The sequence below is a fragment of the Pseudomonas sp. HP_12 genome, from assembly GCF_055283955.1.
Genome location: NZ_JBTOQG010000061.1, coordinates 1 through 57,671, shown reverse-complemented (window position 1 = coordinate 57,671; position 57,671 = coordinate 1). Strand labels below are relative to the sequence as shown.

Genomic DNA, 57,671 nt, shown 5'->3' with positions numbered 1-57,671 from the left:
CAATTCAATACCTCTACGGTGTAGAGGGCATGGTTATCAGGCGCATAGATGGGAGTGATTCCACTAGCGCATCGACCCCACCCGAAACGGCTGAATATCTTGATTCTTCAACATTAGACGAGCAGAGGGTAAATAAGTATGCAGAAAATCGTCTAAAAAGTGAAACCTATTTTTCAGCCTCCCCCGCCAACACTATTAGTGCGACTATTGATAACGCTGAAGATGGGCGCTTAGCAATTCGAAGCCATTACAGGCAAAAGATCTTTAACAAAAAAGTCGCTCCAACACTATTTTCTTCTGAGCTAGCTTGGTTTGGCTTAGTAAATGGCACACCCGCATCGATCAACTATCGCGAAACTAATATTTCTCCGCTTTCTGAAACCTCACACACGTTGCCACTGGAAATAATTTCCACTGAGGCAGCCCCTCCCCAAGTGTGGTATTCCGTAATAATTGATGAAAAGGAAATCACATCGATTTCGAAAGCAGCACACAAGGGCATAAAATCCGACTTATGGAAAGTCGAATTGAAATTAGAAAAACCAGAACTCCTGCTTAATAATAGCTTCAAAATAATTTGCGCATTCCCAAGCCAAACAGTCTCATCACCCTTAAAGATAATGGTTAACCCTGACGCTTATGAAGAGGTTACTCTTGCACTCTGGATAACGCCGCACCCGCACAGCCGTAGACATGATTTATCAGAAAGCTTTGAAAGAACCACAGTTCGTGCCGATGGGAATGCAGTTTTTACCTGCCCGGCCCGTCGGAGCGATATAGGCAAGTTTTGGCTTACGCTTGGAGCATTTATCGGCCACGATATCGTTGGCGCGTATAGCTCCACCTGGTCGTTGGAGATGATGACAACCGAAAAAAAATGGAACATCCCAATCAAGCGCAACGAGCAACAGGCTCAGTATCTCGACCTGAATGCCGTTGCCGATCAACCCCCAACATTTCCTACCAACACCATTCGCCTCAACACCCTGTTCGGCAAGCAACTCGTTTCCCGTGCATCGCGGAGTGTAGAGAGGGCGTTGGAGTGGGACGCGCAGTTACTCAAAGAACCCACAATCGACCCCGCCATTCCCAACCCGTCTGTTGATTTTCACGGCGCCAATGGCATCTATTTCCGGGAGTTGTTCCTCCACCTGCCGAATCTTGTTGCAACCCGTCTGAGCGAACAACAGCAATTCGACGAAGCGGAACGCTGGTTCACCGAATATCTCTTCGACCCGTTCCGAGCTCTCCCGGACGAAAAACAACGTCCCCCTTTTTGGAACACCCGTCCACTGGCCGAAGTAGGAGCTGGCACTTCAGAGCTGCAAAAGGTGCCGAACCCAGCGACCAGAGCATTCATTCTCTCGAGGTATAACCGGCAAGCGGTGTTGCTTTTGATGGTGGAAAACTGGCAGCGCCAGGGCGACCATTTTTACCGTCAACTCACCCCGAGCGCGCTCAATCACGCCTGGTTGAGCTATCAAAAAGCGCTGAAGCTGATCGGGCCGCTGCCAGAACGCACGGCCGTGTCGCGTTGGGTCCCTGTCGCGTTGAATAAACTGCAAGACTCGGCATTTCGTGCGCCAATCAACGAGCGCATCATTCAGGTGCGAAAAACCGTTGAACATCGCCTATTTAATCTTCGTCATGGCTTGACACTTGACGGCAAGCTGCTGCCGATCATGGACTGGCGCACAGAAGGCGCAGACTCGTTCGGTTTCGCACGACGCGGAGCCGGACAGATCCCTACTACCTACAACAGTGACCGAGCGCCCATTCCTGCTTACCGCTTCAGGCAGCTGATCCCAATGGCCCGTGCGGCGGTTCAACAGTTGCAGGACATGGGACGGCACTGCATGAAGCTGATGCAAGAGGAGTCAAGCCTCTCGCTCCGCGTCTTGATGAAAGAACAAGAAATCAGGATGTCTGAATTCACCTTGCAGATAAAACAGGAAGCAGTGAATGACGAAATTACTGCGCGCACATTATTGGAGATGGGGAAGGACGCCGCTCAATTCAGGAAATCGTATTACGAGGAGCTTCTCTCAGTGGGTCGCTCTGCGCTGGAGGAAACGGCGACGGGTGTGATCTGGGGAACGGCTCTTCTCAAAACGGCCTCTATACCGCTTGAAATCTCGGCAGGCTTGACCGATGGGCTGATACCCAATATCTATGGCACCTCATTCGGGGGTGCAAGATACGGAGAGATTATCAGAGCCGCGGCAATAGGCATGGTGATCGCGGCTGACTCAGGGGATCTTGTTGCTGAACAATTGCTTACCGAGTCTGAATACGAACGCAGAGCCCAGGAATGGGAGTTTGAACTCAGGCAGGCTGAATTCGATATCAAATCCCTGGAGTTTGAGATATCCGAAGCTGACATTGAGCGCAATGCGGCCACTATCAGCCTGGACGAGGCCCGGGCGCACCGAGCGAATCTGGAAGAAATTCAAAACGCGATGACCGCAGGCTTTATCGCGCCGCCGACCTATGCCTGGCTCGTCGCACGCCAGGCGCTGCTATACGGCGCCGCCTACGATGCCGTGCTTTCGGTCTGCCTGAGCGCAGAGGCGGCATGGCGCTACGAGATTGGCGACTACAGACGGCCCGGGTTCATCAAGACCAGTGCCTGGAGCGATTCCTACAAGGGCATGCTTGCGGGAGAGTCTTTGCTGGTTGACCTGCAGGAAATGGAAAACGCCTATCTGCAATGCAACGAGCGGCGCCTGTGCATCAGGAAAACCATTGATTTAAGGCCTCCAGTAGCGAAGGACGGGAAGGACAATTGGCCTGACATTGTCAAGAACATGGCGAACAGCCCCTTTATTTTTGAATGCAAACCCAAACAATTTGATGAGAACTACCCAGGCCATTATCTGCGTCAACTCAAGCATGTTTCGATTTCGTTCGTCATGGCATCTGACGCAGGGCGCACGCTTGAAAACATCAGCGCCATCCTGACTCAAACTGACAGCACGACGCTGGTCGAACCCGCCATTGACGGAGCGGAATATTTGTATAAAAGCGCTGGCAAGGCGCCGCCCAGCATCAAGCGCAACCTGCGTGCTCAGCAACAAATTGCGCTGTCGTCCCTGGAGGCAGACGACGGTCTTGGCTTTGACAAAAGGGATCGGGTGTATGAGCTCACGTTCCACGATGGCCGGTACCTGCCATTCGAAGGGACAGGAGCGATTTCCCGCTGGCAGCTGAGTTTCCCGGATGCCAATTTCGTGAAGTCGCTGATGACCTCAGACGGGGAAACAGTACTTAAGACCATCAAAATCCACCTCGTCTACACCTCGGTGGATGGAGGCAAGGAATTGGCCACCAAAGTGAAGGAGCTCATGGAGTCCAAAGCATAGGCAAATCCTGACGTTGGAAGCCCAAGGCCCTGCATCAGCGCAACCTTGGGCTCTCTTGCGCCCACCGTTAACACACGGTAACCAACCCTCAATCGCAGAAGACTTCCCGGCCGCGTAGGCTTCCTCGCTCTTCCCAAGCAAGGACGCTCCGATGCTGCTCTCCCTTCGCGCACTGGTCCTCTGTGCACTGCCTCTTCTGGCCATCAATGCAAACGCGCAAACATGCCCCGACTGGCCACCGGCCAAAGCCCGAAGCGAGATCCTGGCGCTGCAAAGCCAGATCACCCAGTGGGAGGACAGTTATCACCGCCAAGGCGTTTCTCTGGTGGCCGACGAGCTGTACGACCAATCCGTTCAGCGCCTCGCCGATCTGCGCGGTTGTTTCGCCGCCACTTCGGCGTCGCCCTCCAATCCGCTGAAAACCTCTCGCGGTCCTGTCGCACATCCCATCCCGCACACCGGCCTGACAAAATTGCCAGGCGAGGCCGCCGTTCAAGCGTGGCTTGAAGACCGAAGCGACCTGTGGATTCAGCCGAAGGTGGACGGCGTGGCGGTCACGCTGGTTTATGTGGACGGCAAACTGGTGAGTGCCATCAGCCGGGGCGACGGCGTTTTCGGCCAGGACTGGACGGGGCATGCCCACCAGATCGAGGCGATTCCTCGCCATCTCGCGTGGGAAAAGACCGTGATCCTCCAGGGCGAGCTGTATTGGAAGCTGACAGATCACGTTCAGGCGGACGCCGGCAGTCTGAACGCTCGCAGCAAAGCGGCCGGTTTGTTCGCGCGTCACGCGATCAGCGAGGAGGAAGGCGCGCAGATCGGCTTGTTCGTCTGGGACTGGCCGGAAGGTCCGACGGGGATGAACGAGCGACTGGCCGGCTTGAGAGCCATGGGTTTCGAGGACAGCGCACGCTTCAGTGAGCCGCTGGAGGGTTTCACTCAGGCAAAGAACTGGCGAGAGCACTGGTACCGCTCGCCACTGCCGTTTGCCACCGATGGCGTGGTCATCCGGCAGGGCGAGCGCCCATCGGCCGAGCGCTGGCAAGCGAAAGCACCTTACTGGATCGCAGCCTGGAAGTACCCGTTCGCACAGGCGCTGGCCGAGGTGCGCAAGGTTCATTTCAATATCGGGCGCAGCGGCAAAATCACGCCCGTGCTGGACATAGAACCGGTGCGCCTGGATGAGAGAATGATCGCCCGCATCAGCGTCGGTTCGCTGAAGCGCTGGCAGGAAATGGACATTCGGCCCGGCGATCAGGTCGGGATCAGCCTCGCCGGGCTGACGATCCCGCGTCTGGATGAGGTGGTGTCGCGCAGCGTTGAGCGCGCTCCGCTGAATATTCCGAGAGCGGAGGATTTCCATCCACTGAGTTGCTGGCAGCCCATCGAGGGCTGCGAAAGCCAGTTCCGTGAACGACTTAAATGGCTGAGCGGGAAGAAGGGCTTGGCGCTCAGCGGCGTAGGACCGGGCACGTGGGACAAGTTGATTCAGGCCGGGCAATTGAACGGTTTGCTGGACTGGATGACCCTCGACGGTGCACAGCTTGCTAACATTCCCGGCCTGGGCGAGCGCAGCAGCGCTAAACTGCTGGCAAGTTTCCAGGCCGCGCGTGAGAGGCCGTTTGTTCTCTGGCTTAAAGCCATCGGTTTGCCTCCGGCCACGGGCGTTGATCTGGGTGATTCCTGGGCGGCGCTGGACTCGCGCAGCGTTAAGAACTGGCAGGCCGAGCCCGGCATTGGCTCGGGCCGTGCAAAGCAGCTATATGCATTTTTTCAAGACCCGCAGGTGCAGGCGTTAAGTCGCCAACTGCGGGACGAAGGCATCGATGGTTTTTAGTATTTTTAGGGCCGCATGATTGCGTCGAGCGTGCGGCTATTTGTGTTCAAGGAGTATTCATGAAATTCCTGTCATCCCTTTTTGCATTCACCGCGTGCGGGTTTCTGGCCGCGCCCGTGTTTGCGGCCGACCAAGCGCCGGAGCCGTCCGGATGCGCCGCGAAGCGTCAGGACATCAGCACTCAGATAGAAAACGCCAAGGCCGCAGGCAATACCAATCAACAGGCCGGGCTGCAAAAAGCCTTGAGCGAGTTGAACGCCAACTGCAACGACGTCGACTTGGTCAAGCAGCAGGAGCAAAAGGTGCTGGATGCCAAGCGCGAAGTCAGCCGTCGCCAGGCGGACCTGAACAAGGCCATGAGCAAGGGCGATCCGGAGAAAATCGACAAGCGTAAAGACAAGCTGGCCGAATCGCGCAAAGAACTGCAGGACGAGCAGGAAAAGCTGGAGAAGGTGCAGCCCGACGAGGATGACGAATAAGGTCGTCTGTGGGCATCAGTCCTTAATGTGTAGGAGTGACCGGGGTGGCGCTCCACCTTGCTCGCGAAGACGGCATTTCCGCCGATGAAGATTTGGCGGATGTACTGGCCTCTTCGTGAGCAAGCTCACTCCCACACGGTCTCTTTCGCGGCAAGATCTCAGGGTGTCAGAGCTACGGTTGAGCGATCAAACTGAAACGCCAAACAGCGCAATCACCAACCCTAGCCCGATGATCCAGGCCAGCGAGCGCAACGTCGCGAGATCCGCCAGATAGAAGATGATGTAGAGCAGGCGGCTGGTCACGAACAGCACGGCGAGTACGTCGATCGTTACCAACTGAGCCACGCCGGCGACGTGAGCGATGATCACGCCAGCGGCAAACCCCGGAATCGCTTCAAAGCTATTGAGCTGCGCGTTGTGGGCGCGGCGCGGGAGACCTTCGAGGCGGTCGAGAAAGTCCCGGGGATCATGATTGTGCCGTGCACTGAATTTGCCGCTGCTGAACTTGGCAATGCCAGCGCACCCTATCGGCAAGAGAATCACGATCAACACGCACCAAAAAGCAACGGTCATAACCACATCCTTTTTTAGAATTTGAGCTTCATTAGAACGATGCCCCTCTACAGCCTAAGAACTGCAGCCTGGCGAAAGGTTCTTTCAGGTCCTGCATGCCTGAAAGCGTTACAGGAATCACACGCCTCCAGTGGGCCATCGTGCCCCCATAGTGGGACCGGCTTTAGCCGGGAAGGCGTCACCCGCCACACCGCAAATTTGATGCGCACACACCGGCCCCCTTCCCGGCTAAAGCCGGTCCCACTAAACATCGCATTCAGTCAGTAAAACGAGCGTAACGCCGCACTGATTATTCGCCATTACTGCCACAGCCATCCCGATTGGCTAAGATGCCAGCCTCCCAGCCGACGTCGGCTGTATCTCGTTGCCCAGGAGCCTGCATGTCCAGCGAAGAAGACGCCACCCTCAGTGGCGCAGCGCCGATGATTCCCGATCAGCGTCGGGAGTTGATGCTGCGTCAGTTGCGCAAGCATCAGGTGCTGAGCGTGCATCAGCTCATGGAAATGTTCGACTGCTCGCACATGACCGTTCGCCGCGACATCGCGCTGCTTGAGCAAAGTGGCCGCGCCTATTCGGTGACCGGCGGGGTGCGCATCGCCAGTCAGGTTCACAGCGAGCCCAGTCACCAGTCCAAAGCGGTGGTCGAGTTGCCGCACAAACAGGCGATGGCGAAGCTGGCAGCCAGCCTGCTGCACCCCGAGATGACCGTGTACCTGGACGCCGGCACCAGCACGCTGGAAATCGTCCCGCACATCGTCGCGCTGGCGGGCATGACGGTGGTGACCAACGACTTCGGCGTGGTCAATGCACTCGCCGATGCGACCCATGTGGATGTGATTCACACCGGCGGGCTGCTGGATCACCCGAACCGGTCCTGTGTCGGCGGGCTGGCCGCCGCAACCTTGCGGCAATTGGCAACTGACGTGGCGTTCATGTCGACCAGCTCGTGGGACCTGCAGCGAGGCACGACCACGCCTTCCGCGTTGAAGGTTGAGGTCAAGCAAGCGGCCATGCAGTCGGCGTCGCGTACGGTGTTGCTGACGACCAGCACGAAATACGGCACCTTTGGCATGTACAAGGTCGCGGGCCTGGAGCAATTCGACACGATCATCAGCGACGACCGTCTTGCCCACGGTGCTGCGGACAGCATTCGCGGGCTTGGGGTTGAATTGATGTTGGCGTCAGTGGGTAAGGTCGTGCTCTCCTGAGGCTGACATCTCTGGTGTGGGAGTGAGCTTGCTCGCGAAGCAGTCTTTCAGCCGCTGAAGATGCGGTGCATGCTCCTGCTGCTTCGCGAGCAAGCTCGCTCCCACAATTTACGTGCTGACAGAGACATCCCACCCAAAACCGTGCACCCAAGCCTTGGCAGCCAGCCAGGGCTTTTTTGTGCCCGATCAGGCTGATGTTAATTTTTGTTAACTCAAAAAAGCACTTCACATTATCCGATCACAGGTTCACTATCTTTAACAGATCAGAACAAACACCGTTCGAGTGCTGATGAACTTCGGCGCTCACCCGAGGAGAAATTCATGAATAACAAGAATGTCGGCGTCATTGGTCTGGGTGCGATGGGCCTGGGCATTGCGCGCTCCCTGCTGCGCAGCGGCTTCAACGTTCATGCCTGTGACGTGCGCGCGGCCGTGACCGAGCAATTCGCCAGCGAAGGCGGCGTTGCCTGTGAATCTCCTGCGAGCATGGCCGATGCCTGCGACGTGATCATCACCGTCGTGGTCAACGCCGAGCAGACCGAAACCGTATTGTTCGGCGACAACGGCGCAGTCGCCGCCTTGCGCCCGGGCAGCCTGATCATCGGTTGCGCCACGGTCGCACCGACCTTCGCCATCGAACTGGGTCAACGCCTCACCGAAAAAGGCCTGCTTTACCTCGACGCTCCGATCTCCGGTGGCGCGGCCAAAGCGGCTGCGGGTGAAATGACGATGATGACTTCCGGCCCGGCTGATTCCTACGCCAAGGCCGACGCGATTCTCAACGGCATGGCGGGCAAGGTCTATCGCTTGGGCGACGTCCACGGCCTGGGCTCCAAAGTCAAAATCATCAATCAGTTGCTGGCCGGGGTACACATCGCCGCCAGCGCCGAAGCCATGGCCCTGGGCCTGCGCGAAGGCGTCGACGCGGACGCGCTGTACGAAGTGATCACCAACAGCGCCGGTAACTCGTGGATGTTCGAGAACCGCGTGCCGCACATCCTCAAGGCGGACTACACGCCGCTGTCGGCCGTGGACATCTTCGTCAAAGACCTGGGCCTGGTGCTGGATACCGCCCGCGCCAGCAAATTCCCGCTGCCGCTGTCGTCCACCGCCCACCAGATGTTCATGCAGGCCTCCACCGCAGGCTTCGGGCGCGAGGATGATTCTGCCGTGATCAAGATTTTCCCAGGCATCGAACTGCCGACCGCCAAGCCTGAAAACAACTGAGATGACGCTGATGAGCACCACGACTCCGCGCCCTCTGTTGGGCTGCATCGCCGATGACTTCACCGGCGCCACCGATCTGGCCAACATGCTGGTGCGCGGCGGCATGCGCACCGTGCAGAGCATTGGCATCCCGAGCGCCGACAGCCTGGCCGAACTGGATGCCGACGCCATCGTCATCGCGCTGAAATCCCGCACCACGCCGGCTGCAGAAGCGGTTGAGGAATCCCTTGCCGCGCTGCAATGGCTGCGTGATCGCGGCTGTGAGCAGATCTTCTTCAAGTACTGCTCGACGTTCGACTCCACCGCCAAAGGCAACATCGGTCAGGTCAGCGAAGCGCTGCTCAAGGCGCTGAACAGCGACTTCACTTTGGCGTGCCCGGCATTTCCGGAAAACGGTCGCACGATTTTCCGCGGCCACTTGTTCGTGCAGGACCAATTGCTCAGCGAATGCGGCATGCAGAACCATCCGCTGACGCCGATGACCGACGCCAATCTGGTGCGCGTGCTGCAATCGCAAACCACCCAAAAGGTGGGCTTGTTGCGTTACGACAGCATCGCCAAAGGCGTCAACGGCGTGCGGGCACGCATCAGCGAGCTGCGTGCCGAAGGCGTCGTCATGGCGATTGCCGACGCATTGTCGGACGCTGATTTGGACACGCTGGGCGAGGCCTGCGCCGACCTGCCGCTGCTCACCGGTGGCTCGGGTCTGGCGCTGGGTCTTCCGGGTAATTTCCGTAAAGCGGGCAAATTGCGTGATATCGATGCCGCGAAGCTTGAGCAGATCGACGGCGGTGATGTGGTGCTGGCGGGCAGCGCATCGGTCGCCACCAACGGCCAGGTGGCCGCCTGGCTTGAGGCCAGCCGGCCTGCGCTGCGCATCGATCCACTGGCACTGGCTGAAGGCAAACCGGTTGTTGCCGATGCGCTGGCATTCGCCCGCGATGCCGGGCAAACCGTGTTGATCTACGCGACCAGCAGCCCGGACGAAGTCAAAGCCGTGCAGCAAAAACTCGGCGTCGAACGTGCCGGCGCGCTGGTCGAGGACGCACTGGGCCAGATCGCTCGCGGACTGCTGGACGCGGGCGTTAAGCGCTTTGTCGTCGCCGGCGGCGAAACCTCCGGCGCCGTGGTTCAGGCCTTGGGCGTGAGCCTGCTGAAGATCGGCGCGCAAATCGACCCGGGGGTTCCAGCGACCATCAGCAGCGGCGCGATGCCTCTGGCCCTGGCGCTGAAGTCCGGGAATTTCGGTGGCCGCGACTTTTTCGACAAAGCCCTCAAGCAACTGGCGGGGGGTGCCCAATGAGCAACGTAACCAGCAGTTCAGTGAGCGCCGAAAACAAGCAGCGTGAAGAAATCTGCACCATCGGCCGCTTGCTGTTCGGGCGCGGCTACACCGTTGGCAGCGCAGGCAACATCAGCGCGCGTCTCGACGATGGCTGGCTGATCACGCCAACTGACGCGTGCCTGGGGCGTCTTGATCCTGACGCCATCGCCAAGGTCAATCTGGCCGGCGAATGGGTTTCCGGCGACAAGCCCTCGAAGACCCTGGCCCTGCATCGTCAGGTCTACGACCGCAATGCCAGCGTCGGCGGCGTGGTGCACACCCACTCGACGCATCTGGTCGCGCTGACACTGGCCGGCGTCTGGAAACCGGACGACATCCTCCCGCCCATCACGCCGTATCAGGTGATGAAAGTCGGGCACATTCCCCTGATTGCCTACGAGCGCCCCGGCTCGCCGAACGTCGCTGAACAAGTGGCGAAACTGGCGAACAGCGTGCGCGGCGTGATGCTCGAGCGACTCGGCCCGGTGATCTGGGAAAGCTCGGTCGCCAAGGCTTCTTATGCGCTGGAAGAGCTGGAGGAGACGGCACGCCTCTGGCTGATGAGCAACCCTAAACCTGAACCGCTGGACGCAGCGGCTCTGGAAGAACTGCGCCAGACGTTTGGCGTGAACTGGTAACCCCAACGGCGTTTTGATCGAAAACCGGACTCCCGGTTTTCGGCGGACCGGCTTCGCCGGAAAACAATAACAACGGGACACAACATGACTCCTCTATTGCTCATGATCATCGCCGGAGCCGGCATTGCGCTGTTGCTGCTTCTGGTCCTGAAATACAAATTCCAACCGTTCGTTGCACTGATGCTGGTCAGCATTATCGTGGCGCTGGTGGCCGGGGTTAAACCCAGCGATCTGGTGGCGACCATCGAAGGCGGCATGGGCAAAACCCTCGGCCACATCGCGATCATCATTGCCTTGGGCGCCATGATCGGCCGCATCATCGAGCTGTCCGGCGGCGCCGAGGCGCTGGCCAAGACGCTGATCAACCGCTTCGGCAACCGGCGCACGCCGCTGGCCCTGACCGTCGCGGGGTTCATGGTCGGTATTCCGGTGTTCTTCGAAGTGGGCGTGATCATCCTTATGCCGCTGGCCTATGGTGTCGCCCGTGCCGCACGTAAACCGCTGCTGATTTTCGCGCTGCCCATGTGCGCCGCGCTGCTGTCGGTTCACGCCTTCCTGCCGCCACATCCGGGCGCCGTTGCGGCAGCCGGTCAGCTGGGGGCGGACCTGGGTCGCGTGTTGATGTTCGGGCTGCCGATCGTTGCTGTGTTGTGCCTGATCGGCTACCTGATTGCCGGTCGCATCACCCGCAAGACCTACCCGATGACTGACGATATTCGGAGCGAAGTCTACGGTCCGCACATCACCAACCAGGATCTGGTGGCGTGGGCGAACAACGATTACTCAACGACCTCCGAAGCGGCACACGCCAAGGTGCTGGGCCTGGAAGAAAGCGCCAGCAGCCTGGCGGCACGTCTGCCAAAAGCGCCGGCGCCGGGCGCAGGCATCATCATTGCGTTGATTCTGCTGCCGATCATTCTAATCCTGCTGGGCACACTGGCGACCACGATGTTGCCCGCCGAATCAATGCTGCGCAGCGTGCTGACCGTTCTCGGTGCGCCGCTGGTGGCGCTGCTGATCGACACGCTGCTCTGCGCGTGGCTGCTGGGTTCGCGCCGTGGCTGGAGCCGCAGTCAGGTGTCCGATGTCGTGGGTTCGGCATTGCCCGGCGTGGCGATGGTGATTTTGATTGCAGGCGCTGGCGGCGTGTTCGGCAAGGTGCTGGTCGATACCGGTATTGGCGCGGTGGTTTCCGAAGCGCTGCGCAACACCGGCCTGCCGGTTCTCGCCCTGGGCTTTCTGCTGACACTGCTGTTGCGCGCCGTACAGGGCTCGACCACAGTGGCGCTGGTGACCACGGCCGGCATTCTCAGCCCGCTGATCGCCACGCTGAACCTGAGCGCCAACCACATGGCCCTGCTCTGCCTGGCCATGGGCGGTGGCGGTCTGGCCATGTCGCACATTAACGACGCCGGTTACTGGATGTTCACCAAACTGGCGGGCCTGAACGTTGCCGACGGCCTGCGCACCTGGACCTTCCTGGTGACCATTCTGGGCACCCTCGGGTTCTTGATGACGCTGCTGCTCTGGCCTTTCGTCTAACGGCTTCAATTAGGAGATAACCATGCCTCGCTTCGCTGCCAACCTCAGCATGATGTATCCGCAACACGACTTTCTGGCGCGTTTCTCGGCTGCGGCGAGTGACGGCTTCAAGGGCGTGGAGTACCTGTTCCCGTACGACTTCAAGGCCGAGGAAATCAAGCTGCGTCTGGACGACTTCGGTTTGACCCAGGCGCTGTTCAACGCCCCGCCCGGCGACTTCACCAAGGGCGAGCGTGGCATTGCTTCGTTGCCGGGCCGGGAGAGTGAATTCCGCGACGGCTTCCAGAAGGCGCTGGATTACGCAGCGGTGCTGGGCAACGACCGCATTCACGTCATGGCCGGTTTGCTGCCCAGTGAAGACCTGCGCCAGAAGCATCACGCGGTGTACCTGGAAAACATGAGCTTCGCCGCACAACAGGCGGCCAAGGTGGGGTTGACGGTGTTGATCGAGCCGATCAACACCCGCGACATTCCGGGCTTCTTCCTCAACCGTCAGGATCAGGGCCAGGCGGTGCTTAAAGAAGTCGGCGCCGATAATCTGCGGGTGCAGTTCGACTGCTACCACTGCCAGATCGTGGAAGGCGACGTCACCAGCAAACTGCGCCGCGACTTCGCCGGCATCGGCCACATCCAGATCGCCGGCGTGCCGGACCGCCATGAGCCGAGCGTGGGGGAAGTGAATTACCCGTGGCTGTTCGAAGAGATCGACCGCTTGGGCTACACCGGCTGGGTCGGCTGCGAATACCGTCCGAAAGGCGATACCAGCGAAGGCCTGCAGTGGCTGCGCGATTGGCAGGCACGTCATCCGGCATAACAGGCGCTGTCTTTTTACTGTAGGAGTGAGCTTGCTCGCGATGCGTCAGACCAGACGAAGCTTCTTCGCCTGACACACCGCAATCGCGAGCAAGCTCACTCCTACGAGTTTTTCCTTGATCAGTCATCCGCGTCCATTGCGCGATCACTCGTTGATCACGTCTTCCTTGAACTGATCTTTCACGTAGCTGATTTCGGTCTTGCCGTGTGGCGCCGGCAGGCCGTCTTCGCCCAAGTTAACGAAGACCATTTTCTCGACCGTGAGAATGCTCTTGCGGGTGATCTTGTTGCGGACCTGGCAGGTCAGGGTGATGGAGGTGCGGCCGAACTCGGTGGCGGTGATCCCCAGCTCAATGATGTCGCCCTGACGCGAGGCGCTGACGAAGTTGATCTCGGAAATGTACTTGGTCACGACGCGCTGATTGCCCAACTGAACAATGGCGTAGATGGCCGCCTCTTCGTCGATCCAGCGCAGCAGGCTGCCGCCGAACAACGTGCCGTTGGGATTGAGGTCTTCGGGTTTTACCCACTTGCGTGTGTGGAAGTTCATGGAGGGGCTCCGGGGTGTTTGGGAGACGGGGGTGGATGTGCCCGCAGCTTCAAGCTTCAAGTCTGAAGCTGCAAGTTAAAAGCAGGCCCTCTGTTGTTTACCGCTTGCCGCTTGCCGCTTGCCACTTGCAGCTCAAAGAAAGATAATCGCGATCGCTTCAAAAAACGGTTATCACACCTTGTTACCGTTTTCCCGCCACCTGTCCGAGGGGCGCTGCAGCAGGTCAGACCTGTCAGGCTCGGAGAGGGCGTTGTTTGATCAGGCTTTTCGCCGGTCAAGCTTTAAACGCACAACGGCGCCCATTCGCACCCTACGAATGGAGACTCTTAATGAGTGCTGTACTGACGCCCAACGATTTCAACGACTACAAAGTCGCCGACATGTCCCTGGCTGCCTGGGGCCGTCGCGAAACCATCATCGCCGAATCCGAAATGCCTGCCCTGATGGGCCTGCGTCGCAAGTACGCTGCCGAGCAACCGCTCAAGGGCGCGAAGATTCTCGGCTGCATCCACATGACCATTCAGACTGCCGTGCTGATCGAAACCCTGGTTGCCCTGGGTGCCGAAGTACGCTGGTCGTCCTGCAACATCTTCTCGACTCAGGATCAGGCCGCTGCCGCTATTGCTGCTGCCGGGATTCCTGTTTTCGCCTGGAAAGGCGAAACCGAAGCCGAGTACGAGTGGTGCCTGGAGCAGACTATCCTCAAGGACGGTCAGCCATGGGACGCCAACATGATCCTCGACGACGGCGGCGACCTGACCGAGCTGCTGCACAAGAAATACCCGGCCATCCTGGACCGCGTCCATGGCGTGACCGAAGAAACCACCACGGGCGTTCACCGCCTGCTGGACATGCTGGCCAAGGGCGAACTGAAGATCCCGGCGATCAACGTCAACGACTCGGTCACCAAGAGCAAGAACGACAACAAGTACGGCTGCCGTCACAGCCTGAACGACGCCATCAAGCGCGGCACCGACCACCTGTTGTCCGGCAAGCAAGCGCTGGTCATCGGCTACGGTGACGTGGGCAAGGGTTCGGCTCAGTCGCTGCGTCAGGAAGGCATGATCGTCAAGGTCACCGAAGTCGATCCGATCTGCGCCATGCAAGCGTGCATGGACGGTTTCGAACTGGTTTCGCCTTTCATCGACGGCGAGAACGACGGCACCGAAGCGAGCATCGACAAAGCACTGCTGGGCAAGATCGACCTGATCGTCACCACCACCGGTAACGTCAACGTCTGCGACGCCAACATGCTCAAGGCGCTGAAGAAACGCGCAGTGGTCTGCAACATCGGTCACTTCGACAACGAAATCGACACGGCTTTCATGCGCAAGAACTGGGCATGGGAAGAAGTGAAGCCGCAAGTGCACAAGATCCACCGCACCGGTTCGGGCTCGTTCGATCCTCAGAACGATGACTACCTGATCCTGCTGGCCGAAGGCCGTCTGGTGAACCTGGGCAACGCCACCGGTCACCCGAGCCGCATCATGGACGGCTCGTTCGCCAACCAGGTGCTGGCGCAGATCTTCCTGTTCGGCCAGAGGTACGCTGACCTGAGCCCTGCCCAGAAAGCCGAGCGTCTGACCGTCGAAGTGTTGCCGAAGAAGCTGGACGAAGAAGTGGCGCTGGAAATGGTACGTGGCTTCGGCGGCGTCGTGACCAAGCTGACCAAGACCCAGGCCGACTACATCGGCGTGACCGTCGAAGGTCCGTTCAAGCCGCACGCTTATCGCTACTAAGCGGCAAGCTTCAAGCGGCAAGTGAAGGCATCACCATTGTCATGACTTGCCGCGTCAGGCTTTAAATCGTCCAAGCATTTAGCAGCACCAGGTGACAAGCCTTGAGCTGCAGGATATGGCGCACCGCCACTCTTGCAGCTTATGGCTTGTAGCTTGCCGCTGGAGACTCGCTCCATGAGCCAAGACCGTAGCTACAGCTTCGAATTCTTCCCGACGAAGACCGACGCTGGTCATGAAAAACTGCTTGCCACGGCGCGTACGCTGGCCAGCTACAACCCCAGTTTTTTCTCCTGCACTTACGGTGCCGGGGGTTCCACCCGCGACCGCACGATCAACACCGTGCTGCAGCTGGAAAAAGAAGTGCACATCCCGGCCGCACCGCACCTGTCGTGTGTCGGTGACAGCAAGGCCGACCTGCGCAGCTTGCTGACGCAGTACCGGGAAGCCGGCATCAAACGCATCGTCGCCCTGCGCGGTGACCTGCCCTCCGGCATGGGCATGGCCAGCGGTGAGCTGCGTTATGCCAATGACCTGGTGAGCTTCATCCGTGAAGAAACCGGCGATCATTTCCACATCGAAGTCGCGGCCTACCCGGAGATGCACCCGCAGGCGCGCAACTTCGAAGACGATCTGAAAAACTTCGTGCGCAAGGCCAACGCCGGCGCCAACAGTGCGATCACCCAGTACTTCTTCAACGCCGACAGCTACTTCCACTTCGTCGAGCGCGTGCAGAAGCTGGGCGTGGACATTCCGATCGTGCCGGGCATCATGCCGATCACCAACTACAGCAAGCTGGCGCGCTTTTCGGACGCGTGCGGTGCGGAGATCCCGCGCTGGGTTCGCAAGCAGCTGGAAGCGTACGGCGACGACACGGCAAGCATTCAGGCGTTCGGCGAGCAGGTCATCACTGAAATGTGCGAGCGACTGCTGCACGGCGGCGCCCCCGGTCTGCATTTCTACACGCTGAATCAGGCCGAACCGAGTCTGGCGGTCTGGAACAACCTGAAGCTCTCTGCGTAATATCGGTTTCAATCCATACGGATTGAAACCACGCTGGCTTCACCGGCAGGCTTCGTAACCAAGACGCCTGCCAGTCGGGTCGTTGCGTCCAGGCTTCTGTTTTTGTTGAGAATCACTGCTTCTATTTAGTTAGCTCGCGTCGTAATCTCGCGCGCATGCCGCTCATCCTCTCCCTATCCGTTGCTGCACTCCTCACCTGCCTGAGCTTCAGCGCGCTGGGTGAAAAACTGCGGATCGTCACCGAACCCTGGTCTCCCTACGTCATCGTGGACGGCAACCATGCCTCCGGCCTGGATTACGACGCCACAGCGATTGTCTTCGAGCGCCTGGGCATCGACGTCGAGTGGCAGTTTCTCCCGTGGAAACGCTGCCTGATGATGCTCAGTGACGGCGAAGCTGACGGCGTGCTCGACATCTTCAAGGACGAGACGCGCGCGGATCTGTTGTATCCGAACGAACCGTTGTCGACCATCGATTGGGTGCTGTTTCAGGCCAATGCAAGGCCGCATGCTTTCAATGGCGTGGAAGACCTGCACGGGCTAACTGTCGGCGTCTCTCCCGGTTATCGATACACGCCGGAGTTCGACAGCTCAACGGCGTTCATCCGTGAGCCTGCGCCAAGCCATGAAGCGAACTTCGGCAAACTGATTCGCGGCCGCATCGATTTAATGGTGACCGATCGCCTGCTGGGGCGGCAGATGATTGAGCGGCTCAAGCTGCAAGACCAGGTCAGTCAGTTGCCGGTCGTGCTCACTCACAGGGGGCAGTACCTGGCGCTGCGCCGCAATGCCGGTATGGACTTGCTGGCCCAGCGATTCAGCGCAGAACTGAAGCGTTTCAAGCAAGAACCCGCCTACGCGAAACTGCTAGAGCGGTACACCGGCGAAACACCGACGACGATCCCTGCAGAATCGGGGGAAAGTGTCGATAAAACCGTTGAGCAGCAGGAAAGCAGCGCGTTGTGATTGCTCTGTTATACTCCGGCGTCCCCGCCAGGCTTGCGCCCGGGTGCACGGTCTCACAGAAGACTTCTCGAACACGTCAGCAGCGCACTTTTTGCGCCCCTGCCCCGAGTTGAACTTACAGACCTCCACAGGACCGGACGCCATTGCACCTTCCAAGGAGTGTGCGATGACCGCAGCAGGGTCGAGCGCATTCACGTTACGTGCAGAACCTTAGTCTGCGCCTGGAAGATCATCCCTATTTGGGCCTCTATGGCCCCAACTCAAGACAGGATTACTCATGTCCTTTGCTTCCCTCGGTCTCTCCGAGGCTTTAGTCAGCGCCATCGAGGCTGCTGGCTACACCCAGCCTACCCCAGTGCAACAGCGGGCCATTCCCGCCGTGTTGCAAGGCCGCGATCTGATGGTCGCCGCCCAGACAGGTACTGGTAAAACCGGTGGTTTCGCCCTCCCTATCCTGGAGCGGTTGTTTCCCAACGGTCATCCGGACAAATCCCAGCGTCACGGCCCGCGCCAACCGCGTGTTCTGGTGCTGACCCCGACTCGTGAACTGGCCGCCCAGGTCCACGACAGCTTCAAGATCTACGCCAAGAACCTCAAGTTCGTCAGTACCTGCATCTTCGGCGGTGTCGGCATGAACCCGCAGGTTCAGGCCATGGCCCGCGGCGTTGACGTACTGGTCGCCTGCCCGGGTCGTTTGCTCGATCTGGCCGGTCAGGGCAGCGTCGATCTGTCCCACGTTGAAATCCTCGTGCTGGACGAAGCCGACCGCATGCTCGACATGGGCTTTGTTCACGACGTGAAGAAAGTCCTCGCGCGCCTGCCGTCCAAGCGTCAGAACCTGCTGTTCTCGGCAACGTTCTCTCAGGACATCACCGCGCTGGCCGGCAAACTGCTGCACAACCCGGAACGCATCGAAGTCACGCCGCCGAACACCACGGTCGAGCGCATCGAACAACGCGTCTTCCGCCTGCCGGCCAACCACAAACGCTCGCTCCTGGCGCACTTGATCACTCAAGGCGCGTGGGAACAGGTGCTGGTGTTTACCCGCACCAAGCACGGCGCCAACCGCCTGGCCGAGTACCTGGACAAGCACGGCCTCAGCGCTGTGGCGATCCACGGCAACAAGAGCCAGAACGCGCGCACCAAAGCGCTGGCCGACTTCAAGGCCGGGACCGTTCGCATCATGGTCGCGACCGACATCGCTGCCCGTGGTCTGGACATCGACCAGTTGCCCCACGTGGTCAACTTCGAACTGCCTAACGTCGACGAAGACTACGTGCACCGCATCGGTCGTACCGGTCGCGCAGGCCGTAGCGGCGAGGCGATCTCGCTGGTTGCGCCGGACGAAGAGAAGCTGCTGAAAAGCATCGAGCGCATGACCAAGCAGAAGATTGCCGATGGCGATCTGATGGGCTTTGACATCACGGCCGTTGAAGCCGAGAAGCCGGAAGTCCGCGAGCGTCCGGACGTGCGTAACCCGCGCAATGCCCGTGGCCCGCGTGGCGACGGTCCGAACGGCGGCGGTGGTGGTGGTGGTGGCGGTCGCAAGGACAAAGGCAAAGACAAAGACAAAGGCAAGGAAAAGCCGGCAGCGGCCGCCGCTTCGGGTGAGCGTCCGGCACGTCCGGCGCGCCCGCAAAAGCCGCGTCAGGGCACCGCGTCGAGCGAGTCACGTCAGTCGCAGCCAGCAGCGTCAGGTGCGAATCGCGCACCCGACGAATTCCTGGATGACGAAGTGGACAACTTCGGCAACCGCGCCGACTACGTCAGCCCGTATCAGAACAAGAACCAGAGCCGCGGTCGTCGTCCGGGCGCTCCTGCCACTGGCGCCGCACCAGCACCGCGTGGTCAGGCGCCAGGCCGTAGCGGTCCGCGCAGCGGTTCAGGCGGCGGTTTGGCATCTGGCGCTCCCGCCAGCACCGACAGCGCCGGCGCACCGGCCAAACGCAGTGGTCCTCGCAATGGCTCCGGCCGTGCTGGTCAGGCTCGCCGTGAAGACTCGCCGCGTGCCCGTCGTCCGGCACGCGAAGAGCAACCAGCGCGTCAGGAGCCAGCGGTTCGCGGGCCTCGCGACGGTCAGCCAGCACCGAAGATCATGCACAAAGAGTCAAAGGGCGATCGATTCCCTTCGGCTGAACAACTTGATCAGCTGCCAAGCCGCCCTCGCGGTGAAAAACCAGCCCTGCTGACCCGCAACCGCGAAGGTTAAGCAGCGCCGGTTGTTCTGCAGCCAATAAAACGCCCCGACTGGTTCGGGGCGTTTTTGTTTGCGTGATTCAAGCAATGCCACACACAAAAACGCCGACCCAAAGGTCGGCGCTCTATCACCACGACAACCCGTCTTACTTGGCTTTGACGCCTTCGAACGAGATGATCAGATCCAGGGTGTCGGACTGTGGACCGAGGTCCATCATCTTGCCGAAATCAGAACGCTTGATCGAGGTAGTGCCCTCGAAGCCGGCACGGTAGCCGCCCCATGGATCCTTGCCTTCACCCAGGAAAGTGGTCTTGACGGTGACCGGCTTGGTCACGCCATGCAGGGTCAGGTCGCCGATCACGTCGGCAGTGGTCTTGCCGTCAGCATTCTTGCCGACGTTAGTGACCTTGGTGGAAACGAACTTGGCGTCAGGATAGGTCGCGACGTCGAGGAAGTCCTTGCTGCTGATGTGCTTGTCACGTTCAGCGTGGTTGGTGAAGACGCTGGCGGTCTTCAGGTCGATGCTGATCTTGCTGTCTTCAGGCTTGGCGGCGTCGAAGCTGAATGTGCCGGTCCAGTCCTTGAACGTACCGTAGATGAAGCTGTAGCCCAGGTGACTGATCTTGAAGTTGATGAAGGCGTGCTGGCCTTCCTTGTCGATCGTGTAATCAGCGGCCATGGCCTGACCCGCTGTTAGCAGCGCGGTACCGAGGGCCAGTGCAGCCAGTGTCTTTTTCAACATACGTCTTCTTCCTTTTCAGTTGAATTGAGTATCAGGCCTTGCGGCCAAGCATACGTACAAGCGTGGCATCACGATCAACGAAGTGATGCTTCAAAGCGGCCAGCCCGTGGAGTCCAGCGAAAATCACCAGGGTCCAGGCCAGGTACAAGTGCACGGTGCCTGCGACGTCTGCCTGGTCGGGCAGTCCGCTGATCAATGCAGGCACTTCGAACAATCCAAACACCGGAATCCCGACACCGTCTGCGGTGGAAATCAGGTAACCGGCGAACATCACCAAAAACAGGTCCAGGTACAGAAACGCATGCCCCAGTTTCGCAGCGGTTTTCACAAACCGGCTGTGGGAAGCAGGCGCTGCTGGCGGCGGGCTGACGAAGCGCCAGATCACCCGGATCAGCATGAACAGGAACAGCGTGATGCCGATGCTCTTGTGCAGGTCCGGGCCAGCCTTGCGCCACGTGTCGTAATAGCCCAGCCCCACCATCCACAACCCTAGCGCAAACATGCCAAACACCGTCAGCGCGACACCCCAATGCAAAACGATGCTGACCCAGCCATAGCGAGAAGAAGAGTTGCGTAGCTGCATGCTGAATATCCTGTGAGGGCCGAGGGAGAGACTAGCGCTTTACCTATCGAAAGAAAGCGCAAAATGTTGCTTTGAAGAATCAGGAAATCCGATTGAAATCTCCTGACATATTTTCGTCCGAATGAGATTAAGCCAGCGTTACGGTTCATCCAGGCGAAAAAAAGGCGCGGTATCAAGCCGCGCCTTTGTTTTCAGCCGTTACCGATCAGTTTTTGCTGTCGGTCGCGGGTGCTGCCGGAGCCGTTGCCGGAGTGGCCGGTGCCGCCTTGTCACCCGTGGCCTTGGCCGGCGCTTTTTTCGCAGCGTCGGTTTTGGCAGGGGCTTTGTGAGTGGCTGCCGGTTTGGCCGGAGCCTTTTTGACGGGCTCCTTCTTCGCCGGTTCTTTCTTGGCCGGGGCCTTTTTCGCAGGTTCTACGACAGCAGGCTTGGCCGGTTCAACCACTGGAGCTGGCGGCGGCGTTACCGGGGCAGGCGCTGGAGCTGGGGCCGGAGCAGGTGCTGGCGCTTTCTCGGCCGGCTTAGGCTCAGGCTTGGAACCGCCGAACATGTTCGAGAAGAAGCCGCCAATGCCGCCGCTGCTTTCCTTGGCCGGTTCAGGGGCCTTCGGTGGCGGTGCTTTGACTGGTTCGTACGACTTGCCTTCAGACAGACCCTGCACTTGAGCGGCCGCGCGCTGACCCGAACGCAATGCGCCTTCCAGGGTGCCCGGGTACAAAGTGTCGGTGTGTTCGCCGGCAAAGGCCACGCGCTGCAGCGGTCGTTCCCACAAGCGCCAGTATTTGCTGATCTGGCCCGGGCCGAACGCCAGGTACGCGCCGCCGCTGGACGGGTCGATGCTGGAACGACGCAATTCATAGCCGGTGAACGCGCCGCGCGCCTGTGGATAGAACGCCTGCATGCGAATCAGCACTTGATCCACCAACTGCTTGTCGCCGAACGCCTGCATGATGCGCGCGTTGTCGCCGGACAGGTTGATCACGACGTTAGCGCCGCCCTTCAACGCAGGCTCGACCCACAACATGCCCAGGCCGGTGTTGCTGTAAATCTCGCCGGACATGCGCGCTTTGCTGTCCCAGACCGGGGTCTTGAACTTGAGCATGATCTGGTCATGCCAGCCGTAGTTGGTGCTCTTGATCGCGCCGAGACGCTGGGCGTCCAGCGCCGGGGTCATCTGAATCTTGCTCAGCGCGCGCAACGGCACGGCCAGGACCACGTACTCGGCTTCGTAGCCCAGCGAACCAACCTTGACGGTCACGCCGTCCTTGTCCTGATTGATCGCCGACACCGGCGAATTGGTCTTGATGACTTTCAGCTGTTTGACGAACTCCTCGGCCAACACCGCGCTGCCACCTGGCAGGCGAGCGGCGCGACGGTCGCGGTCGTCGACGTTGCGATTGACCCGCGTCTGCTGTGCGAGGTACAGCAGCGACAAACGCGAAGGTTCGTCGTAGCGCGTACGAATCTGCTGGTTGATCAGCTGGCGTGCGGTCGGTGGCAGGCTGAGACGGTCCAGCCAGTTGGCGACGGTGATCTGGTCCAGCGCAAACAGCGTGCTGTTGGCAGCCGGGTTGTCCGGGTCGGTGATCGAGCGGGCCAGGTCATCCACCGCCGCTTCGTAGCGCTTGATGGCTTCCGCGGTGGCCGGTTGTTTGGTCGCCAGGTCGGCGCCAGTGAAGTATTCGCCTTCGATCAGGTAGCTCGGGGTCCGCACGAATTCCGGCGCAGGCACCGCCTTGATCTTGAAGCGATCGATGTATTGATTCAGGACCGGCTGAGCCTTGGCGTTGCCGATCCATTCGCTGCCGGCCAGACCGGAGCGGCCGCCGACGTTGGGTTTGGCTTCCAGCAAGGTGACCTGCCAGCCTTTGCTCTGCAGCTCGTAAGCCGTTGTAAGTCCCGCCAGACCGCCGCCGACGACGATCACCGTATGCGGTTTATCCACGGCAAGCGCTGAAGCGCTGACCAGCCCAACCATCACCAGCGCACAGGCGCGCAGCCAACCTGAAAGCATTCAGCGAACTCCGGAGAAAAACGGGGGGAATTGTCGGATTTTGTTGTCCGATTTTTCGAAGAGCGCGAAGGATACGCGAGCCGCGAAACGCCCGCCAGCAATGTCGGCGAGCCTGATTTTCGCGCGCGCGGCGACTGAAACAACGCGCTAAAGGTTGTCCCGCTGGCATGCATTGCATAGGCTTGCGCGATTGTTTGCCCTCGCGCCATGCGAGCCGCTATGTGGAGAAGAGTAATGGGCCTTAACGACCAGTGGATGCAGCGCGACCTGAAGGTCCTTTGGCACCCCTGCACCCAGATGAAAGACCACGAAAAACTGCCGCTGATTCCGATCAAGCGTGGTGAAGGGGTCTGGCTGGAGGACTTCGAAGGCAAGCGCTACCTCGACGCGGTCAGCTCGTGGTGGGTCAACGTATTCGGCCACGCCAACCCGCGCATCAATCAGCGCATCAAGGATCAGGTCGATCAGCTGGAGCACGTGATCCTGGCGGGTTTCAGCCATCAGCCGGTCATCGAGCTGTCCGAGCGTCTGGTGGCGATGACGCCTGAAGGCCTGACGCGCTGCTTCTACGCCGACAACGGTTCGTCCTGCATCGAAGTCGCGCTGAAGATGAGCTTTCATTACTGGCTCAATCGCGGCAAGCCGGACAAGAAACGCTTCGTCACCCTGACCAACAGCTACCACGGCGAAACCATGGCGGCGATGGCGGTCGGTGACGTGCCGCTGTTCACCGAGACCTACAAAGCGCTGCTGATGGACACCATCAAGGTGCCGAGCCCGGACTGCTACCACCGCCCTGAAGGCGTGAGCTGGGAAGACCATACCCGCACGATGTTCGCGGTGATGGAGCAGACCCTGGCCGAGCATCACGACAGCGTCGCGGCGGTGATCATCGAGCCGCTGATTCAGGGCGCCGGCGGCATGCGCATGTACGACCCGATTTACCTCAAGCTGCTGCGCGAGGCCTGCGACCGGTATGGCGTGCACCTGATTCATGACGAGATCGCGGTGGGCTTCGGTCGCACCGGGACCATGTTTGCCTGCGAGCAGGCCGGCATCCGTCCGGACTTCCTGTGCTTGTCCAAGGCGCTGACCGGGGGTTATCTGCCGCTGGCGGCCTGCATCACCACCGATGACGTGTACGACGCGTTTTACGACGACTACCCGACCCTGCGCGCGTTCCTGCATTCCCACAGTTACACCGGCAACCCGCTGGCGTGCGCGGCGGCGTTAGCGACGCTGGATATTTTCGAGCAGGACAACGTCATCGAAAACAACAAGGCGCTGGCCCAGCGGATGAAGACCGCGACGGCGCATCTGGTCGATCACCCGAATGTCGCCGAAGTGCGGCAGACCGGGATGGCGATTGCCATCGAGATGGTGCAGGACAAGGCCAGCAAGACGCCGTATCCGTGGCAGGAGCGGCGCGGGCTGAAGGTGTTCGAGCACGCGCTGACCCGAGGTGCTTTGCTGCGTCCGCTGGGCAGCGTGGTGTACTTCCTGCCGCCCTACGTGATTACGCCAGAGCAGATCGACTTCCTGGCCGACGTGGCGACCGAGGGGATCGACATCGCGACGCGCAGCAGCGTGAGTGTGGCGGTGAGGGAAAACTTCCATCCGGACTTTCGTGATCCCGGCTAGCAGGCCGTTACACCCATTTTCCAAGTGCTGCATTCAACACAATCTTTAGAGACACAACCATGAGACTGTCCCGCTTTTTCGTCGATGCCACCCTCAGCGTCGGTGAGCACGAACTGCCAGAGGCCCAGGCCCATTACATCAGCCGCGTGTTGCGCATGTCTGAAGGTGACGCGGTGCAGCTGTTCGATGGCTCGGGCAATGAGTTTCGCGCCACGCTGGCGGAAGTCGGCAAAAAGCAGGTGCGGGTGCAGGTGACTGAAAGCTTCGCCGGTCAGCCGGAGTCGCCGTTGCACATCCATCTCGGCCAGGGTCTCTCCCGGGGTGAGCGGATGGACTGGGCGATTCAGAAAGCCACCGAGCTGGGCGTGACGCAGATTACCCCGATCATCAGCGAGCGCTGCGAAGTGCGTTTGAAAGACGAGCGTGCAGAAAAGCGTCAGGCGCACTGGCAGCAGATCGCGATCAGCGCCTGCGAGCAGTGCGGCCGCTCGGTGGTGCCGGTGATTCATGCGCCGGTGACACTGGCCGAGTGGCTTAAGCAGACTGAAGCGGACTTGAAACTGGTGCTGCACCCCGTGGCCGAGCCGCTGAACAGTCATGAAAAGCCCGGCAGCCTGGCGTTTCTGATCGGCCCTGAAGGCGGGCTGAACGACGCCGAAGTGGCCCAGGCGCAGGACGCCGGTTTCCACGCCGCCCGCCTCGGCCCCCGCGTGCTGCGCACCGAAACGGCGCCAGTGGTTGCGCTGAGCATCGCACAGCAGTTGTGGGGGGATTTGTAGGACCGGCTTCAGCCGGGAAAGCGTCAGGCGTCACGCCGCGAGATTGATGGCGCACACACCGACCTCTTCCCTTGTAGGACCGGCTTTAGCCGGGAAAGCGTCAGGTCTCACGGCGCAGGATTTTTGGCGCACACACGGGCCTCTTCCCGGCTGAAGCCGGTCCTACAGGGGTCGCGTACATCCGCTGGAGATTTAGCGGATGTGAGTGCCTTTTCGCGAGCAAGCTCGGCTCCCACAGGAATGGTGTGAGTCAGCTCATATTGCGGGGGCTTTGATACCCGACGCGTATCACCGTCATCACTCCGGTAACTCCGACTCTCTACGCCGCGCTTTCGCAGGTTCCGGTCGGGCGCAAGGTAGGAACTCTCCACGTCCAGACTCACCCAGCGGACCGCCATCCCACACCCGTTCACCTCTGGCGAAGGTCATCGCCGGCCATGCACTCAAGCGCATACCCTCGTAGGGGGTGTAATCGACGTTGTGGTGCAGCATTTCGTTGGTCAGCTCGATGTCCAGGTCCTCATCCCAAATCACCAGATCCGCGTCCGACCCAATGGCGATGCTGCCCTTGCGCGGATACAGACCGTACAACCGCGCCGCGTTAGTCGCCGTCAGCGCGACAAATGCCTGCGGCGTGATTCGCCCTTTGCGCACGCCTTCCGACCAGAGCAGCGCCATGCGCGTCTCGACGCCCGGAATGCCGTTGGCCACTTCGGAAAACGGCGCCGCCTCGCCGTGGGCACGTTTGCCGTCCGGGCCGCCGTAGCGAAACGGCGCATGATCCGACGAGAACACTTCGAACGAGCCATTCTGCAGGCCGTCCCAGACCACTTGCTGATTGCCGGCGTCTCTCGGCGGCGGGCTGCAGATGCATTTCGCGCCTTCGAAGCTGTCATCGCAGCCCAGCGATTCCGCGGTCAGAAACAGATACTGCGGACAGGTTTCGCCGTAGACCTTCAAGCCGTGGCTCTGGGCCCAGCGGATCTGTTCAATGGCCTCGCGCCCCGAAACATGGACGATGAGAATCGGCACATCCACCAGCTCGGCCAGCGCAATGGCCCGGTGCGTGGCCTCGCGCTCCACCAGCATTGGCCGCGACGTGGCGTGATAACGCGGCGCGCTGTGACCGGCGGCGAGCAGGCGCTCGGTCAGCCAGGCGATGCAGTCGCTGTTTTCGGCGTGCAGCATCACCATCGCGCCTTCCGCTCGCGCCACCGACAGGGTTTCCAGAATCTCGCGGTCGTTGAGTTTCAGGGCGTCGTAGGTCATGTAGATCTTGAACGAGGTGTAGCCCTCGGCAATCAGCTCGGGCAGCTCGCGGCGCAGCACGTCGTCGGTGGGGTCGGTAACAATGAGGTGAAACGCGTAATCGATGATTGCCCGACCGTCCGCGCGCCGATGGTAATCGTCCACCGCCGCCCGCAGGCTTTGTCCCTTCTGCTGGCAGGCAAAGGGAATCACCGTTGTCGTCCCGCCACACGCGGCTGAACGGGTGCCGCTTTCGAAATCATCGGCCATGACCGAACCGTCGCCGGTCGGCTGATCCAGATGCACATGGCTGTCGATCCCGCCCGGCGTCACAGTTCGCCCCCGCGCATCGACTTCCTCTGCGGCACCTTGCAGCCCCAGGCCCAGCGCGACAATTCGGCCGTCGCGCACGCCGATGTCGCACAGGAAACCGTCCGCCGCCGTCACCACATTGGCGTTGCGGATGATCAGATCAAAAGCCTGCATGTCGTTCACTCCGTCAGGCACGGGTCAGCCAGGCCTTGGCGATCTCTTCGCGGGTGGTGAACCAGACGCCTTCGCGGGCCTGGGCGTACTCGATGAAATGCTTGATCGCGCGGACCCGGCCTGGACGTCCGACCATGCGTGGGTGCAGCCCGATGGACATCATTCGCAAGCCGTCGGCGGATTCTTCGTACAGCACATCGAAGCTTTCCTTCATGTACTCGAGGAAATCGGACGCCTGGGACAAGCCCGGGGAGTTCCAGTAACGGAAGTCGTTGACGTCGCTGGTGTACGGCACCACCAGATGCTGCTTGCCCTCGACGTCGACGAAATACGGCACGTCATCGTTGTAGGCGTCCGAGTCATAGAGAAAACCGCCCTCTTCTGCCACCAGCCGCCGCGTATGAACGCTGGCGCCATAGCGGCAATACCAGCCCACCGGACGCTTGCCGCAGGTGCGCTCGAACGACTCGATCGCCAGACGAATGTGCTCGCGCTCCTCGGCCTCGGTCAGGCGGAACACCTCCTCCCAACGGTAACCGTGGCTGCAGATTTCATGACCCAGCTCAACCGCCGCCTTGGCGACATCCGGGTTCTGCTCGAAGGCCACCGCGCAGGCGTGAAACGTCGCCGGGACGTTGGCCTGTTGCAGGATGTCGAGGATCCGCCAGATGCCAACGCGGGCGCCGTATTCGTACATCGATTCCATCGCCAGATTGCGCACGCCGTCGGGAAACTGATAGCTGCCCCACTCGGTCATGCTCTCCTGGTCAGGATCGCCCATGGCCAGGGAACGCTCCGAGCCTTCTTCGTAATTGATGACAAAGTTGACGGCCAGACGCGCGCCGTTTGGCCAGGTGCCCTGGGGACGCTGCCGGCCGTAGCCGACCAGATCTCGAATGGGTGACGCCATAAAAGCCTACTCCTGCAACGTTCGAACAGTCGGCAGACCGCCAAGCCAAGGCTCAGCAGTCGATGGTTTTCAGTGCATCGTGGTCGGGGCCATCGAGGTTCTGGCCGGTGCGAAAGGCCAGGCCCATGGCCAGGGTCTGCGCAATGCAGAACGCGGCGGTGAGCGAGCGAAAGCCCAGCAGCTCGGCGTCGTTGACCTCGATCATCACCGAAGCGGTTTGTCCGATGGGGCTGAGAATGCTGTCAGTGATCGCCACGATGGGCGTCCCTGCGGCGACGGCTTGCTCACAGGCGTCGATGGTTTCCTGCGCGTACGGCGGAAAACTCACCGCCACCAGCACGTCATCGCCATGCAGCGCGCCGACCTGCTCCCGCAAGCTGCCGCCCAGACCGCTGATATGAACGGCGCGACGACCGACACGGCTGAGCGCGTAGCTCAGGTAGGACGCCATGGGAAACGAACGGCGCATGCCGACCACGAAGGTGGTGCGCGCCTGTTCCAACAGCTCGATGGCGCGCTCGATGGCCTCGACTTGCTCGCCTTCGGCCAAGTGCTCCAGCGAGACGATATTCGCGCGGCTGAATGCCGAGAGCATGGCGCCCACATCGGTGGGATCGTCGAGCAATTGTTCGCCGCGATAGTGCCGGATGCGCTCTTTAAAGCTGCCCTGCCCGGCCTGCTGCAACGGCTGCTTGAACAGGCGCTGCAGGTCGCTGAACCCGCCAAACCCCAGCGCCTGGGCCAGCCGAATGAACGCCGACGACGGGATGCCGGAGATTTTCGCCAGCGCCGCGACCGTGTTCAGCGCCACGTCGTGGGGGTGCTCGTTCAGGTAATGCGCCGCATCACGCTGCCGCGCGGTCAGGCGTTCCTGATGTTCGACGATGGCGGCGCGCAGCTCGGCCAGAGTTTGGGGTACAGGCATAAAAAGGCTCGATAGAAATCAGGAGGGACGCAGTTCTGTGATCGCTTGGGCCAAGTGCTCAACCAGACGATTCAGCTCATCGACGCTGTTGTAGTGTGCGATCGACACACGGACCACGCCGCCGTAAGGGGTCAGGCCCAACTGTTCGATCAGGCGGCGCGCATAGAAGTCACCAAAGCGGATGCCCATGCGGTGATTATCCACGCGGCGCACGATGGCTTCCGACTGAACGCCCTCCACCACGAAGCTGATGGTCGGCACGCGATCGCCGTCGGTCACACGGGATTTTCCGATAATTCGTACACCCGGTGTCTCCCGCAGAAACGCCAGCAGTGTCTCGGCCAGCAGGTCTTCCTGCACTTCAAAGGCATCGAAGGCGGCCTGCATCAATTGACGTTCGCTGCCGCTGGCGCCGAGGCGTCGGCCGATGTCGATCAGGTAATCGCTGATGCCGATGCAGCCGTAGGACAGCTCGTAGTTCAAGTTGCCGGGCTGCAGCTTGTAGGGAATGACTTCCTGACCGATGAAAAAGTGGTTCAGGCTCGGCAGCTCCAGCAACGCCTCGCGCTTGCCCCATAGCACAGCGAAGTGCGGGCCGAAGGTCTTGTAGAAACTGAACACGTAATAATCGGCGCCGCTGGCTTGCACATCGACCAGCCGATGGGGCGCGTAGGCCACGGCATCGACGCACAACTTGCCACCCACCGCGTGCACACGGCGCGCAACCTCGGCGACCGGGTTGACGCTGCCGAGGATGTTCGACGCATGGGTCATGGCCAGGTAGCGGGTCTTGTCGCTGAGCAGCGCGTCCAGATCGCCAAGCTCCAAGTCCATGCTTTCGGCGTTCACCGCCCAGACGCGCAACGTCGCACCGCGCTCTTCGCACAGCCGCACCCACGGTCCGATGTTGGCCTCGTGGTCGCAGTTGGTGACGATGATCTCGTCCCCGGCCTGGATCGACGGCGCGATGGCGCGGCAGAGGATTTGCAGCAGATGGGTGGTCGAGCCGCCCATCACGCACTCTTCCGGGTAGCGCGCGTTGATCAATTGCGCGACCGATTCCCGCGCCTGCATGACCCGCGCGCCAGCGTCCACCGACTCACTGTAGGACGCGCCCAGTTGCACGGCGCTGTTGAGCAAGTAATCGGTGATGCGCTCGGCGACCGGCTTGAGCACGGCCGAACCGCCGGCGTTGTCCAGGTAGGCGTAGCCGCTGGCGAGGGCGGGAAACTGGCTGCGTACGTAATCGATGTCCAAGGCATTCAAGGGATGAGCTCCAGAGTCTGATCAGTGATGCAGGATGGCCTGCAAAAACGCGCGGGTTCTCGGCTCTTGCGGGGCCGTGAAGAAATCGTGCGGGTTGTTCTGTTCGATGATTCGGCCGTTTTCCATGAAGATCACCCGGTCGGCGACCTTGCGCGCGAAGCCCATCTCGTGGGTTACGACGACCATGGTCACGCCGGAGCGGGCGAGGTTCTGCATGACGTCCAGCACTTCGCCGACCATCTCCGGGTCGAGCGCCGACGTAGGCTCGTCGAACAGAATCACCCGTGGCTCCATCGCCATGGTTCGGGCGATGGCCACGCGTTGCTGCTGGCCGCCGGACAACTGGCTCGGGTATTTCGCCGCGTGGGCGCCCATGCCGACTTTCTCCAGCAGCAGGCGCGCGCGTTCGTTGGCGTCACGGCGAGACATGCCGCGCACACGGACCGGCGCCAGCGCCACGTTGGCGAGCACGGTGAGGTGAGGGTACAAATTGAAATTCTGGAAGACCATGCCGACTTCGCAACGGATGCCGGCCAGCTTCGGGCCCGTTTCAACGCGTTGGCTGCCGACGCGGATGTCGCCCTGCTGATATTCCTCCAGCAGATTGATGCAGCGGATCAGTGTCGATTTCCCGGAGCCCGACGGCCCGAGGATGACCACCACTTCGCCTTGATCGACGGTCAGGTTGATGTCGGTCAGCGCCTGGAATGGCCCGTAGAATTTGGCCACGCCTTCCATTTCAATCACGGTGCTCATGCGCTTTTCCTCCCGGCGCCGTTACGTCGCTCGATCCAGCTCACCAATTGCACCAACGGCAGAAGCAGCAACAGGTACATGACCGCCGCGCCCACCAGCGGTGTTGGATTGGCCGCCAGCGCCTGGGCCTGAGTGGCTTGTTTGAGCAAATCGGGCATCGCCACGACCGACGCCAGCGCGGTGTCTTTCATGACGTTGATGCAGTTGCTGGTCATCGGTGGCATGACGATGCGCATGGCCTGGGGCAGGATGATGTCGCGCATGGTGTTGAAAAAGCCCATGCCCTGGGACGCAGAGGCTTCGAACTGCCCGCGTGGGATGGCTTCGATGCCAGAGCGGAAGATCTCCGCCGAATACGCGCAGGACACCAGTGACAGCGCCGCCGTGGCCGCCGCGAACGACGACAGGCGAATGCCCACGAACGGCAGCGCGTAATAGATCAGCACCAACAGCACAAGCAATGGAATCGAGCGCAGCACGTCGATATACACCCGCGCCAGAAACCGCACCGGGGCGTAGCCGTACAACCGCAGCATCGCCAGCACCAGCCCGCCCACCAGGCCGAGAATGATGCTGACCACGCCGAGCATCACCGTCACGCCCAGGCCGCGGAGCATCAATGGCAGCGCATCGACGAACACGCTCCAGTTGAAGAACGTTTCTAACAACTCCATTGCGATTCCTTGATGGCGAGCAGTGACGGGCGCGGGCGTGAGCGGTCAGGGGTTACTTGAGCACATCGACCACTTTGACGGTGCTGGACTCCGGATCAGCGTCGGCACCGAACCACTTCTTATGCAGGTCGGCGATCACGCCTTCTTTCTTCATCGTAGTGATGATGTCGTTGACCTGACCGGCCGATGCCCAGCCCTTGGCGTGCATCAACGAGTACTTCTCACCAGTAGGAATTTTCGCGACGACTTTGTATTGCGGCTTGTCCTTGATGTAGTACAGGACCGCCGGGATATCGCTGATGTAGCCGTCCATGCGGCCGGACGCGAGATCGAGCATCGCAGGCGACAGCCCTTCGTAGCGTGAGACTTCCTTGAACTTGTATTCGGCCTGATGGGCGTTGACCCACATGTCGCCGGTGGAGCCGGTGTCGACGCCGACCACCTTGCCGTCCATGTCCTTCAGGCCGTTGATGCCGGATTTGGCGAGCACCGACAGGGATTGGTCGCTGTCGTAATACGGCTGGGCGAAGCCCACGGATTCAAGGCGCTTGGGGGTGATGGTGATCGATGAAATGGCGATGTCAGCCCTTTTGGATTGCACGGCGCTGAACAGGCCGTTGAACGGGATGTTGACGAATTCCACGGTCTTGCCGGCGCGTTTGGCGACTTCTTTCACGACGTCGACTTCGAAGCCGACGATCTCGCCTTTGGCGTCCTGAAACTCCCACGGTACGTTGCCCACGTTGGCGCCGACGGTCCAGTCAGCGGCCCAGGTGGATGCGGAAAAGGCGGTTGCCACGGCCATGCTCAAGAGTACTTTCACATTCATGTCTTGCTCCCCGATTGATCAGTCAGTTCAAGAAGGCCGCCTTACCACAGAGGGGGCGTTTCGAGGATCAGACTAGGATGACGAATCAAATAATTCAACAAATAAAATAAATGAATTAAATGCTTCAATCGGGTGCGAAAGTTATCCGCATTGGTGCAGAGCGGAGAGCGCGGAAGGCTGTGGGGTGTACAGAAAATGATCAGTGATGTGCAGGATGATATGCACCGAAGCGGCGCATGGATTGCTCGCGGTGCGTCGGATATCGCCTATTCTGGGAGTGAGCTTGCTCACGAGGACATCATCCCAGCCGCTGAAAATCCAGCAGATGAATCGTCATCTTCGCGAGCAAGCGGCAGCGCCACTCTCGCCCCATACGCCTAAAGCACGTAACGCGAAATCGCAACAAAGTGCAGCAGGCTGCCGGCGATGACAAACAGGTGCCAGACCCCATGAAAGTGTCGGACCTTGGTGTCGAACGCGAAGAAAATGATTCCCACGGTGTAGAACACGCCACCCAGCGCCAGCCAGATGAATCCGGCCATGCCCAGCGCGGCGATCAGCGGATTGACCGCGACCAGCACGATCCAGCCCATGACCGCGTAAATGACGATGGACATCACCCGCGCTTCGGACCGAGGCTTGATTTCCTGCAGGATGCCGATGATGGCCAGCGCCCAGACGATACCGAACAGCGTCCAGCCCCACGTCCCGTGCAGCGTCACCAGACAAAACGGCGTGTAGCTGCCCGCGATGAGCAGATAGATCGAAAAGTGATCAACCTTCTGCATGATCACTTTCGCCCGGCCGCGAACGCTGTGGTACACCGTCGACGCGCTGTACAGCATCACCAGCGCCACACCGTAGACCGCAACGCTGATGATCTTCCAGATATCCCCCGTCATCGTGGCGACAACCAGCATCCAGACGGCGCCAATCGTTGCCAGGATCGCGCCGACCAAGTGGGTCCAGGCGTTGAATTTTTCTCCGTAGTACATCCGCAAACTACCTCTCTCAATTGCGTGACACGCGCCAAGCGTCCTGCTTCTGAACCGCGATGACAACGTCTAGTGTGGTGTTATCGAGAATTTAATGCAGTCAGCCGCCGATCTCTTCGGCACAATCGGGCGCTCTCAAAACAAGAATCCGGCGCGGATCCACACGATGCAGATCGACGAAGAGCTCACCCTCAAGAAGCTGGAAATCTTTCTGGCGTTCATGCGCACCGGCAATCTCGCGCGCGCGGCGGCGGAGCTGCAGACGAGCACGGTCAGCGTGCACCGGGCGATTCACTCGCTGGAAAGCGCGTTGCGGTGTCCGCTGTTCAAGCACGAGGGTCGCAACCTAACGCCCCTCGAAGGCGCTTATGTGCTGGAGGAACGCGCACAGAAGCTGGTGCAGGACGTGCTCAGCACCATCGAACAGACGCGGCAGGCGGCGGGGTTTTCGGCGGCGCGGTTCAAGCTGGGGGCGCTGTATTCACTCACGGTTAAAACCGTGCCGCAGCTGATCATGGGCCTGAAGATCCGCCGCAGCGAACTCAACATCGACCTGATCCTGGGCTCCAATATCGATCTCTTCTACAGGCTGAAAAACATGGAAGTGGATGCGATTTTGGTGTCGCTGAACGAATCCGTGAGTGATCCGGATTGCGAGCAACTGCCGCTGTTTTCCGACGATATTTTTCTCGCCACGCCGGCTGATTCACCCTTTGCGCTACAGAGCGAGGTGGACCTGAGCGACCTGCGGGAAATGACCTTCATTACCCTGACCCAAGGCTTCGCCACCCACCGCGATGGCGCGCGGGTGTTCGAGCAAGCAGGGTTCGAGCCGAAGATCGCCATGCAAGTGAACGACATCTTCACGCTGCTGAGCATGGTCAGCTCGGGAGTGGGCTATGCGCTGTTGCCCGGGCGAATCGCCGCCGTCTACGAAAACCGCGTCCGCCTGGTGCCGCTGCAGGCGAGATACCGCATGCAGCAGCACATCGGACTGGTCTTCCTCAAAGCACGGGAGCGTGACCCGAACCTCTTGGCATTGCTTGCGGAATGCCGGATGTACTCGAACCGGCTGGCACAAGGCTGAGTCTGACTCCCCCGTGTGGAAGAGAGCTTGCTCACGAAGGCGGCATTTCAGTCGCTGAATTTATAGCGGATGTACCGGCCCATTCGCGAGCAAGGTGGATCGCCACCCCGGTCGCTCCCACAAATTACCTGTCAGTAGATACATCTGCGGCACCTTCTGACACCGCGCTTTCTTGCATCAAACACATCCCCTGCGGGATTGAGCTTGCTCACGAAGACGGCATTTCGGCCGCTGAAAATTTGGTGGCTGTACCGGCCCATTCGCGAGCAAGGTGGATCGCCACCCCGGTCGCTCCCACAAATTACCTGTCAGTAGATACATCTGCGGCGTCTTCTGACACCGCGCTTTCTTGCGTCAAACACATCCGTGGTGGGAGTGAGTTTGCTCACGAAGACGGCATTTCAGCCGCTGAATCTATAGCAGATGTACCGACCCCTTCGCGAGCAAACTCGCTCCCGCAAGTTACCTGTCAGTAGATACATCTGCGGCGCCTTCTGACACCGCGCTTTCTTGCATCAAACACATCCCTTGTAGAAGAGAGCTTGCTCACGAAGACGGCATTTCAGCCGCTGAAAGTTGGGTGGATGTACCGGCCCCTTCGCGAGCAAGCTCGCTCCCGCAATTCCGACGCCGGCAGGTAGATCTGCAATGAGGCGCGCAGCGGCAGGATGTTGCTGAACACCGCGCATCCCAAAGCCTCAGCCCAAAATCCCGCGCACGATGAAGTAAAGCAGCGACGGGCCCAGCAGGCAGCCGAGCCCGGTGTGGAAGGTCGCCGTCAGCGCACCATAAGGCACCAGACGCCGATCCGTCGCCGCCAATCCAGCCGTCACGCCGCTCACGGTGCCGGCCAGACCGCCGAAGACCATCGCCGAACGCGGGTTATCCAGTCCCATCCAGCGCGCAGCCATCGGGGTGCCGACCATCACCAGAATGGCTTTGATCAGACCGGTCGCGATCGACAGCGCCATCACATCCGAGGTCGCGCCCAATGCCGCACCGGTCACCGGCCCGACGATGTACGTCACTGCGCCCGCGCCAATGGTGGTGATGCTCACCGCATCGCGATAGCCAAACGCGTACGCCACACAGCAACCGACAATGAATGGCAGCAACGTACCCAACAGCAGCGAGAACGCGCCGATCCAGCCGGCCTTTTTCGCTTCGGTGGCCTGCACTTCGAAGGCCGTGGCGACGATGGCGAAATCACGCAGCATCGACCCGCCCATCAAGCCGATCCCGGAAAACAACGCCAGGTCCGCCAGCCCTTTCTGGCCACCGGTCATCGTGCCACCCACCCACGCCAGCACCAGGCCGATGACGATCGCAATGGCCGAACCATGAATGCGCCCGAACGTCAGGCGTTTGGACAGCACCACCGAAATCCACATCACCACGCCCACGACCGCGAACGCAGTCACCAGGCCCTGACTGATCAGGTCTTTTTGAATGAGCTCCCACATATCAGCGGCCTCCTGCTGGCGAAACAGTCGGCGCGATCACCGGAAGCGGGTGCGCGAGTTCGTCCTCTTTGGGCAGTGGCTCGCCCTTGTTGATGCGGCTGATGACCGCAATCGTGCAGCCGCAGACCACCACCGACACCACCGCCGCGATGACCGCGATCGGCCCGCCCTTGAGCGCCGTGACGACGTTTTGCTGAGCGGCCATGGCCACGACGACCGGGATGTACATGGCGCCCCAGAAGCCGACGCCCATTTCGCAGCCTTCGCTCATGCCGCCGCGCTTTTGCATGAACAGCCGCGCGCAGATGAGCAGGATCATCGCGATCCCGACGCCGCCCACGTTGGATTTGACGCCCAGCAATACGCCGAGCAGATCACCGAGAATCACCCCCGCGAGGGTGCAGATTGCGAGTAACGCCACGCCATAAATCACCATTGTTCTTATCCTCAAATTGCATCGTCGAAGTTGTTGTTTTTGTGTTCCTTCGAAAGCAGCAGTCGGTTTATGAGTGGCGGCGTTCCTCCTCTCGTGACAGCGCGCTGAGCGTGTCCAGCCGGGCGCCCTGAAAGGCGACGACCGATCCTTGTTCGAAAACGCGACGCGCCAGGCCTGTCAGCACGGTGCCCGGCGGCAGTTCGATGTGCAGCCGCGCACCTCGCTCGTAGGCGGTTTGCACCGTGCTGCGCCAGTCGATCACCCGGCACATGTTGAACGCCAGATCGTCGCGGACCTTGTCGGCGCTGAGCACCGGCCGCGCGGTGCTGCCGCTGAGGTATTTCAGCGTCGGCGCTTTCACGGAAACTCGGGCGAATGCATCGGCAAGGGCGCGTGCCGGTTCGGCCAGCAGTTCGCAATGGGACGGTACGCTGACCGCCAGCCGCTTGGCCCCCGCAGCGCCCTGCTCTTTTGCGAGCGCAGCGACGGCCGTCATGGCTTCGTCTCGGCCAGCAATAACGAACTGGGTATCAGCGTTGATGTTGGCCAGATAGACCGGCGTCTCAACGCTGTGAATGCGTGCGATCAGGCTTTCGACCGTGGGTTGGTCCAGCCCGATCAGCGCGGTCATGCCGTAGCCCTGTGGATAAGCGCTTTGCATCAGCTCACCCCGCAGCGCCACCAGACGCACGGCATCCGAAAAATCCAGAGCCTCCGCGATCACTGCCGCCGGATAAGCACCGATGGACAAACCTGCGACCATGTCGGGGGTGTTCCCATCGGCCATCAGCACCCGGGCGCACGCGACGCCCGCGATTAACAGGCACAGCTGAACAGCTCGCGTCGATTGCAGGGAGGCGGCCTTATCCAGCGTCAGGACGTCCTCGCTCAATGCAGCGCTCGCTTCTGCCAGACACTGTTCAACCAAGGGATGCTCCGGCAGCCCATGGAGCATGCCCGGCTGTTGCGCGCCCTGGCCGGGAAACGCCCAGAAGCTGCTCATGCCGCAACCGCCTGCGCCAGCCAAGGGTTATCCACAAGCCGCGCGCCGTCTTCGGCTTTGAGCAGCACCTGGCGTGACGGTCCTGCCCACTCGCGCAGCGCGACTGCACCAAAGGGGGTTTGCAACTGAAGGTCGATGCGACACACCGCGCTGGCAAGCTGATAGACCAAACGAGCGGCGTGCTGGCGATCAAGAAAATCCGGGGTGCGCAAGATGAGATCGAGATCGCTGTCCGCGTGCAGCACGGCCACGCCACTCGCCAGCTCGAAACCGGCGCCACCCGCCACGCCCCACGGCAGGCCGAGCGCGTCCATCACTGGACGAATCTGCTGCAAGGCGCGCAACGCCGGCCAGTCAGCTTCGGGCGTCATGGCGATCAACTCTTCAGGCGGCACGCGCCGCTGCACATCGGTGAGTTTCATGTGAGTGGCGTAGCGCTGATCCCGCGAACGCCCCCGCACGCCCACCGCCACCAGTCCTGCCCCGACGCGAGCGCGGCGCACTACCACCGGATGACCCAAGCCGATGGCCTCGAACGCCCACGCCGGCGCGTCGATCGGCAACGCAGCCGTCGGCAGACCCCACAACAGGTCGTGGGGCAGCACCGGCTGGAAACTACTCATTACCACTGCGCCCGCAACAGCTCGCGGACTTTCGACGACGCCCCACGGTTCGGCGCGCCGAGGCGTGAACTCAGGTCATTGGCGCCGGCAAGGGTGTCTTTGATCGCTGCAATCAGGCAGTCCTGAACCAGCGTAAGATCCGACGCCGTGGGCTGCTCGATCTGACTGACCGACAGGGTTTCCCACAGCAAACCGAGGCTGGCATAGCTGTCGATGTCATAGGCCATCGGCGGCACGCTGGCGGCGAGTTTTTCCAGTTCCTCGACGCTGCGCAGTGTCACCCGCGCCGCGGAAGCCTTGCCCATGGCATGAACCATGACGCCCGGATCGCGCAGGGCAATCAGGCGATTGGCCTGATAGCCGTGGGCGAGGAAGGCCCCCGACATGGCCTTGCCCACCAACAGCCCAATCACCGGATGCCCGGCCAGGCGCGCCCGAGCATAGGCGTCAACCGCGCCGGCCAGCGCCTGGTGAATACCCAGCGCTTCTTCGCGGCGACCATAGGCCTGACTCGGCACGTCGATGATCGCGATCAATGTCCGCTTGTTGTCGCTGTCCCGATCCAGTTCGATGGCGCTGTCCACGGCCTGGGCCAGACCCCATCCTTCCAGCAATCCGACTTCGCCGCTTTGTGCGCGGGGAAAGCGGTTGGCAGGGTCAGCGACCACCGCCAGGAATCGCGCCGGGCGATCACCCAGTACGCCATCCGCTGCTTTCACCGACGCCGGCAGCCCCGCCACTTCAGCGGCGTTTGCGGCCAGCGCGTTGAACCAGTTCAATCCACGGAGTGAGTAAGCACTCATGACCGGTCTCCTTGATAGGCAGCGCGCACCGAAGCGGGCGCTATCTGCTGGGCAGTCTCCAAGTGCGACAAACGCTCGAGGAACCACGCGTATCGACTGCTGCGTTCCTGCTCGGGCTTGCCCTTGTGCAACAACGCATGCACCTGTTGCTGAATGGCGCTGATATCGTCGGCGACAAAGGCGTCCACCAGACCGCTGGCAAAACGTTGCTCGCCCCCGGTCAGGCTCCAGATGAACGGCCGGTCGCGGGAGTCGTATTCTTCAATGCCGGCTTCCTGCTCGATCACTTGCGGGCCGTTCAGGCCGAGACGCGCTTCCTGAGTGACGACCAGATAACTGCACAAGCCCGCCGCAATCGACATGCCGCCGAAGCAGCCGACGCTGCCCGCCACTACGCCGATTACCGGCTGATAGCGACGCAGATCAACAATCGCGGCATGAATGTCGGCGATGGCGGCCAGTCCGAGATTGGCTTCCTGCAAGCGAACGCCCCCGGTTTCCAGCAACAGAACGGCTGCCGTGGGAATGCCCTTGCGATTGTCTTCGGCGGCCAATTCCAGCGCGCCGGCCATTTTGGCGCCGCCAACCTCGCCCATGCTGCCGCCTTGAAATCCGCCTTCGATGGCGCAGATCACCACCGGTTTGCCATCAATGGTGCCTTTGGCGATCACTACGCCATCATCGGCCTGGGGCACGACGCCTTGCTTGGCCAGCCAAGGGGAGACGAGGCGCTCGAAGGGATCGATCAGCTCACGAAAACTGCCGTCATCCAGCAGTGCGCGCGCGCGTTGCCGGGCGCCGAGCTCGACGAAACTGTGCTGCTGCAGAAGCCGCGTGCTGTCAGTCATGACCGACCTCCTCGAAACCTTGCTCCAGGCGCAGCCGAACCACGCCCGGCGTGGCGCCGAAATCGTGAATGTCGATGCTTAGGGCCGGCGGCGTCTGGCCGTCGAACATGCGCTGGAACAGGTTTTCCCAGCGCGCCGAGCTGCCGTTGACCGACGTCAGCACCTGAATCGTCAGCTTGCCCGGCTGACCCGGCTCCAGCAGCACTTCCAGATCACCCGAACCGACACAACCCACCAGCGCGCGCCCCCTTGGCGGCTGCCCGGCGGGGAATTCAAAAGACAGGGTTTCCATGATCAGACGTTCCTCGTTTCATCGCCGAGCGCAGGCTCCAGGCGATCAATAAACAGGCAAGCGGCGAGCAAATCGGCGGCGCCGCCGGGGGAGGCGTTCAGGCCCAGCAGTTGTTGATCCAGCTGATTCAGCGCGCGACGGCCGCTGAGGGTCGCGCTGCCGCCGGCGTCCAGTACCCGCTGCGCACCGTGTTGCATGGCGTGCAGGCCTGCTTCACCCGCGCGATACAGCACGCAGGTATCGGACAGCGTGGTCATGATCGCCAGCAGCGCATCGAGTCGCGCGTTCTGCTCGCCATGTCCGGCGGCGCGGCTACGGAGGAGTTGCGGCAAACCGGTTTGGATGACGGCAGGGAAACCCGCTTGCGCTTGCTCCCGGGCACCCATTGCGCCGTATTTCTGCACAACGGTTTGGCCATGGCTGTGGCTCTGGTTGGCGGTCTGGTGACGATCTTCGATCAAGGCCAGCTGGCCGGCGCGTTGGCACAGCCCCTCCGGGGAAATGTGATCGGGATTCAGCGCGGCAGCGGTGACCAGCAAACCCAGTGCCCAGATCGCGCCGCGATGGGTATTCGCCCCGTTGGTCGTGCGCATCATCGCCCCTTCGCCTTCGCGACCGAGGCGTCCGATGGTTTCCCTCAACAGCGGATTGATCTCGCCGATGGCAATGGCGGCGTCGGCCATCTGCTTGAACGCGGGCCATAGCGACAGCGCTGATGCGTGCATCAGACCCAGGTGCAGGTCCGTGTGGGCGCCACTGCTGCGACGATCAACCAGCGCCGGTTTTGGCGACAGGTCGGCTTCGTCGATCAGTGCATCAATCGCCAGATCGGCCAGGCGCTCTGCCAGTGACGCGGGGTTCGTCGTTGCATCGAAGGCATCGAAAGCTACGTTGAATGCGCGCATTACCAGCTCCTGAATTTCGCAGGCGGGTTGTACAAACCGCCGGACCATTCCACCAGTTCGGCGATGCTCTTGGCGGCAAGCAGTTCGCGGCTGGCGTCGGTGCGACGAATCCCTAAGTCTTCAGGCAGCGCGATCAGCCCTTCGCGGCGCATGCGGGCGGTGTCTTTGGGGTTGTGGCGCAGGCCGATGGAGGTCACGCCAGCGACGGCGGCGATCATGGCCTGACGTTCCTTCAGGCTGCGCGCCTTGTACAGATAGGCGATGCCTTCTTCGGTCAGTAGATGGGTGACGTCGTCGCCGTAGATCATGATCGGCGCCAGAGGCATGCCGCTTTTTTTCGCGACTTCGACGGCGTCCAGGGTCTCGACGAACGTGGGTTTGCCGCCCTCCTGAAACGTCTCGACCATCTGCACGACAAGCTTCTTGCCGCGCTCAAGATAGGCGTCCGGCCCGTCACCGCTCTGCTGGCGCATGTCCAGCCAGGCAGGCGTGGCGTGACGTCGGCCGCGCGGGTCGTGGCCCATGTTCGGCGCGCCGCCGAAGCCGGCGAGGCGCCCGCGGGTGACGGTGGAGGAATGGCCGTCGCCGTCGACTTGCAGCGTGGCGCCGATGAACAGGTCAACCGCGTACTGCCCGGCCAGCTGGCACATCATCCGGTTGGAACGCATGGAGCCATCGTGGCCGGTAAAGAACACGTCAGGCCGTGCGGCAATGTAGTTTTCCATGCCCAGTTCGGTGCCGAAGCAATGCACGCTTTCGACCCAGCCGCTTTCGATGGCGGGGATCAGCGTCGGATGCGGGTTGAGCGTCCAGTTGCGGCAGATCTTGCCCTTCAGGCCCAGAGATTCACCGTAGGTCGGCAGGATCAGTTCGATCGCCGCGGTGTTGAAGCCGATGCCGTGGTTGAGGGACTGGACGTTGTGTTTTTCGTAGATCCCGCGAATCGCCATCATCGCCATCAGCACGTGCACCGGCTTGATGTGGCGCGGGTCGCGGGTGAACAGCGGCTCGATGTAGAACGGCTTGTCGGCGACGACCACGAAGTCGACCCATGACGCCGGGATGTCCACGCGCGGCAGGTCGCTGACGTCATCCACCAACTGGTTGACCTGCACGATGACGATGCCGTCGCTGAAGGCGGCCGGTTCGATCAGGGCGGGAGTGTCTTCGGTGCTGGCGCCGGTGTAAATGTTGCCGGCCCGGTCAGCCATGAAACCGGCCGAGAGCACGACGTTGGGAATCAGGTCGACCAGCAGGCGGGAATACAGCTCGATGTAGGTATGAATCGCGCCGATTTCCAGCAGCCCGTCTTCCAGCAACTGGCTGATGCGCAGGCTTTGGGTACCGGCGAACGAAAAGTCCAGCTTGCGGGCGATGCCGCGTTCGAACAGGTCCAGATGCTCGGCCCGACCCACGCTGGGCATGATCATGTGCAGGTCGTGGAGCTTGCCGGGATCGGCCTTCACCAGTGAGCGCGAAAGAAAATCCGCCTGCTTCTGGTTGTTGCCTTCCAGCACCACGCGATCGCCCGGCGCAATCAGCGCCTCAAGCGCCGTGACAATCTTGTCGGTGGGCAGTACAACGCCATCGGCGAAGGAACGCACCAGGTCGAGCCGTCGCAGTTTTTCCGTGCGACGACGCGACCAGCGCGGGTCAAGTTTCGTTGTTGTGGTCATGCTGATTCCACGAGTTCGCTGTCGTGGGGCAGATTAGGAGGGGCGGCGGCTCGGCATCAATCAAGCAAATGCGCTAATCATTACCGTGAGAGTAATGATCAGTCGGGCCAGTTGATCTGATAGCGGGTGCTGCGCCCGCCGCCCGGAAGTCTACGCAGGCAGTCTTTTCCCAACAGATCTGCGAGATGCCGAGTGGCGGTGGCTTTACTGACCTTGGCGACCGCCTGGTATTGAGCGGCGCTGATGCCGTCGGTGAAACCCGCGTCCGGCCTCTCCGACAACAGGTCGCCATTCAGCAAACGGTTGAGCACTTTGATTTGCTCGGTGGATAGCCCGTCATCCCGATGGGCTTGCCAGAATCTCGCCTTCGCCAAAACCCGGTCGATGCGCTGGATGGCCTGCTCAAACGTATGGAGCAGCGTCTGCAAAAACCAAACGAGCCACTCAGTGATATTCAGCCCACCGCGCTGGGTCGCCTCCAGGACCCGGTAGTAGTCCTGACGACGGGCGAGGATGCTGACGGACATGGCGTAAAAGCGTATGGCCTGGTGTTCGCCTTGGGCCATGGCCAGATCAGTGATTGCGCGGGTCAAACGTCCGTTGCCATCGTCGAACGGATGCAGCGTCACGAACCAGAAATGTGCGACGCCCGCGCGGATCAGCGGGTCGAGGGTAGGGTCGGCGCGGCTACTGTTGAACCAGTAGAAAAAGTCATCGAGCTTTTGCTCCAGGCCTTCGCGCCCAGGCGCCTCGAAATGCACCACGGGTCGGTCAATGCGACCGGACACGACCTGCATGGGTTCGGGGCCCCGAAGCACGCCAACCTGGATGGGGTTTGCCGTCAGCGCGCTCGTCTCGGGAAACAACAAGCGATGCCAATGCATCAGCCGTTCGGACGTCAGCGGGGCGTCATGTTGTTGGGTGGCATCCAGCATCAACTCTGCCAGACCCTCACTGCGCGCCGTCACGCGTTCATCGCTGGCGAGCCCGAGCCGTTTTGCCAGCGAAGAACGCACCGACTCCACATTGAGCTGCTCGTCTTCAATGGCCGATGAGGTGATGACGTTCTGCAATAAGGCGTCCAGTTCGCGCTCGACATTCGCATCGGCGCCTGACGCGCCAATCATCCCCAACAACTGACCCTGCGCCCGGGTACACGCCCGCAACAGCGGCGCCAACGGCTCCACGTCCCAGGAAAAGGACGGCCATTTGGGGTGTTGCCAAATCCATTTTGCTGACTGTTTCACAGGACGCCTCGAAGGTACATGAGCCGATTAGAAACTCTATTCGGCTCACCGGATGAGCCGAATATGCGGTTTATTCGGCTCATCGTCTAGGAGGGATTGGGGAGGAAAACGATATATATGTACCGCAATCGACCCTTTTCGACTTTTTAAACTGCCCACTTCACAAATCTGATATCCGAGCGCCATGTCGCAGCTGTCTGAATTGCCTTTTCCGACCCAGACTCCTACCGTTGAAGACGATATATATGCCTTTCAAGCGCCTGGAGATCTCATGTCATCGACTGTCCTGTCATTTCAAGCCGATGAAGAAACAGTACAAACACTCGACCCGTTGGCCGGCACCACTGGGCGTGATCGGCAATACCATCTACAGAGGGCACTGAGCCGCTACCTGGAAGCCGAGATGCGCAGATTCTGGCTATCTCGGACGGCATAGCGGATGCCAACGCAGCAAACCTTACCGATATCGAATCTGTAAAAGCGAAATACTTCAGCCTGATATGAGCCGGCTTCCGCTGGCAGTTCTTGAATGCTCCAGACAGACACAAGTTGAGCATGCTGGAGATCAAATTGTGGGAGCGAGCTTGCTCGCGAAAGAGCCGGGACAGCCGCTAAATCTTCAGCGGCTGAAATTCTGCCTTCGCGAGCAAGCTCACTCCTACAAGGGCTATGTCCGGCATGCAATCTGCGGCGGCTGACATGCATTCGTGGGAGCGAGCTTGCTCGCGAAGGGGTCGGTGCATCCACCAAATCTTCAGCGTTTGAAATGCAGCCTTCGTGAGCAAGCTCACTCCCACAAGGGCTGTGTTGGGCATGCAATCTGCGGCGGCTGACATGCAGGCGTGGGAGCGAGCTTGCTCGCGAAGGGGCCGGGACAGCCGCTAAATCTTCAGCGGCTGAAATACAGCTTTCGCGAGCAAGCTCACTCCTACAGCGGGCTGTGTTGGGCATGCATTCTGCGGCGGCTGACATGCAGTCGTGGGAGCGAGCTTGAACTGGTCAAGTGATTCTGGACACCCATTTAGGTTTTCAAGCAGCCGCTCGCTCCGCAGCTACAGGCGAACAGTAGCCGTTGTAGCTGTGGGGCCGGCGGCTGTTGTAACGCATGACATAACGCTGCACGTCCAACCGTGCTTCATGCGCTGACGAATATCCTTCTTTAGGCACCCACTCCGATTTCAGGCTGCCAAAAAATCGCTCCATCGGGGCGTTATACCAGCACTCGCCTTTTCGACTCATGCTCTGCCTTAAACCATGGGTCACCAGTTCGTTCCGGAATTTATGGCTGGTGTACTGACAGCCTTGGTCCGAGTGAAATAGCACATCTTTAGGTCGCCCGCGAAGCTCAACCGCCATTCTCAACGCCTCACAGGTCAGCGAGGCGTCGGGTGTCATCGAAAAGGACCAGCCCACAACCCTGCGTGCAAACAAGTCGAGCACTGCGGCGAAATACATCCACTGCTTACCCACTTTTATGTACGTTACATCCCCGCACCACACGGTATTGGGGGCATTCACATCGAACTTGCGTTTGAGCAGATGGGGCGCCACCAATGCCTCGACCCCTGAAGACTTGTATTTGTGCGGACGACGCTGACAGCTCACGACCCCGGATTCACGCATGAGCGTGCGGGCCATGTATCGGCCAACCTGATGCCCTTCGCTGCGAAGATCACTGGACAGCGTTCTTGCCCCCGCTGATCCCCTCGACTCCTTGTGAAGCCTGACCAGCAAAGCCCTAAGCCTTGCACGGCTGCGGTTGACGAAGCCCTGGCGCTGGCGCCAGGCGTAAAAACTGCTGCGGTTAACTCCCAACGCGCGGCAACAATCGTAAACGCCATAGTGCTTGCCCAGCTCGCTGATCAGTTCGAATGATCTTTGGAGTCCGAAAGCAGGAGAGCACTGGCCTTTTTTAGGATTTCGATATCCCGATCCTTTTGCCTGAGCAAGGTTTTGAGTCGCTGTATTTCCTGCTGCTCGGCGGTAATTGCCTTGGCGCCGACGGGCGTTGCGCCTTGGCGCTCTGCACGCACTTGTTCGACCCAGCGACGCAGCGCGGTTCGGCCAATGCTGAGGTTGTCGCAGACTTCAGGGACTGATTGGCCCTCGTCCAGCACCATGGCCGCTGCTTTGAGTTTGAATTCGTTCGAGTAAGAAGTACGCATGCCCATAACACCTCCGATTTGGGCGTCATCTTAGCGCCCGATTGAGATGTCCAAAATCATTAGGCCAGTTCAGCTTGCTCGCGAAGGGGTCGGTACATCAACAAATCTTCAGCGTTTGAAATACAGCTTTCGCGAGCAAGCTCACTCCTACAGGGGGCTGTGTCCAGCATGCAATCTGCGGCGTTTGAAAGCCGGGGCGTCTCTTATAAGTTTGGCGTCATCTGAACCAACCCCGCCTCCACCAGCCACTCTTCCAGCGCCACGAGGTCAGGGATCTTCGCGACTGTCTCGCCCACTTGCACCGCGGCCAGTTCCAGCTCGGCCAGCGGCACGTCGACGTAGCTGAGTTGGCTGTCGAGTTTGCAGGAGCGCGGAATGCCTTGGGTCAGCAACGCGATGAATTTGAGGTCAGGGCGACCGCCGAGTGCGTTGAGCACGACGATGCGGGCGCGGCCTCCGACACGGGCGCGGCTGCCGCAGGCGGCTTCGAAACTGAGCAGCGGCAAACTGCGGTTACGCCAGTTGATCGGTCCCAAATACCACTGCGGTGCGGCGGGGTCGGCAACGCTGTCTTGATAGTCGATCAGCTCGGCGACCGCCACGTTGGGCAACAGCAGGTGCCGATCACTGAGGGGGATGAGCAATCCGGTCAGGCTGGTCAGCCGCGCCGTTTGCGTCGTGGTGTCAGACATGGGCGTGGCTCCAGTGAGCAATGCTTTGCAACAGAGCAGCTTCCTGATACGGCTTGCTCATGTATTCGTTCACCCCCAGCGCCATGGCGTGGTCGCGGTGCTTCTGCCCTGATCGCGACGTGATCATAATGATCGGCAGGTGCTTCAGGGCGTCGTCTCCGCGAATCTTGCTGACCACCTCAAAGCCGTCCATGCGCGGCATTTCGATGTCCAGCAGCATGATGTCCGGGGTGTGCTCCTGCAGCAGCGCCATGGCATCGACCCCATCCTTGGCCGTCAGCACGTTCATGCCGTTGCGTTCCAGCAGGCGGCCGGTGACCTTGCGCACCGTCACCGAGTCATCCACCACCATCACCAGCAACGGCCGCGCCTGTTCGGGTTCGACATAGCGCACCGGCGCATGCCCGGCGACCTGCAATGCCAGCAGCTTGGCGTGAAAGCGCCGGATGTGCGCAAACAGGTCGAGAATCAGCACCACGCGGCCGTCTCCCAGAATGGTCGCGCCGGCAATGCCGGGTATCGACGAAAACTGCGGACCCAGGTTTTTCACCACGATCTCCCGCGAGCCGGCCAACGTATCCACCTGCACCGCAATCCATTGATCGTGTACGTGCACGAGAAGCACCGGCAGCGGTTGGGTCTGTGTCTGGCCGCCCAGTTTCGGCGGATGACCGTTATTGAGCAGCTCGCCCAGATAACGCAGCTCGTAGGTTCGCCCGTTGTACTCATAGCGCGGCGGCACGGACTGATAACAGGTCTCCAGCTCGCTCGGCATCACGCGCACGATACCCTCGATGCTGTTCAGCGGCACGGCGTACTGTTCTTCGCCGCACTGCACCATCAGCGCACGGTTGACCGACACCGAGAACGGCAAGCGGACACGGAAACGCGCGCCCTCTCCCGCTTTGGAATCAATGACCATCGAACCGCCGAGATCCTTGACCTCGGCATGCACCACGTCCATGCCGACGCCGCGCCCGGAAATCTGGGTGATGGTCTCGGCGGTGGAAAAGCCCGGGCGCAGGATGAACTGCAGGATGTCGTGCTCGCTCAGCTCGGCGTCGGGGCTGATGATGCCGCGCTTGATCGCCTTGCGCCGCACGGCCTCGAAGTCGACACCGGCGCCGTCGTCGCGCATCTCGATAACGATGTCGCCGCCTTCGTGGGCCAGGCTCAGCGTGATATGCCCCCACTCGGATTTACCGGCGGCCAGGCGTTCCTCGACGCTCTCAAGCCCGTGATCGACGGCGTTGCGCAGCATGTGCTCCAGCGGGGCGACCATGCGTTCGAGCACGTTGCGGTCCATCTCGCCCTCGGCGTTGATGACGTCGAACTTGACCTTCTTGTTCAGCTCGCCCGACACCTGACGGACGATCCGGCGCAGGCGCGGCACCATGCGCTCGAACGGCACCATGCGCGTGCGCATCAGGCTTTCCTGAAGCTGGGTGTTCACTCGCGCCTGTTGCTGCAAGAGGGTTTCGGCCTCATGGGCGCGGGTGTCGAGGGTTTCCTTGAGGTCCATCAGGTCGGATGCGGACTCGAACAGCGCGCGGGACAACTGCTGCAGCTGCGAATGCCGGTCCATTTCCAGCGGGTCGAATGCTTCGTAACCGCGCCGATCAACGGGGTGATCGCGGCTGAGAATGCGGCCCTGGGTTTCGATGTCGAGTCGGCGCAGTTGATCGCGCATCCGCTCGATGGTGGTTTCCATCTCGACCAGTGTGACCTGCGCGTCGCTGACCTGCTGCTCGACCCGGCCCCGGAATATCGAGGTTTCCCCCGCCAGATTCGCCAGGTCTTCCAGTTGCTCGGCCGGTACCTTGATCATCTCCGGGCCGGTGCGCTCGCCGTCGGCCTCGGCCTGCGCCGCCGTATCAACAACCGGCGCGGGCAGCAGAGCCGGCGCCTCCTGAGGTTTTTCGACAGGCTCGCGGGCGGCCCCGGATGACGTGTAATGACCGATGCTCTCGATCAGCAGCGCCGGGTTGGGCAATGGCTCGTAACCGCGAACGGCATCGACCATGTCGGCGAGCATGTCGTGGCCGCTTTGCAGCAGGCCGTTGAGCAGCGCGCTGTTCTTCAGCGCACCCGTCGACAGTCCTTCGTACAGCGACTCCAGCTCATGGGCCAGGTCGCCGATCGGCGCAATCTCAACCATGCGCGCGCCGCCCTTGAGGGTGTGCAGATCGCGCAGCAGGTTTTCCACTTCAAGCATGTTCTGCGGATCGGCTTGCCAGCGCACCAACGCCGCGCTGCTGCTCTCGATGATGTCGTCGGCTTCTTCGAGGAAGATTTCCAGCAGTTCCGGATCGCGTTCGTCCAGCGAGTGGATCATCGAACTGACATTGCGCGTCTGGCCGTCATTGGGCAGCAGGTAGCAATTGCGCTGGCGAAACTCGCGAATCTTCTCGATCAGCGGCGCGGGACTGGTCAATGCCGAACGGTGCTGCAGCTGTTCAAGCATCAGCGACAGGTGATCGTGGCTGTGCACCAACAGCTCCGCCAGTTGTGGCGAGTAACCGCAACGTCGATCGATCAGGCCTTCGTAGAGCGATTCCAGCTCATGGCCGAGGTCGCCCACCGGCCCGATTTCGGCCATGCGCGCGCCCCCTTTGAGGGTGTGCAGGTCACGTTGCAACGATGACAGCGGCAGCGGGTTTTCCGGGTCGTCGAGCCAGCGTTGCAGCGCAGGACCGGCGATGTCGAGAATATCCACCGCCTCTTCGAGGAAGATCTCGACGATTTCCTGATCGAAATCATCGCGCGAAGGCCGGGCGGGTTGAGCGAGGCGTTCGCTGACCTCTTCCATCTCCGTGATGCTTGTTGCTCCGGCGCCATTACTTTTGATCACCCCCATCGCGCCGGGGTCCAGCGCCTCGGCGAGCAGACCGCGCAAGGCGCTCACGCGCTCAGGGCACGGCTGGACTTCCTGTCCGGCGGCGACCTGATCAAGCATGTTGATCAGTGCTTCGTGGGCTTTTTCGGCTTCGTCGAAAAAACGCTCGCTGACGGCAAGGCTGCTCTCCTCTACGGCGCCATACAGGTCGAGCAGTGCTTCGCAGAGCTCATCGACCTGGGGCAGGTCGGCGACGTGCGCGCCGTGGCCGAGCATGGTCAGTTCGTCGAGCAGCGCGTTCAATTCCTGGCGGTGGCCGGGGTGCTGGCGCCAGTCTTTGAGCAAGTTGTCGGCGTCCAGCAGGATGTCCATGCCTTCGGCCAGAAAGCTCGCGATCAACTGCGGATTACGCCGCGTGCGCAGGCCATTGCTGTCGTCGCTCAAGGCATCGGCCAGCCGTGCGTCGAGCAGCTCCTGGGCCTGTTGAATCAGGGCGGCTGCGCCTTCGATGGGCATCAGCGGGTCGACATTCAGCTGGGCGAGGCCTAGATGAAACAAAGGCCCGGCCGCACGCAGCAGGTCGATCTCGGCCTGGCCGACCTCGATCAGGTTGGTCTTGAACTCGCGGACCAGTTGGTCCAGCGGGCTCGCCAGCTCGGCGATCGGCAGGACGCCCGCCATGTACGCGCTGCCCTTGAGGGTGTGCAGCGCGCGCAGCAAATCGTTGCTGAACACCGGCGCATCGGCACCCTGAGCAGCATCGAGATAACGGCTCACCGTGTTCAGGTGTGTGTGGGCTTCCTGACGGAAGATCTCCAGCAACTGCGGATCGAAACCCTCTTCGTCCCTCAGCCGTTGCGCAGGCTCGACGTCACTCGCTTCGCCTTGGGCCAGCGCATGGGCCTGGGCGGCCAGTTGGTCGACATCGTCACGCTGACGCTGAACGTCCTCGGCGAAATCGCGAATCACGTCCGGCAGCAACGCCTGTACGTCCGTGAGCAACTGCTGCACCCGCGCGTCCGGCTCGACGCTGTGCTCCAGCACGCGGTTAAGGAGGTTTTCCACCGACCACGCCAGTTCGCCCAGAATCAGCGCGCGCACCATCCGGCCGCTGCCCTTGAGCGTGTGAAACGCGCGACGAATCTCGCCCAGCGCCGAAAGGTTGCCGGGATCGGCAAGCCAGCGCGGCACGTACTCGCGCAACGCTTCGAGCATCTCGTCGGTTTCTTCGAGGAAGACTTCGCGCAGCTCGTCATCGATCGCCTGCTCACCCTTCGGCGGCGGCAACAGACTGGCCGGCATGTTCCGCGCCGGCGGGTTGACCGCCGACAGCGGGCTGGCCAGCACTTCGGCGATGGTCTGGCTTGGGCTGACCAAGGCCTGCCGCTCGTGCAAATCCTGCAGCTCTTCTTCGCTGATGACTTCTTCGAGCACCGGCACATCCAGTGCATCGGGGACCGGCGAGTAACCAAGCCGGGCGAGACTCTCCTGGGCCAGATCCAGCACGTGTTCGCCCGGCGCTTCCGGGTCTTCGGCCATGCGTTCGAGGTAATACTCGACGCCGATGATCACGTCCGCCAGGTGATCGAGCTGCGAGGCCGCCGGGCTTTCGGTGTCAACCAGCAAGTGTTCGGTGATGTAGTCGTTACAGGCCGCCAGCAGTCCGGATGCCCGCGCCAGCGGGATCATCGCCAGCGCGCCGCGCACCTGAATCAATTGCTCCGACAGCGGCAGCAGACGTGCCCGGTCCATTTCACCGTCGACGTACTCGTCGATCACGTCCTTGGCCTGCTGCAGAACGATGCGCGCTTCCTTGATGACGAGTTGGTGAATCTGACTGAGATCAGTCGTCGGCAGACGGCTTTCTTCAGGGCTGCTCTGGTTAACCGTTCCGGCCATGCCCGCGAGGGTGGATTCGACGTACAGCAGCGCACCGGCGACGTCCATCAAGGTGGCATCGTCGGGTGCGCGTTGCCCCTGGGCCATGCCCTGCACCACGGTCATCTGATCGATGATGACTTTACGCGGCTGGCCGAAACCCAGCACCGCCAGGGTATCGGCGATCTGCCGCAACGGTGGCAGCAAGGCGTTCAGCTCGCTGACGTGCTGACGGTCCCCGCGCACGAAAACGTCGAGCCGCTCCTTGGTCCGTACCAGCTCATCGCACAAGGCAATGATCACCGAGCGCATGGCGTCGCGATCCGGCCCGGCCATGCGCGCACGTTCTTCAGCAACCAAGGCGCTGTGGGGCAGCGCATCGGCGAGTGCGTACTGATCCTTCAAGTCCGTCATCTTCTGAGCCTCGCTGTCGGACTTGGCGATGTAAAACAACAGGCTTTTCAGGAGTTCGTCGGGCGCAGGCTGATTGATGCCTTCAATGCCTTGATCCAGCAGACGTTTGAGTTCTTTGTCGGCATCCTTGAACAGGCTGCGCAGCGCCGGGCTGTTGGTGAAATTGCCGCTGAGCATGGTTTCGACCAGCGCGGACGCGATACGCCACAGCGGTTCGAGGGGCGCGTCCTCGCACAACACCTCAAGCCGCGCGAACACCTTGCCCATGTAACCGAGTTGAGTCTGCACGTCCTGATCGCGAAGCAGCCCGACCAGCGCGGTTTGCAGCGTCTGACGCAGCTTGCGCAATTTCGCGGGCAATTCGGGATTGTCGCGCTCGGCCAATGCCTGAGCATCAAGCGCGGGGATAGACAGCAATTGCGGCGAGAACAGGCTGGTTTCCGACAGCAGGCTTTCGCCCCGGGCGCTGCGTAAATCGTTGAGCAGCGGCAGCACCACCAACGGCAGGTCACGGCGGGCGGAGTGCACACGCTCCAGGTAAACCGGCAATTGCGTCATCGCCAGATTCAGCAGCTGGATCGCTTCGCTTTCCTGGGCGACGTGGCCCTCTTTGAGCGCCAGCGCCAGCTGTTCGATTTCCTCGGCGAACAGCGCGGCGCCGTAGAACTCGATCATCTGCAGGCTGCCGTGAACCTGATGGATGAGCTCCAGGCACTCGTCCATTGCCGCGGCGTCGTGCGGTTGGGCGACGAACGTGTCCAGCGCCTGTCGGGCGTGTGTGAGGGTTTCGGCTATTTCGCCTTTGACCCACTCCAGGGCCACGTAATCGTGACGGTCAGCCATGGTGACTCCGGTTGCCTGTGCCTTGACGCTGCTTCATGTGCATTGACTGGATTATTAACCGGGCTATCAAGCAGGCCATCAATGTCGCGAGGCCGGCAACTTGAAGCCGGACACCGAGCGGCGCATCTCGCTGGCCATCTTCGCCAGATTGCCCATGCTCCGGGCGGTCGCCGCCGTGCCTGAGGTGGTCTGTGTGGTGGTCTGCTGGATCACCAGCATGGTCGAGGAAATCTGCTGACCCAATGCAGCCTGCTGCTGCGCCGCGTTGGTGATGCTTTCTACCAGCCCGGCGAGGATCTTCGACACGCCTTCGATTTCTTCGAGCGCGACACCGGCATCCTGGGCCAGCCGCGCACCGCGCACCACTTCCGCCGTGGTTTGCTCCATGGAGATCACTGCTTCGTTGGTGTCGTTCTGAATCGCGCGCACCAGGGTTTCGATCTGCTTGGTCGCCGACGACGAGCGCTCGGCCAGCCGCTGCACTTCATCGGCCACCACCGCAAAGCCGCGCCCGGCATCCCCAGCCATCGACGCCTGAATCGCGGCATTGAGCGCAAGAATATTAGTCTGGTCGGCGATGTCATCGATCAGGCTGACGATGTCGCCAATCTCCTGGGACGACTCGCCCAGACGCTTGATGCGCTTGGAGGTGTCCTGAATCTGCTCGCGGATGTTGTCCATGCCAGTGATGGTGTTGTGCACCACTTCGTTGCCCTTGTTGGCAATGGTCACGGACCGCTCGGCCACCGTGACGGACACGGACGCATTGGCCGAGACCTGATCAATGGACGTCGCCATGTCATTGATGGCGTTGGACGCCGCGGCAATCTGTAGAGCTTGATGCTCGGACGCCGCGGCCAGTTGGGTGGCAGTGGTCTGCGTGTCCTTCACGGCACCGAACACTTGCTCGGCGGTAAGGTTGATGGTCGACACCAATTCGCGCAGTTGATCGATGGAGTAGTTGATCGAATCGGCAATCGCGCCGGTGAAATCCTCGGTGACCGAGGCGGCCACGGTCAGGTCGCCGTCTGCAAGGTCTTCGATTTCGTCGAGCAGGCGCATGATCGCGTTCTGGTTGCGCTCGTTCTTCTCGGCGGTTTCGCGCAGTTGCCGGTTGGTTTCGCGCACCATCACCAAGCCAATCAGGATGATCGACGCCAGCGCCAACAGGCCCAGAATGTAGCCGCCATAGCTGTAGGCTGCGCGACCACCGGCCATGTGCTCGAAACTGTTGGCCAGCACCGAGGCTTCGTCGAGGAGCGTCTGCGAGAGGTTGAAAATGCTGCCCGACGATTCACGGACTTCCAGCAGCTCCGGCGAGGTTTCGAGGATTTCGTCGACCGACCCGGAGACGAACTGGAACAGCTCGGCAATCTCGGCCAGCCGCGCCCGCGCATCGCGGTCTTCGACCTGGGCGATTTTCAGGGTGGCGTTGCCTTCGAGCATGCCGTTGAGCACGCGCCCGAACTGGCTGGCATCGCGACCAAACGCATCGGCCGCCTGGACGGCAGTCTCATCGCCGGACAGCACGGTGTTGACCGCGCCCAGTATCCGCTCGGCCAGCAGCGACTGACGCTGGGCAAGGGCCACCTGGCTGGCGGGCGCACGGGTTTGCAGGAGGATGTCGACGACTTTCTCAGACTCGATCTGCAATTGCGGAATGGTCTCGGCAAGGGTTGCCGCGACCTGATGCAGCGAGAGCACGGTCTGCTCACGGGCAAGAATCACGTCAGTGCTTTTGCGCAGGTTTTCCCAGTCGGTCTGCACCGCTTTCAGCTCATCGCTCACCGCAGCTGGCGCAGCAGGCAGGCCGGTGTTTTTGTCGCCTTTCTTCAGATACTGCCAGCGCGTGTCGAAGTCGTTGCGCGCATCGGCCAGCAACTTGAATGCCGCCGCCTTGCCCGCCGCCGCTTCTGTGGCGTTCTTGGCGATGCGCTGGGACAGCACGCGCAGCTCGCCGGCGTGGCCGATGTATTGTTTGTCGTAGTTGGACTGCGTGCTGAGGTATGCGAAGTTGACGAACAGCAGCATGATGAAAACGATGAGGCAGATGAACAGCACGACGATCTGCGATCGGCTGCGCGCGCCTTCCAGTGACTTGCCGGTATTACTCATTGCTCAGGGCTCCGCCTGATGTTCGATTGAGGGAGGGCATCAGCCTTCTGCACCTGCACTGTTCAGCCCCGCGCATCAGAGCGCCACGTCCATAAACTCAGCCGACTGCACCAGCGCGCGCGGGCTGAACACCTGCCAGGCCTGCTCACGGACGAACCGTCCTTGTATGTAAGGCGCGACGCGGGGTTCGCCGTCGTGCGCCAGTTCAGGCATCAGGCTGCGCTCGCTGAAATGCTGCATGCCCAACACCTCGTCAATCAGCAGACCGACGAACACACCCTCAAAGTCGATGACCAGCACGCGGCGGTGTTTGCGCAGTGGTGAGAGTTCGTGGCCGAAGAATGCGCACAGATCCATGATCGGCAATAGGCGGCCGCGCAGATTGGCAATGCCGCAAACCCACGCCTTGGCACCCGGCAACACCGCGCAGCGCGGCTCATGGAGGATTTCGTCGACCTCGCCCATGGGCGCCACGTAATGGCGCTCGCCCATGCGAAAGCCGATGCCGCTCCAACCTTGCTGGCGGGTTTCCTGCAGCGGCAGGCCGGCAGCGAGGGAGCGGCAGCGCTGGTCGATATCGAGCAGCAGCTGGAAGGCGGTTTGTGACTGAGCCATGAGCGTCAGCCGGGGGTCAGCCCGCGAGCACCGCGTTCAGGGTTTTCATGAGGGTTTCTTCGTCCACCGGCTTGGTCAGGTAATCCCGCGCGCCCTGGCGTTTGCCCCAGACCTTGTCGGTTTCCTGATCCTTGGTGGTGATCATGATCACGGGGATCATGCTGGTGTCAGCGTCCTTGGTCAGCTGACGGGTCGCCTGGAAACCGTTCAGGCCCGGCATGACGATGTCCATCAGGACGGCATCGGGCTTTTCCTGACGGGCCAGGGCCACGCCATCGGCACCGTTCTCGGCCTTGAGGACCTGATGGCCGTGCTTCTCCAGCATGCCGGTCAGCTTGTACATTTCGGTCGGCGAGTCATCGACGATCAGAATTCGAGCCATGGTGCTTCCCCATAGAAACAGCCGTCCCGCACGAGGGGGTCGGCATCAAGATAGTTGTTGTTCTACTGCAACGAAACCGGGCACATGGGCCTTGATCGCACTGAGCAGTTCTTCCTTGCTGAACGGTTTGGTCAAAAACTGATCGGAACCGACGATGCGCCCCTTGGCCTTGTCGAACAGCCCGTCCCTTGAGGACAGCATGATCACCGGCGTGGATTTGAACGCCCGATTGTTCTTGATCAACGCGCACGTCTGATACCCGTCGAGCCTGGGCATCATGATGTCGACGAAGATGATTCTGGGATGATTGTCGGCAATCTTGGCCAGTGCGTCGAAGCCGTCGATGGCGGTTATCACTTCACAGCCGACGTTTTTCAGCAGGGTCTCGGCGGTGCGACGAATCGTCCGGGAATCGTCGATGACCATCACTTTCAATGGGGCTGAATGCTGTTCCATATCTGCTCTACCATCGCCGCGGCGAATCAGATGGGTTGCCTTCTGCCGGGCATCTGGTTTTGGGTCGGGATCATCGGGAGGCGCCAAAGACAGCTGGCGCGACACCGGATGCCGAGCCTTTTTAGCACACTCTCCACGGTCAATCCATAAAGCCTTGCCCCTTGACCCAAAGCCGGCGCGGCGCCACCCTGACGCCTATTTTCGGCCTGTCGTGGCCATTACCGATCAGAGGATATTACCCATGAGCATTCGCCTGGGAATCGTCATGGACCCCATCGAGCGCATCTCCTATAAAAAGGACAGCTCGCTGGCCATGCTCCTGGCAGCGCAAGCCCGCGGCTGGTCGTTGTTCTATATGGAGCAGCACGACCTGTATCAGGACGCCGGCCAGGCCCGCGCCCGCATGAAGCCGCTGAAAGTCTTCGCCGACCCGGCCCACTGGTTCGAGCTGGAGGCCGAAGTCGACAGCGGGCTGGACGACCTCGACGTGATCCTGATGCGCAAGGATCCGCCGTTCGACATGGAATTCGTCTACTCCACCTATCTGCTCGAACAAGCCGAGCGCGCCGGCGTGCTGGTGGTCAACAAGCCGCAAAGCCTGCGTGACTGCAACGAGAAGCTGTTCGCCACGCTGTTCCCGCAATGCACCCCGCCCACGCTGGTCAGCCGTCGCGCGGACATCATTCGCGAGTTCGCCGCCAAGCACGGCGATGTCATTCTCAAGCCGCTGGACGGCATGGGCGGCGCATCGATCTTCCGCCACCGCGTTGGCGATCCGAACTTGTCGGTGATTCTGGAAACCCTGACCAAGCACGGCAATGAGCAGATCATGGCGCAGGCCTATCTGCCGGCGATCAAGGACGGCGACAAGCGCATTCTGATGGTCGACGGCGAACCCGTGCCGTATTGCCTGGCGCGCATCCCGGCCGCCGGCGAAACCCGAGGCAATCTGGCAGCTGGTGGTCGTGGCGAAGCCCGCCCACTGACGGACCGCGATCGCTGGATCGCCGCCGAAATCGGCCCGACGCTGCGGGAAAAAGGCTTGCTGTTTGTAGGCCTGGACGTAATTGGCGAGCACCTGACCGAAATCAACGTCACCAGCCCGACGTGCATCCGCGAGATCGATAACGCGTTCGGGACGGACATTGGCGGCATGTTGATGGATGTGATCGAGAAGAAGCTGCAGGCCCGGGCTTAACCCGGCTCCTTGTGGGAGTGACCGGGGTGGCGCTCCGCCTTGCTCACGAAGGCGGCGTTCCAGCCGCCGAGGATTCAGCGGATGCTCAGGCCGCTTCGCGAGCAAGCTCGCTCCCACAGGATATTCGTCTGTTCGAGGTATCGGGAAAGTCGCAGAACCGGTGGGAGTGAGCTTGCTCACGATATAGGTGTTCCGTTCTTTTCTAGCCGATACTGATTTCGCTGGATGTCTGTTTTCGGCAAGAAGGAACATGCACCCGCAGACTACGAACAAGCTCACGAAGCCCTTGAGGCTTACCTCTTCATATTCGAGTCTGTGGGTGCGCTTGCGACCTTGACGAACTCTCAGGGAAAGCCGTCGCACCGGCTCTCTATA

48 protein-coding genes and 1 riboswitch (1 of these 49 running past the window's edge) are annotated in these 57,671 nt (G+C 61.0%); of the genes, 17 read left to right on the top strand and 31 right to left on the bottom strand.

Going from position 1 to position 57,671, the window contains the following annotated elements; translation table 11 throughout:
• From ACYASU_RS25265 to ACYASU_RS25255, 3 genes are all read left to right on the top strand, one after another.
• A protein-coding gene (locus tag ACYASU_RS25265) for a Tc toxin subunit A-related protein (RefSeq protein ID WP_463584433.1) crosses the window boundary here: on the top strand, positions 1–3,362 show its 3' end. It extends 4,450 nt beyond the left edge of the window; only the last 3,362 of its 7,812 coding nucleotides appear in the window; the start codon falls outside the window, past its left edge; it ends in the stop codon at positions 3,360–3,362.
• A 151-nt stretch (positions 3,363–3,513) separates the two neighbouring features.
• Positions 3,514–5,199 carry an NAD-dependent DNA ligase LigB gene (gene ligB / locus ACYASU_RS25260; protein WP_463584432.1) on the top strand — a complete coding sequence of 562 codons (1,686 nt, stop codon included), beginning with the start codon at positions 3,514–3,516 and terminating at the stop codon, positions 5,197–5,199.
• A gap of 59 nt (positions 5,200–5,258) precedes the next feature.
• Positions 5,259–5,678 (top strand): DUF1090 domain-containing protein, encoded by a 420-nt coding sequence (locus ACYASU_RS25255; protein WP_192173203.1) that lies wholly within the window; start codon positions 5,259–5,261, stop codon positions 5,676–5,678.
• A gap of 186 nt (positions 5,679–5,864) precedes the next feature.
• Here the strand turns inward: ACYASU_RS25255 and ACYASU_RS25250 are convergent, their stop codons facing one another.
• Positions 5,865–6,251 carry an MAPEG family protein gene (locus tag ACYASU_RS25250; protein WP_463584431.1) on the bottom strand — a complete coding sequence of 129 codons (387 nt, stop codon included), beginning with the start codon at positions 6,249–6,251 and terminating at the stop codon, positions 5,865–5,867.
• Between the two features lie 380 nt (positions 6,252–6,631).
• On the opposite strand from ACYASU_RS25250, the gene ACYASU_RS25245 reads away from it, so the two are divergent.
• The 6 genes from ACYASU_RS25245 (at position 6,632) to otnI (ending at position 13,004) form a co-directional block, all read left to right on the top strand.
• Positions 6,632–7,459, top strand: a complete 828-nt coding sequence (locus ACYASU_RS25245; RefSeq protein ID WP_346627220.1) for a DeoR/GlpR family DNA-binding transcription regulator — start codon at positions 6,632–6,634, stop codon at positions 7,457–7,459.
• 204 nt (positions 7,460–7,663) lie between these two features.
• Positions 7,664–8,686, top strand: a complete 1,023-nt coding sequence (gene ltnD / locus ACYASU_RS25240; RefSeq protein WP_463584430.1) for an L-threonate dehydrogenase — start codon at positions 7,664–7,666, stop codon at positions 8,684–8,686.
• A gap of 10 nt (positions 8,687–8,696) precedes the next feature.
• Positions 8,697–9,989: a 3-oxo-tetronate kinase gene (otnK, locus tag ACYASU_RS25235; protein WP_463584429.1), complete on the top strand. Its 1,293-nt coding sequence runs from the start codon at positions 8,697–8,699 to the stop codon at positions 9,987–9,989.
• Entirely contained in the window at positions 9,986–10,648 is a 663-nt protein-coding gene (gene otnC / locus ACYASU_RS25230; RefSeq protein WP_463584428.1) for a 3-oxo-tetronate 4-phosphate decarboxylase, read from the top strand. Before otnK ends, otnC begins: the two co-directional genes overlap by 4 nt.
• A gap of 84 nt (positions 10,649–10,732) precedes the next feature.
• On the top strand, positions 10,733–12,190 hold the full coding sequence (locus tag ACYASU_RS25225; RefSeq protein ID WP_423573584.1) for a GntT/GntP/DsdX family permease: 1,458 nt from the start codon (positions 10,733–10,735) through the stop codon (positions 12,188–12,190).
• 22 nt (positions 12,191–12,212) lie between these two features.
• On the top strand, positions 12,213–13,004 hold the full coding sequence (gene otnI / locus ACYASU_RS25220; protein ID WP_463584427.1) for a 2-oxo-tetronate isomerase: 792 nt from the start codon (positions 12,213–12,215) through the stop codon (positions 13,002–13,004).
• 144 nt (positions 13,005–13,148) lie between these two features.
• Here the strand turns inward: otnI and ACYASU_RS25215 are convergent, their stop codons facing one another.
• Positions 13,149–13,553 carry an acyl-CoA thioesterase gene (locus ACYASU_RS25215; protein ID WP_192173210.1) on the bottom strand — a complete coding sequence of 135 codons (405 nt, stop codon included), beginning with the start codon at positions 13,551–13,553 and terminating at the stop codon, positions 13,149–13,151.
• Between the two features lie 199 nt (positions 13,554–13,752).
• A riboswitch (S-adenosyl-L-homocysteine riboswitch) is annotated at positions 13,753–13,861 on the top strand.
• 21 nt (positions 13,862–13,882) lie between these two features.
• Here ACYASU_RS25215 and ahcY point away from each other — a divergent pair.
• From ahcY to ACYASU_RS25195, 4 genes are all read left to right on the top strand, one after another.
• Complete coding sequence (gene ahcY / locus ACYASU_RS25210) at positions 13,883–15,292, top strand: adenosylhomocysteinase (protein WP_463584426.1); 1,410 nt, start codon at positions 13,883–13,885, stop codon at positions 15,290–15,292.
• A 174-nt stretch (positions 15,293–15,466) separates the two neighbouring features.
• Positions 15,467–16,312: a methylenetetrahydrofolate reductase [NAD(P)H] gene (gene metF / locus ACYASU_RS25205; RefSeq protein ID WP_463584425.1), complete on the top strand. Its 846-nt coding sequence runs from the start codon at positions 15,467–15,469 to the stop codon at positions 16,310–16,312.
• A gap of 155 nt (positions 16,313–16,467) precedes the next feature.
• Positions 16,468–17,277 carry a substrate-binding periplasmic protein gene (locus ACYASU_RS25200; RefSeq protein WP_463584424.1) on the top strand — a complete coding sequence of 270 codons (810 nt, stop codon included), beginning with the start codon at positions 16,468–16,470 and terminating at the stop codon, positions 17,275–17,277.
• Positions 17,278–17,554: 277 nt separating this feature from the next.
• Positions 17,555–19,486 carry a DEAD/DEAH box helicase gene (locus ACYASU_RS25195; protein ID WP_463584423.1) on the top strand — a complete coding sequence of 644 codons (1,932 nt, stop codon included), beginning with the start codon at positions 17,555–17,557 and terminating at the stop codon, positions 19,484–19,486.
• 133 nt (positions 19,487–19,619) lie between these two features.
• Here ACYASU_RS25195 and ACYASU_RS25190 read toward each other — a convergent pair whose 3' ends face one another.
• The 3 genes from ACYASU_RS25190 to ACYASU_RS25180 all read right to left on the bottom strand — a co-directional run bounded on the left by ACYASU_RS25190 (position 19,620) and on the right by ACYASU_RS25180 (position 22,810).
• On the bottom strand, positions 19,620–20,216 hold the full coding sequence (locus ACYASU_RS25190; protein WP_192173215.1) for a YceI family protein: 597 nt from the start codon (positions 20,214–20,216) through the stop codon (positions 19,620–19,622).
• Positions 20,217–20,247: 31 nt separating this feature from the next.
• The gene (locus ACYASU_RS25185; protein WP_346630941.1) at positions 20,248–20,799 is read right to left on the bottom strand and encodes a cytochrome b; all 552 of its coding nucleotides are present in this window, start codon (positions 20,797–20,799) and stop codon (positions 20,248–20,250) included.
• 205 nt (positions 20,800–21,004) lie between these two features.
• Entirely contained in the window at positions 21,005–22,810 is a 1,806-nt protein-coding gene (locus ACYASU_RS25180) for an FAD-dependent oxidoreductase (RefSeq protein WP_463584422.1), read from the bottom strand.
• A gap of 234 nt (positions 22,811–23,044) precedes the next feature.
• On the opposite strand from ACYASU_RS25180, the gene ACYASU_RS25175 reads away from it, so the two are divergent.
• Together ACYASU_RS25175 and ACYASU_RS25170 are read left to right on the top strand one after the other, a co-directional pair.
• Positions 23,045–24,451, top strand: coding sequence for an adenosylmethionine--8-amino-7-oxononanoate transaminase (locus ACYASU_RS25175; protein ID WP_346630939.1), 1,407 nt, complete (start codon positions 23,045–23,047; stop codon positions 24,449–24,451).
• Between the two features lie 59 nt (positions 24,452–24,510).
• Positions 24,511–25,230 (top strand): 16S rRNA (uracil(1498)-N(3))-methyltransferase, encoded by a 720-nt coding sequence (locus ACYASU_RS25170; RefSeq protein ID WP_463584421.1) that lies wholly within the window; start codon positions 24,511–24,513, stop codon positions 25,228–25,230.
• A 297-nt stretch (positions 25,231–25,527) separates the two neighbouring features.
• On the opposite strand, the gene hydA is transcribed toward ACYASU_RS25170, so the two are convergent.
• The 8 genes from hydA to trhA form a co-directional block, all read right to left on the bottom strand.
• A complete protein-coding gene (hydA, locus tag ACYASU_RS25165) occupies positions 25,528–26,964 on the bottom strand; it encodes a dihydropyrimidinase (RefSeq protein WP_463584420.1) in 1,437 nt (478 codons plus the stop codon).
• Positions 26,965–26,977: 13 nt separating this feature from the next.
• Positions 26,978–27,874 carry an allantoinase PuuE gene (locus ACYASU_RS25160; RefSeq protein WP_065991211.1) on the bottom strand — a complete coding sequence of 299 codons (897 nt, stop codon included), beginning with the start codon at positions 27,872–27,874 and terminating at the stop codon, positions 26,978–26,980.
• A gap of 52 nt (positions 27,875–27,926) precedes the next feature.
• Positions 27,927–28,799, bottom strand: a complete 873-nt coding sequence (locus ACYASU_RS25155) for a MurR/RpiR family transcriptional regulator (RefSeq protein ID WP_192173220.1) — start codon at positions 28,797–28,799, stop codon at positions 27,927–27,929.
• A gap of 18 nt (positions 28,800–28,817) precedes the next feature.
• Positions 28,818–30,065, bottom strand: coding sequence for a cysteine desulfurase-like protein (locus ACYASU_RS25150; protein WP_463584419.1), 1,248 nt, complete (start codon positions 30,063–30,065; stop codon positions 28,818–28,820).
• A 21-nt stretch (positions 30,066–30,086) separates the two neighbouring features.
• Positions 30,087–30,821, bottom strand: a complete 735-nt coding sequence (locus tag ACYASU_RS25145) for an amino acid ABC transporter ATP-binding protein (protein WP_037018914.1) — start codon at positions 30,819–30,821, stop codon at positions 30,087–30,089.
• Complete coding sequence (locus ACYASU_RS25140; protein WP_282368563.1) at positions 30,818–31,495, bottom strand: amino acid ABC transporter permease; 678 nt, start codon at positions 31,493–31,495, stop codon at positions 30,818–30,820. Before ACYASU_RS25140 ends, ACYASU_RS25145 begins: the two co-directional genes overlap by 4 nt.
• 52 nt (positions 31,496–31,547) lie before the next feature.
• Entirely contained in the window at positions 31,548–32,324 is a 777-nt protein-coding gene (locus ACYASU_RS25135) for a transporter substrate-binding domain-containing protein (protein ID WP_282368565.1), read from the bottom strand.
• A 377-nt stretch (positions 32,325–32,701) separates the two neighbouring features.
• Positions 32,702–33,319 carry a PAQR family membrane homeostasis protein TrhA gene (trhA, locus tag ACYASU_RS25130; RefSeq protein ID WP_192173224.1) on the bottom strand — a complete coding sequence of 206 codons (618 nt, stop codon included), beginning with the start codon at positions 33,317–33,319 and terminating at the stop codon, positions 32,702–32,704.
• A 166-nt stretch (positions 33,320–33,485) separates the two neighbouring features.
• On the opposite strand from trhA, the gene ACYASU_RS25125 reads away from it, so the two are divergent.
• Positions 33,486–34,406, top strand: coding sequence for a LysR family transcriptional regulator (locus ACYASU_RS25125; RefSeq protein ID WP_463584418.1), 921 nt, complete (start codon positions 33,486–33,488; stop codon positions 34,404–34,406).
• Positions 34,407–35,104: 698 nt separating this feature from the next.
• On the opposite strand, the gene madM is transcribed toward ACYASU_RS25125, so the two are convergent.
• The 18 genes from madM to pilG form a co-directional block, all read right to left on the bottom strand.
• Complete coding sequence (gene madM / locus ACYASU_RS25120) at positions 35,105–35,869, bottom strand: malonate transporter subunit MadM (protein WP_122624431.1); 765 nt, start codon at positions 35,867–35,869, stop codon at positions 35,105–35,107.
• Between the two features lies 1 nt (position 35,870).
• On the bottom strand, positions 35,871–36,305 hold the full coding sequence (gene madL, locus ACYASU_RS25115) for a malonate transporter subunit MadL (protein ID WP_192172962.1): 435 nt from the start codon (positions 36,303–36,305) through the stop codon (positions 35,871–35,873).
• 67 nt (positions 36,306–36,372) lie between these two features.
• Positions 36,373–37,308, bottom strand: a complete 936-nt coding sequence (gene mdcH, locus ACYASU_RS25110) for a malonate decarboxylase subunit epsilon (protein ID WP_463584417.1) — start codon at positions 37,306–37,308, stop codon at positions 36,373–36,375.
• Positions 37,305–37,937 (bottom strand): malonate decarboxylase holo-ACP synthase, encoded by a 633-nt coding sequence (locus ACYASU_RS25105; RefSeq protein WP_463584416.1) that lies wholly within the window; start codon positions 37,935–37,937, stop codon positions 37,305–37,307. Before ACYASU_RS25105 ends, mdcH begins: the two co-directional genes overlap by 4 nt.
• On the bottom strand, positions 37,931–38,734 hold the full coding sequence (mdcE, locus tag ACYASU_RS25100; protein ID WP_463584415.1) for a biotin-independent malonate decarboxylase subunit gamma: 804 nt from the start codon (positions 38,732–38,734) through the stop codon (positions 37,931–37,933). Before mdcE ends, ACYASU_RS25105 begins: the two co-directional genes overlap by 7 nt.
• On the bottom strand, positions 38,731–39,582 hold the full coding sequence (locus ACYASU_RS25095) for a biotin-independent malonate decarboxylase subunit beta (RefSeq protein WP_463584414.1): 852 nt from the start codon (positions 39,580–39,582) through the stop codon (positions 38,731–38,733). The genes mdcE and ACYASU_RS25095 overlap by 4 nt, the downstream gene beginning before the upstream one ends.
• Positions 39,575–39,874 (bottom strand): malonate decarboxylase subunit delta, encoded by a 300-nt coding sequence (locus ACYASU_RS25090; RefSeq protein ID WP_346627238.1) that lies wholly within the window; start codon positions 39,872–39,874, stop codon positions 39,575–39,577. Before ACYASU_RS25090 ends, ACYASU_RS25095 begins: the two co-directional genes overlap by 8 nt.
• 2 nt (positions 39,875–39,876) lie before the next feature.
• Positions 39,877–40,779, bottom strand: coding sequence for a triphosphoribosyl-dephospho-CoA synthase (locus ACYASU_RS25085; protein ID WP_463584413.1), 903 nt, complete (start codon positions 40,777–40,779; stop codon positions 39,877–39,879).
• Positions 40,779–42,455 (bottom strand): malonate decarboxylase subunit alpha, encoded by a 1,677-nt coding sequence (gene mdcA, locus ACYASU_RS25080; protein WP_463584412.1) that lies wholly within the window; start codon positions 42,453–42,455, stop codon positions 40,779–40,781. Before mdcA ends, ACYASU_RS25085 begins: the two co-directional genes overlap by 1 nt.
• Before the next feature lie 98 nt (positions 42,456–42,553).
• On the bottom strand, positions 42,554–43,702 hold the full coding sequence (locus tag ACYASU_RS25075; protein WP_463584411.1) for a Fic family protein: 1,149 nt from the start codon (positions 43,700–43,702) through the stop codon (positions 42,554–42,556).
• A 1,029-nt stretch (positions 43,703–44,731) separates the two neighbouring features.
• Positions 44,732–45,556, bottom strand: coding sequence for an IS3 family transposase (locus tag ACYASU_RS25070; protein ID WP_463584544.1), 825 nt, complete (start codon positions 45,554–45,556; stop codon positions 44,732–44,734).
• Between the two features lie 8 nt (positions 45,557–45,564).
• Positions 45,565–45,867, bottom strand: coding sequence for a transposase (locus tag ACYASU_RS25065; protein ID WP_241090298.1), 303 nt, complete (start codon positions 45,865–45,867; stop codon positions 45,565–45,567).
• Between the two features lie 203 nt (positions 45,868–46,070).
• Complete coding sequence (locus ACYASU_RS25060; RefSeq protein WP_122536410.1) at positions 46,071–46,559, bottom strand: chemotaxis protein CheW; 489 nt, start codon at positions 46,557–46,559, stop codon at positions 46,071–46,073.
• A complete protein-coding gene (locus ACYASU_RS25055; RefSeq protein WP_463584410.1) occupies positions 46,552–52,530 on the bottom strand; it encodes a hybrid sensor histidine kinase/response regulator in 5,979 nt (1,992 codons plus the stop codon). The genes ACYASU_RS25060 and ACYASU_RS25055 overlap by 8 nt, the downstream gene beginning before the upstream one ends.
• Positions 52,531–52,608: 78 nt before the next feature.
• Complete coding sequence (locus ACYASU_RS25050) at positions 52,609–54,645, bottom strand: methyl-accepting chemotaxis protein (protein WP_463584409.1); 2,037 nt, start codon at positions 54,643–54,645, stop codon at positions 52,609–52,611.
• Between the two features lie 75 nt (positions 54,646–54,720).
• On the bottom strand, positions 54,721–55,260 hold the full coding sequence (locus ACYASU_RS25045; RefSeq protein WP_192172972.1) for a chemotaxis protein CheW: 540 nt from the start codon (positions 55,258–55,260) through the stop codon (positions 54,721–54,723).
• 16 nt (positions 55,261–55,276) lie between these two features.
• Positions 55,277–55,642 (bottom strand): twitching motility response regulator PilH, encoded by a 366-nt coding sequence (pilH, locus tag ACYASU_RS25040; protein ID WP_065991171.1) that lies wholly within the window; start codon positions 55,640–55,642, stop codon positions 55,277–55,279.
• A 45-nt stretch (positions 55,643–55,687) separates the two neighbouring features.
• Positions 55,688–56,098 carry a twitching motility response regulator PilG gene (gene pilG / locus ACYASU_RS25035; protein ID WP_065991170.1) on the bottom strand — a complete coding sequence of 137 codons (411 nt, stop codon included), beginning with the start codon at positions 56,096–56,098 and terminating at the stop codon, positions 55,688–55,690.
• A gap of 241 nt (positions 56,099–56,339) precedes the next feature.
• Between pilG and gshB the strand changes: the two genes are divergently transcribed.
• The gene (gshB, locus tag ACYASU_RS25030) at positions 56,340–57,296 is read left to right on the top strand and encodes a glutathione synthase (protein WP_463584408.1); all 957 of its coding nucleotides are present in this window, start codon (positions 56,340–56,342) and stop codon (positions 57,294–57,296) included.
• Positions 57,297–57,671: the final 375 nt, after the last annotated feature.

What these genes read in the sequence shown, in the direction of transcription:
- ligB (WP_463584432.1), top strand. Translation starts at nt 3,514, where the DNA reads ATGCTGCTCTCCCTTCGCGCACTGGTCCTCTGTGCACTGCCTCTTCTG.
- ACYASU_RS25255 (WP_192173203.1), top strand. Translation starts at nt 5,259, where the DNA reads ATGAAATTCCTGTCATCCCTTTTTGCATTCACCGCGTGCGGGTTTCTG.
- ACYASU_RS25250 (WP_463584431.1), bottom strand. Translation starts at nt 6,251, where the DNA reads ATGACCGTTGCTTTTTGGTGCGTGTTGATCGTGATTCTCTTGCCGATA.
- ACYASU_RS25245 (WP_346627220.1), top strand. Translation starts at nt 6,632, where the DNA reads ATGTCCAGCGAAGAAGACGCCACCCTCAGTGGCGCAGCGCCGATGATT.
- otnK (WP_463584429.1), top strand. Translation starts at nt 8,697, where the DNA reads ATGAGCACCACGACTCCGCGCCCTCTGTTGGGCTGCATCGCCGATGAC.
- otnC (WP_463584428.1), top strand. Translation starts at nt 9,986, where the DNA reads ATGAGCAACGTAACCAGCAGTTCAGTGAGCGCCGAAAACAAGCAGCGT.
- ACYASU_RS25225 (WP_423573584.1), top strand. Translation starts at nt 10,733, where the DNA reads ATGACTCCTCTATTGCTCATGATCATCGCCGGAGCCGGCATTGCGCTG.
- otnI (WP_463584427.1), top strand. Translation starts at nt 12,213, where the DNA reads ATGCCTCGCTTCGCTGCCAACCTCAGCATGATGTATCCGCAACACGAC.
- ACYASU_RS25215 (WP_192173210.1), bottom strand. Translation starts at nt 13,553, where the DNA reads ATGAACTTCCACACACGCAAGTGGGTAAAACCCGAAGACCTCAATCCC.
- ahcY (WP_463584426.1), top strand. Translation starts at nt 13,883, where the DNA reads ATGAGTGCTGTACTGACGCCCAACGATTTCAACGACTACAAAGTCGCC.
- metF (WP_463584425.1), top strand. Translation starts at nt 15,467, where the DNA reads ATGAGCCAAGACCGTAGCTACAGCTTCGAATTCTTCCCGACGAAGACC.
- ACYASU_RS25200 (WP_463584424.1), top strand. Translation starts at nt 16,468, where the DNA reads ATGCCGCTCATCCTCTCCCTATCCGTTGCTGCACTCCTCACCTGCCTG.
- ACYASU_RS25195 (WP_463584423.1), top strand. Translation starts at nt 17,555, where the DNA reads ATGTCCTTTGCTTCCCTCGGTCTCTCCGAGGCTTTAGTCAGCGCCATC.
- ACYASU_RS25190 (WP_192173215.1), bottom strand. Translation starts at nt 20,216, where the DNA reads ATGTTGAAAAAGACACTGGCTGCACTGGCCCTCGGTACCGCGCTGCTA.
- ACYASU_RS25185 (WP_346630941.1), bottom strand. Translation starts at nt 20,799, where the DNA reads ATGCAGCTACGCAACTCTTCTTCTCGCTATGGCTGGGTCAGCATCGTT.
- ACYASU_RS25180 (WP_463584422.1), bottom strand. Translation starts at nt 22,810, where the DNA reads ATGCTTTCAGGTTGGCTGCGCGCCTGTGCGCTGGTGATGGTTGGGCTG.
- ACYASU_RS25175 (WP_346630939.1), top strand. Translation starts at nt 23,045, where the DNA reads ATGGGCCTTAACGACCAGTGGATGCAGCGCGACCTGAAGGTCCTTTGG.
- ACYASU_RS25170 (WP_463584421.1), top strand. Translation starts at nt 24,511, where the DNA reads ATGAGACTGTCCCGCTTTTTCGTCGATGCCACCCTCAGCGTCGGTGAG.
- hydA (WP_463584420.1), bottom strand. Translation starts at nt 26,964, where the DNA reads ATGCAGGCTTTTGATCTGATCATCCGCAACGCCAATGTGGTGACGGCG.
- ACYASU_RS25160 (WP_065991211.1), bottom strand. Translation starts at nt 27,874, where the DNA reads ATGGCGTCACCCATTCGAGATCTGGTCGGCTACGGCCGGCAGCGTCCC.
- ACYASU_RS25155 (WP_192173220.1), bottom strand. Translation starts at nt 28,799, where the DNA reads ATGCCTGTACCCCAAACTCTGGCCGAGCTGCGCGCCGCCATCGTCGAA.
- ACYASU_RS25145 (WP_037018914.1), bottom strand. Translation starts at nt 30,821, where the DNA reads ATGAGCACCGTGATTGAAATGGAAGGCGTGGCCAAATTCTACGGGCCA.
- ACYASU_RS25140 (WP_282368563.1), bottom strand. Translation starts at nt 31,495, where the DNA reads ATGGAGTTGTTAGAAACGTTCTTCAACTGGAGCGTGTTCGTCGATGCG.
- ACYASU_RS25135 (WP_282368565.1), bottom strand. Translation starts at nt 32,324, where the DNA reads ATGAATGTGAAAGTACTCTTGAGCATGGCCGTGGCAACCGCCTTTTCC.
- trhA (WP_192173224.1), bottom strand. Translation starts at nt 33,319, where the DNA reads ATGTACTACGGAGAAAAATTCAACGCCTGGACCCACTTGGTCGGCGCG.
- ACYASU_RS25125 (WP_463584418.1), top strand. Translation starts at nt 33,486, where the DNA reads ATGCAGATCGACGAAGAGCTCACCCTCAAGAAGCTGGAAATCTTTCTG.
- madM (WP_122624431.1), bottom strand. Translation starts at nt 35,869, where the DNA reads ATGTGGGAGCTCATTCAAAAAGACCTGATCAGTCAGGGCCTGGTGACT.
- madL (WP_192172962.1), bottom strand. Translation starts at nt 36,305, where the DNA reads ATGGTGATTTATGGCGTGGCGTTACTCGCAATCTGCACCCTCGCGGGG.
- mdcH (WP_463584417.1), bottom strand. Translation starts at nt 37,308, where the DNA reads ATGAGCAGCTTCTGGGCGTTTCCCGGCCAGGGCGCGCAACAGCCGGGC.
- mdcE (WP_463584415.1), bottom strand. Translation starts at nt 38,734, where the DNA reads ATGAGTGCTTACTCACTCCGTGGATTGAACTGGTTCAACGCGCTGGCC.
- ACYASU_RS25095 (WP_463584414.1), bottom strand. Translation starts at nt 39,582, where the DNA reads ATGACTGACAGCACGCGGCTTCTGCAGCAGCACAGTTTCGTCGAGCTC.
- ACYASU_RS25090 (WP_346627238.1), bottom strand. Translation starts at nt 39,874, where the DNA reads ATGGAAACCCTGTCTTTTGAATTCCCCGCCGGGCAGCCGCCAAGGGGG.
- ACYASU_RS25085 (WP_463584413.1), bottom strand. Translation starts at nt 40,779, where the DNA reads ATGCGCGCATTCAACGTAGCTTTCGATGCCTTCGATGCAACGACGAAC.
- mdcA (WP_463584412.1), bottom strand. Translation starts at nt 42,455, where the DNA reads ATGACCACAACAACGAAACTTGACCCGCGCTGGTCGCGTCGTCGCACG.
- ACYASU_RS25065 (WP_241090298.1), bottom strand. Translation starts at nt 45,867, where the DNA reads ATGCGTACTTCTTACTCGAACGAATTCAAACTCAAAGCAGCGGCCATG.
- ACYASU_RS25060 (WP_122536410.1), bottom strand. Translation starts at nt 46,559, where the DNA reads ATGTCTGACACCACGACGCAAACGGCGCGGCTGACCAGCCTGACCGGA.
- ACYASU_RS25055 (WP_463584410.1), bottom strand. Translation starts at nt 52,530, where the DNA reads ATGGCTGACCGTCACGATTACGTGGCCCTGGAGTGGGTCAAAGGCGAA.
- ACYASU_RS25050 (WP_463584409.1), bottom strand. Translation starts at nt 54,645, where the DNA reads ATGAGTAATACCGGCAAGTCACTGGAAGGCGCGCGCAGCCGATCGCAG.
- ACYASU_RS25045 (WP_192172972.1), bottom strand. Translation starts at nt 55,260, where the DNA reads ATGGCTCAGTCACAAACCGCCTTCCAGCTGCTGCTCGATATCGACCAG.
- pilH (WP_065991171.1), bottom strand. Translation starts at nt 55,642, where the DNA reads ATGGCTCGAATTCTGATCGTCGATGACTCGCCGACCGAAATGTACAAG.
- pilG (WP_065991170.1), bottom strand. Translation starts at nt 56,098, where the DNA reads ATGGAACAGCATTCAGCCCCATTGAAAGTGATGGTCATCGACGATTCC.
- gshB (WP_463584408.1), top strand. Translation starts at nt 56,340, where the DNA reads ATGAGCATTCGCCTGGGAATCGTCATGGACCCCATCGAGCGCATCTCC.